General features: G+C 33.6%; 57 protein-coding genes and 2 tRNA genes (1 of these 59 running past the window's edge). 33 read left to right on the top strand and 26 right to left on the bottom strand.

The annotated features are described in order from the left end of the window. Positions 1-683, top strand: the 3' end of a protein-coding gene (locus BM024_RS12545; RefSeq protein ID WP_090681009.1) for an aminotransferase-like domain-containing protein. 796 nt of this gene lie to the left of the window's left edge; the window shows 683 of its 1,479 coding nt (coding positions 797-1,479); the start codon falls outside the window, past its left edge; it ends in the stop codon at positions 681-683. A 197-nt stretch (positions 684-880) separates the two neighbouring features. Then, positions 881-2,098: an MFS transporter gene (locus BM024_RS12540; RefSeq protein ID WP_090681005.1), complete on the top strand. Its 1,218-nt coding sequence runs from the start codon at positions 881-883 to the stop codon at positions 2,096-2,098. A gap of 488 nt (positions 2,099-2,586) precedes the next feature. Here BM024_RS12540 and BM024_RS12535 read toward each other — a convergent pair. Together BM024_RS12535 and BM024_RS12530 are read right to left on the bottom strand one after the other, a co-directional pair. Beyond that, a tRNA-Arg gene (locus BM024_RS12535) sits at positions 2,587-2,660 on the bottom strand. 40 nt (positions 2,661-2,700) lie between these two features. After that, a tRNA-Arg gene (locus BM024_RS12530) sits at positions 2,701-2,774 on the bottom strand. A gap of 208 nt (positions 2,775-2,982) precedes the next feature. On the opposite strand from BM024_RS12530, the gene BM024_RS12525 reads away from it, so the two are divergent. From BM024_RS12525 to secA, 5 genes are all read left to right on the top strand, one after another. Beyond that, on the top strand, positions 2,983-3,489 hold the full coding sequence (locus tag BM024_RS12525) for a hypothetical protein (RefSeq protein WP_143077776.1): 507 nt from the start codon (positions 2,983-2,985) through the stop codon (positions 3,487-3,489). 181 nt (positions 3,490-3,670) lie between these two features. Further along, complete coding sequence (locus tag BM024_RS12520; RefSeq protein ID WP_090680999.1) at positions 3,671-4,360, top strand: ABC transporter ATP-binding protein; 690 nt, start codon at positions 3,671-3,673, stop codon at positions 4,358-4,360. Between the two features lie 64 nt (positions 4,361-4,424). Further along, positions 4,425-4,997 carry a cob(I)yrinic acid a,c-diamide adenosyltransferase gene (locus BM024_RS12515; RefSeq protein ID WP_090680997.1) on the top strand — a complete coding sequence of 191 codons (573 nt, stop codon included), beginning with the start codon at positions 4,425-4,427 and terminating at the stop codon, positions 4,995-4,997. Between the two features lie 139 nt (positions 4,998-5,136). After that, on the top strand, positions 5,137-5,358 hold the full coding sequence (locus tag BM024_RS12510; RefSeq protein ID WP_002986941.1) for a DUF2795 domain-containing protein: 222 nt from the start codon (positions 5,137-5,139) through the stop codon (positions 5,356-5,358). Positions 5,359-5,447: 89 nt separating this feature from the next. Beyond that, positions 5,448-8,813: a preprotein translocase subunit SecA gene (gene secA, locus BM024_RS12505; RefSeq protein ID WP_090680994.1), complete on the top strand. Its 3,366-nt coding sequence runs from the start codon at positions 5,448-5,450 to the stop codon at positions 8,811-8,813. A 485-nt stretch (positions 8,814-9,298) separates the two neighbouring features. On the opposite strand, the gene BM024_RS12500 is transcribed toward secA, so the two are convergent. The 4 genes from BM024_RS12500 to BM024_RS12485 are packed head-to-tail and all read right to left on the bottom strand — an operon-like array spanning position 9,299 to position 12,708. Beyond that, positions 9,299-10,375 (bottom strand): peptidylprolyl isomerase, encoded by a 1,077-nt coding sequence (locus BM024_RS12500; protein WP_090681036.1) that lies wholly within the window; start codon positions 10,373-10,375, stop codon positions 9,299-9,301. Positions 10,376-10,385: 10 nt separating this feature from the next. Then, positions 10,386-10,937, bottom strand: coding sequence for a gliding motility-associated peptidyl-prolyl isomerase GldI (gldI, locus tag BM024_RS12495; RefSeq protein WP_090681033.1), 552 nt, complete (start codon positions 10,935-10,937; stop codon positions 10,386-10,388). A gap of 1 nt (position 10,938) precedes the next feature. Then, positions 10,939-11,955 (bottom strand): DHH family phosphoesterase, encoded by a 1,017-nt coding sequence (locus tag BM024_RS12490; protein ID WP_090680991.1) that lies wholly within the window; start codon positions 11,953-11,955, stop codon positions 10,939-10,941. Positions 11,956-12,000: 45 nt separating this feature from the next. Continuing rightward, positions 12,001-12,708, bottom strand: coding sequence for a Crp/Fnr family transcriptional regulator (locus BM024_RS12485; protein ID WP_090680988.1), 708 nt, complete (start codon positions 12,706-12,708; stop codon positions 12,001-12,003). Between the two features lie 115 nt (positions 12,709-12,823). Here BM024_RS12485 and BM024_RS12480 point away from each other — a divergent pair, with 115 nt between their 5' ends. The 8 genes from BM024_RS12480 (at position 12,824) to BM024_RS12445 (ending at position 21,503) form a co-directional block, all read left to right on the top strand. Continuing rightward, positions 12,824-15,205, top strand: a complete 2,382-nt coding sequence (locus BM024_RS12480) for a heavy metal translocating P-type ATPase (protein ID WP_090680986.1) — start codon at positions 12,824-12,826, stop codon at positions 15,203-15,205. Positions 15,206-15,295: 90 nt separating this feature from the next. Next, a complete protein-coding gene (gene ccoS, locus BM024_RS12475; protein ID WP_090680983.1) occupies positions 15,296-15,502 on the top strand; it encodes a cbb3-type cytochrome oxidase assembly protein CcoS in 207 nt (68 codons plus the stop codon). A 6-nt stretch (positions 15,503-15,508) separates the two neighbouring features. Next, positions 15,509-17,692 carry a cytochrome-c oxidase, cbb3-type subunit I gene (ccoN, locus tag BM024_RS12470; protein WP_090680980.1) on the top strand — a complete coding sequence of 728 codons (2,184 nt, stop codon included), beginning with the start codon at positions 15,509-15,511 and terminating at the stop codon, positions 17,690-17,692. Positions 17,693-17,704: 12 nt separating this feature from the next. Beyond that, complete coding sequence (locus BM024_RS12465; RefSeq protein WP_090680977.1) at positions 17,705-17,911, top strand: CcoQ/FixQ family Cbb3-type cytochrome c oxidase assembly chaperone; 207 nt, start codon at positions 17,705-17,707, stop codon at positions 17,909-17,911. Then, entirely contained in the window at positions 17,908-18,846 is a 939-nt protein-coding gene (locus BM024_RS12460; RefSeq protein ID WP_090680975.1) for a cbb3-type cytochrome c oxidase N-terminal domain-containing protein, read from the top strand. Before BM024_RS12465 ends, BM024_RS12460 begins: the two co-directional genes overlap by 4 nt. 74 nt (positions 18,847-18,920) lie before the next feature. Beyond that, positions 18,921-20,339: a cytochrome c oxidase accessory protein CcoG gene (gene ccoG / locus BM024_RS12455; RefSeq protein ID WP_090680973.1), complete on the top strand. Its 1,419-nt coding sequence runs from the start codon at positions 18,921-18,923 to the stop codon at positions 20,337-20,339. Positions 20,340-20,350: 11 nt separating this feature from the next. Then, the gene (locus BM024_RS12450; protein WP_090680970.1) at positions 20,351-20,797 is read left to right on the top strand and encodes a FixH family protein; all 447 of its coding nucleotides are present in this window, start codon (positions 20,351-20,353) and stop codon (positions 20,795-20,797) included. Between the two features lie 10 nt (positions 20,798-20,807). Then, positions 20,808-21,503 carry a sulfite exporter TauE/SafE family protein gene (locus BM024_RS12445; RefSeq protein WP_090680966.1) on the top strand — a complete coding sequence of 232 codons (696 nt, stop codon included), beginning with the start codon at positions 20,808-20,810 and terminating at the stop codon, positions 21,501-21,503. A gap of 53 nt (positions 21,504-21,556) precedes the next feature. Here the strand turns inward: BM024_RS12445 and BM024_RS12440 are convergent, their stop codons facing one another. The 9 genes from BM024_RS12440 to bshC all read right to left on the bottom strand — a co-directional run bounded on the left by BM024_RS12440 (position 21,557) and on the right by bshC (position 31,261). Then, positions 21,557-22,177, bottom strand: a complete 621-nt coding sequence (locus BM024_RS12440; RefSeq protein WP_090680965.1) for a WbqC family protein — start codon at positions 22,175-22,177, stop codon at positions 21,557-21,559. A 14-nt stretch (positions 22,178-22,191) separates the two neighbouring features. Beyond that, entirely contained in the window at positions 22,192-23,748 is a 1,557-nt protein-coding gene (gene lepB, locus BM024_RS12435; protein ID WP_090680963.1) for a signal peptidase I, read from the bottom strand. 35 nt (positions 23,749-23,783) lie between these two features. Further along, positions 23,784-24,488, bottom strand: coding sequence for a 4-hydroxy-tetrahydrodipicolinate reductase (gene dapB / locus BM024_RS12430; RefSeq protein WP_090680959.1), 705 nt, complete (start codon positions 24,486-24,488; stop codon positions 23,784-23,786). A gap of 10 nt (positions 24,489-24,498) precedes the next feature. Beyond that, positions 24,499-25,080 carry a DUF5683 domain-containing protein gene (locus BM024_RS12425; RefSeq protein WP_090680956.1) on the bottom strand — a complete coding sequence of 194 codons (582 nt, stop codon included), beginning with the start codon at positions 25,078-25,080 and terminating at the stop codon, positions 24,499-24,501. Continuing rightward, positions 25,080-25,979 carry a ParB/RepB/Spo0J family partition protein gene (locus BM024_RS12420; RefSeq protein WP_090680953.1) on the bottom strand — a complete coding sequence of 300 codons (900 nt, stop codon included), beginning with the start codon at positions 25,977-25,979 and terminating at the stop codon, positions 25,080-25,082. The genes BM024_RS12425 and BM024_RS12420 overlap by 1 nt, the downstream gene beginning before the upstream one ends. A gap of 18 nt (positions 25,980-25,997) precedes the next feature. After that, positions 25,998-26,762, bottom strand: coding sequence for a ParA family protein (locus BM024_RS12415; protein ID WP_090680951.1), 765 nt, complete (start codon positions 26,760-26,762; stop codon positions 25,998-26,000). Between the two features lie 175 nt (positions 26,763-26,937). After that, entirely contained in the window at positions 26,938-28,203 is a 1,266-nt protein-coding gene (locus tag BM024_RS12410) for a phosphoethanolamine transferase (protein WP_177190212.1), read from the bottom strand. Between the two features lie 449 nt (positions 28,204-28,652). Continuing rightward, on the bottom strand, positions 28,653-29,525 hold the full coding sequence (locus tag BM024_RS12405; protein WP_090680946.1) for an SDR family oxidoreductase: 873 nt from the start codon (positions 29,523-29,525) through the stop codon (positions 28,653-28,655). 146 nt (positions 29,526-29,671) lie between these two features. Next, on the bottom strand, positions 29,672-31,261 hold the full coding sequence (gene bshC / locus BM024_RS12400) for a bacillithiol biosynthesis cysteine-adding enzyme BshC (RefSeq protein ID WP_090680943.1): 1,590 nt from the start codon (positions 31,259-31,261) through the stop codon (positions 29,672-29,674). Between the two features lie 340 nt (positions 31,262-31,601). Here bshC and BM024_RS12395 point away from each other — a divergent pair, with 340 nt between their 5' ends. The 3 genes from BM024_RS12395 (at position 31,602) to BM024_RS12385 (ending at position 34,401) form a co-directional block, all read left to right on the top strand. Next, entirely contained in the window at positions 31,602-32,921 is a 1,320-nt protein-coding gene (locus BM024_RS12395; protein ID WP_090680941.1) for an aspartate kinase, read from the top strand. 16 nt (positions 32,922-32,937) lie between these two features. Further along, positions 32,938-34,092, top strand: a complete 1,155-nt coding sequence (gene lysA / locus BM024_RS12390) for a diaminopimelate decarboxylase (RefSeq protein WP_090680938.1) — start codon at positions 32,938-32,940, stop codon at positions 34,090-34,092. Between the two features lie 78 nt (positions 34,093-34,170). Then, positions 34,171-34,401: a hypothetical protein gene (locus tag BM024_RS12385; protein WP_090680935.1), complete on the top strand. Its 231-nt coding sequence runs from the start codon at positions 34,171-34,173 to the stop codon at positions 34,399-34,401. A 93-nt stretch (positions 34,402-34,494) separates the two neighbouring features. On the opposite strand, the gene BM024_RS12380 is transcribed toward BM024_RS12385, so the two are convergent. The 3 genes from BM024_RS12380 to BM024_RS12370 form a co-directional block, all read right to left on the bottom strand. Further along, a complete protein-coding gene (locus BM024_RS12380) occupies positions 34,495-34,980 on the bottom strand; it encodes a hypothetical protein (RefSeq protein WP_143077775.1) in 486 nt (161 codons plus the stop codon). Between the two features lie 499 nt (positions 34,981-35,479). Beyond that, positions 35,480-35,959, bottom strand: coding sequence for a hypothetical protein (locus tag BM024_RS12375; protein ID WP_090680929.1), 480 nt, complete (start codon positions 35,957-35,959; stop codon positions 35,480-35,482). Positions 35,960-35,991: 32 nt separating this feature from the next. After that, the gene (locus BM024_RS12370) at positions 35,992-37,218 is read right to left on the bottom strand and encodes a porin (RefSeq protein ID WP_090680926.1); all 1,227 of its coding nucleotides are present in this window, start codon (positions 37,216-37,218) and stop codon (positions 35,992-35,994) included. A gap of 113 nt (positions 37,219-37,331) precedes the next feature. On the opposite strand from BM024_RS12370, the gene prmA reads away from it, so the two are divergent. Together prmA and BM024_RS12360 are read left to right on the top strand one after the other, a co-directional pair. Continuing rightward, entirely contained in the window at positions 37,332-38,171 is an 840-nt protein-coding gene (gene prmA / locus BM024_RS12365; protein WP_090680925.1) for a 50S ribosomal protein L11 methyltransferase, read from the top strand. A 16-nt stretch (positions 38,172-38,187) separates the two neighbouring features. Continuing rightward, positions 38,188-38,463 carry an ATP-dependent Clp protease adaptor ClpS gene (locus BM024_RS12360; RefSeq protein ID WP_090680922.1) on the top strand — a complete coding sequence of 92 codons (276 nt, stop codon included), beginning with the start codon at positions 38,188-38,190 and terminating at the stop codon, positions 38,461-38,463. Positions 38,464-38,540: 77 nt separating this feature from the next. Here BM024_RS12360 and BM024_RS12355 read toward each other — a convergent pair whose 3' ends face one another. After that, positions 38,541-38,933, bottom strand: a complete 393-nt coding sequence (locus BM024_RS12355) for an orotate phosphoribosyltransferase (RefSeq protein ID WP_090680919.1) — start codon at positions 38,931-38,933, stop codon at positions 38,541-38,543. A 19-nt stretch (positions 38,934-38,952) separates the two neighbouring features. Further along, positions 38,953-39,594 (bottom strand): orotate phosphoribosyltransferase, encoded by a 642-nt coding sequence (gene pyrE, locus BM024_RS12350; protein WP_090680916.1) that lies wholly within the window; start codon positions 39,592-39,594, stop codon positions 38,953-38,955. A gap of 7 nt (positions 39,595-39,601) precedes the next feature. Here pyrE and BM024_RS12345 point away from each other — a divergent pair, with 7 nt between their 5' ends. From BM024_RS12345 to BM024_RS12330, 4 genes are all read left to right on the top strand, one after another. Beyond that, entirely contained in the window at positions 39,602-40,201 is a 600-nt protein-coding gene (locus BM024_RS12345; protein WP_090680914.1) for an NUDIX hydrolase, read from the top strand. A 180-nt stretch (positions 40,202-40,381) separates the two neighbouring features. Next, on the top strand, positions 40,382-40,867 hold the full coding sequence (locus BM024_RS12340) for a lipocalin-like domain-containing protein (protein WP_090680912.1): 486 nt from the start codon (positions 40,382-40,384) through the stop codon (positions 40,865-40,867). 251 nt (positions 40,868-41,118) lie between these two features. Beyond that, entirely contained in the window at positions 41,119-41,691 is a 573-nt protein-coding gene (locus tag BM024_RS12335; RefSeq protein WP_090680909.1) for a DUF3347 domain-containing protein, read from the top strand. Between the two features lie 78 nt (positions 41,692-41,769). Then, positions 41,770-42,261, top strand: a complete 492-nt coding sequence (locus BM024_RS12330; protein ID WP_245753889.1) for an ecotin family protein — start codon at positions 41,770-41,772, stop codon at positions 42,259-42,261. 66 nt (positions 42,262-42,327) lie between these two features. Here the strand turns inward: BM024_RS12330 and coaD are convergent, their stop codons facing one another. Beyond that, on the bottom strand, positions 42,328-42,783 hold the full coding sequence (coaD, locus tag BM024_RS12325) for a pantetheine-phosphate adenylyltransferase (protein WP_090680903.1): 456 nt from the start codon (positions 42,781-42,783) through the stop codon (positions 42,328-42,330). Further along, positions 42,784-43,767, bottom strand: coding sequence for a D-alanine--D-alanine ligase (locus tag BM024_RS12320; protein WP_090680900.1), 984 nt, complete (start codon positions 43,765-43,767; stop codon positions 42,784-42,786). 225 nt (positions 43,768-43,992) lie between these two features. Between BM024_RS12320 and BM024_RS12315 the strand changes: the two genes are divergently transcribed. The 7 genes from BM024_RS12315 to BM024_RS12285 all read left to right on the top strand — a co-directional run bounded on the left by BM024_RS12315 (position 43,993) and on the right by BM024_RS12285 (position 51,719). After that, positions 43,993-44,586, top strand: coding sequence for a PASTA domain-containing protein (locus BM024_RS12315; RefSeq protein ID WP_090680898.1), 594 nt, complete (start codon positions 43,993-43,995; stop codon positions 44,584-44,586). A 10-nt stretch (positions 44,587-44,596) separates the two neighbouring features. Beyond that, on the top strand, positions 44,597-45,637 hold the full coding sequence (locus BM024_RS12310) for an RluA family pseudouridine synthase (RefSeq protein WP_090680894.1): 1,041 nt from the start codon (positions 44,597-44,599) through the stop codon (positions 45,635-45,637). 156 nt (positions 45,638-45,793) lie between these two features. Beyond that, complete coding sequence (gene tilS, locus BM024_RS12305; protein WP_090680891.1) at positions 45,794-47,110, top strand: tRNA lysidine(34) synthetase TilS; 1,317 nt, start codon at positions 45,794-45,796, stop codon at positions 47,108-47,110. Next, complete coding sequence (locus BM024_RS12300) at positions 47,107-49,092, top strand: protein-disulfide reductase DsbD family protein (RefSeq protein WP_090680890.1); 1,986 nt, start codon at positions 47,107-47,109, stop codon at positions 49,090-49,092. The genes tilS and BM024_RS12300 overlap by 4 nt, the downstream gene beginning before the upstream one ends. A 6-nt stretch (positions 49,093-49,098) precedes the next feature. Next, positions 49,099-49,947, top strand: coding sequence for a DUF2911 domain-containing protein (locus BM024_RS12295; RefSeq protein WP_090680887.1), 849 nt, complete (start codon positions 49,099-49,101; stop codon positions 49,945-49,947). A 152-nt stretch (positions 49,948-50,099) separates the two neighbouring features. After that, positions 50,100-50,702, top strand: a complete 603-nt coding sequence (locus BM024_RS12290; protein ID WP_090680885.1) for a pseudouridine synthase — start codon at positions 50,100-50,102, stop codon at positions 50,700-50,702. Between the two features lie 9 nt (positions 50,703-50,711). Continuing rightward, positions 50,712-51,719 carry a cation diffusion facilitator family transporter gene (locus tag BM024_RS12285; protein WP_090680882.1) on the top strand — a complete coding sequence of 336 codons (1,008 nt, stop codon included), beginning with the start codon at positions 50,712-50,714 and terminating at the stop codon, positions 51,717-51,719. Here the strand turns inward: BM024_RS12285 and BM024_RS12280 are convergent. Beyond that, a complete protein-coding gene (locus BM024_RS12280; RefSeq protein ID WP_090680879.1) occupies positions 51,706-52,491 on the bottom strand; it encodes an ABC transporter ATP-binding protein in 786 nt (261 codons plus the stop codon). The two genes, BM024_RS12285 and BM024_RS12280, sit on opposite strands and share 14 nt — an antisense overlap. A 30-nt stretch (positions 52,492-52,521) precedes the next feature. Then, a complete protein-coding gene (locus tag BM024_RS12275) occupies positions 52,522-53,727 on the bottom strand; it encodes an MFS transporter (protein ID WP_090680877.1) in 1,206 nt (401 codons plus the stop codon). A gap of 197 nt (positions 53,728-53,924) precedes the next feature. Here BM024_RS12275 and BM024_RS12270 point away from each other — a divergent pair, with 197 nt between their 5' ends. Further along, a complete protein-coding gene (locus BM024_RS12270; RefSeq protein ID WP_090680874.1) occupies positions 53,925-54,773 on the top strand; it encodes a transketolase in 849 nt (282 codons plus the stop codon). Positions 54,774-54,795: 22 nt separating this feature from the next. Further along, positions 54,796-55,749 (top strand): transketolase family protein, encoded by a 954-nt coding sequence (locus BM024_RS12265; protein ID WP_090680871.1) that lies wholly within the window; start codon positions 54,796-54,798, stop codon positions 55,747-55,749. Between the two features lie 55 nt (positions 55,750-55,804). Here BM024_RS12265 and BM024_RS12260 read toward each other — a convergent pair whose 3' ends face one another. Both BM024_RS12260 and BM024_RS12255 read right to left on the bottom strand, forming a co-directional pair. Continuing rightward, a complete protein-coding gene (locus BM024_RS12260; RefSeq protein WP_090680869.1) occupies positions 55,805-56,155 on the bottom strand; it encodes a DUF2200 domain-containing protein in 351 nt (116 codons plus the stop codon). A gap of 1,267 nt (positions 56,156-57,422) precedes the next feature. Next, the coding region (locus BM024_RS12255; protein ID WP_143077752.1) for an integrase core domain-containing protein at positions 57,423-57,671 on the bottom strand (249 nt) is incomplete at its 5' end.

Below are 57,671 nucleotides of genomic sequence, written 5' to 3'. Positions count from 1 at the left end.
AACCTATTCGAATGTTGTATTTGACCCCACATCACCATTATCCAACAACCGTTACTTTATCGGCTCAACGGAGAATAGATTTATTGGCGTTGTCAAGTGAATATGGATTTGTGATTTTGGAAGATGATTACGATTATGATTTTCACTATGATAAGAGTGCTGTTTTACCATTAGCTAGTAGCGATACGGAGGGTATGGTAATTTATGTAGGGTCGTTTGGAAAATCATTAGCACCGGGATTTAGAACAGGTTTCGTGGTAGCACCTGAGAATGTGATGCGAGAAATGCGGAAATACTTGGGAATTATCGATAGGCAAGGAGACGTTTTGATGGAGCAAGTATTGGGAGAAATGATTGAAGAAGGGGAGATACATCGTCATTTGAAAAAATCTTTGAAAATATACCAGCAGAGAAGAGATGAGTTTGCCTCTTTGCTCAAAAATGAATTGGGGGATTATGTAGATTTTAAAATACCAACTGGTGGTTTAGCTATTTGGACGGAATGGGATAGTTCAATAAACTTGATGAAGTTAGCTGCAATGTGTCAAAAGAATCAACTTTTTATTCCTCGCACGTTATTATATCAAAGTAGGTCCGTAACTGCTATGCGATTGGGATTTGGACATTTAAATGAAGAGGAAATGAGGGAAAGTGTGGAAGTGGTTAAAAAAGTTTTAAGATAGTTGGTTGAGTAACAAAGATCTTTATGTTTATAAAGTAGTCATCTCAAACTATTGGTTTTTTATATAGCTTACTCATTTGATATTGAATGTATAATATATTTTAAAATATTTAATCAATAATTATAATCTCTAAGATAGGTTCGTCTAATTTTACAACTTGCATTTCGTATTTTTGTGTCTTAATAAACAACTGTTTTATGCAAGCGAATTGGAAAAGGAAATTCACCATTTTATGGGTTGGTCAGTTTTTATCATTGATTAGTAGCTCTGCTGTGAATTTTGCAATTATTATTTGGCTGAGTCTTGAAACAGGCTCAGCTGAAGTTTTGGCATTTGCTGCAATTGCAGGGTTATTACCTCAGGCTTTGATAGGCCCTTTTGCAGGTGTTTATATTGACCGTTGGGATCGAAAAAAGACCATGATTTTTGCAGATAGTTTTGTGGCTGTTTGCACTCTAGTTATGTCGATTAGCTTTTATATGGGTAATGAAAGTCTTTTATTGATATATGTTATGTTGGGATTGCGTTCAGTAGGTTCCGCGTTTCATATGCCTGCAATGCAGGCTGCAATTCCCTTGTTGGCTCCTAAAGAAGAATTGTTGCGTATTGCGGGAATTAATCAGATAATTCAGTCGGTTTCGAGTATTGCTGGTCCTGCTTTGGGTGCTTTGGCAATTGGACTTTTGTCAATTGGAAATGTGTTGTTACTCGATATTATTGGAGCTGTTTTTGCTATTACTGCTTTGCTTTTTATTCATATTCCTAATCCAGAAAATCTCGATAAATCGAAAGCTAGTTTTAAGCAGGTTTATGGTGATATGAAAATCGGATTTAATGTAATAATAGGTAATAAGGGGCTTTCTTATCTTTTCTTGTATTCTGTTATTGCGATGTTTTGTATTATGCCAGTGGCAGTGTTGTTTCCTCTACTTACTATAAATCATTTTCATGGCGATAAATTTGAGATGAGTGTCATTGAGATTATCTGGGGAGTTGGGATGTTGTTTGGTGGTGGTCTTTTGGGTATTTGGAAACCCAATATCCATAAAATCATAATAATAAATAGTATGCATATTATTATAGGGATTACGTTTGCGTGGTCTGGATTATTGGGTTCTGAGCATTTTGTTTTCTTTGTAATATTAACTGCTTTGGGAGGAATGGCAGCATCGTTGTATAATGCTAGTTTTACTACTATTATTCAAGAAGAAATTCAACCAAATATGTTAGGACGTGTTTTCTCACTGTATTACAGCTCTGTGGTTATTCCTTCTGTCGTTGGATTGCTTTGTACGGGGTTTATTGCAGATTATGTAGGAATTACGCAGACTTTTATCATTCTAGGATTATTGATTTCCTCCGTGGGAATTGCATCGTTTTTCACTCCTGCACTTATGAGGTTGGGTAAAAGTTAGGATTCTGCTTAGTATATAACTCTTGTAGTTGTTTTCTGTTAGAATTCCCTTTAGATGAATATTGAAAAGGATTTCTTCTATAATAATTAAGCTTTTATTATACCTTTCTTCTGAGCTACTGTAGGGATGAAGCATAGATGCTTCTACTCTTGACCGTAATAGGGGCGAATCTTGAGAGAGATTTGAGCGAGGTATGTCCATGTTATTACGGGAGGAATGTTGTTCAGGCAACTTAGCTATTAGGGCAGAAGGCTTGTGTTTCCTATAGGGATCTGCTACTGGTTTTGAAAAGGAATATGAATCGTTATGGACTCAAATAAGAAAAATGATTGTTTCTAAAATTAGAAATATCTGCCACAATAGATATGGAAGACTATTGTTTTGCTTATCCCTTGACTTTTGCAACTAATCCCTAGTTTGCTCACTCAAGTGAACTTGGTTCGCAATAGTGAATAAAAAAAGCCCTAACTTTCGTTAGAGCTTTTTTGTGACGATGGCAGGATTCAAACCTGCAACCTTCTGAGCCGTAATCAGATGCGCTATTCAGTTGCGCCACATCGCCGATAAATTTTGAATTTTTTTACAGTAAATTCGAACTGTTGTGACGATGGCAGGATTCAAACCTGCAACCTTCTGAGCCGTAATCAGATGCGCTATTCAGTTGCGCCACATCGCCGTTGCTTAATGCGAGTGCAAATATAAAACGATATTATTAAAATACAAAACTATATGATTGAAAATATAAGATAACTTCGTTTATAGTATCTAACTGTTTCGTATATAGGTTTTTGTAATTGAATAAAATATTGTATAATGAAATTGTTTTCGTCGTTTTGGTTTAAAGAATGTATTTTTGTGTTTTTCAAAATAGCAAAATGATAGGTATGATTGATTATATACGCTTTTTATTGAAATCCACGAATGAACATGGTGTGCATTCTCCTTTTTTATTTTCACTAATTACCAAAGGGCTATATTCTCGAAATCGACTATGGAATGATAAAAAAAGGAAGGATGTTTTTGTAGAACGTGTTCTAAGCTATTTCCAGCCTAAACTAATAATGTCCTCTTCCCCAAAAGAAAAAACTTATACGTTTTTGGCTAATTCAAATTATGTACCTTGGGATTCTGAGAATTGCGATAAGGTTGATGTTTTTTTTATAGATGAAAATACTCAGCTAAATAAAAAGGTATTGGTGTCTTGTCTTTCAAAGATGAAGAACGATGCGTTTGTTTTAATGGATAAAAGGGCGCGTTTAAATTCTACCAAAAAGTTGTGGGAGATAATAGTCGATAGTGATACTGTTTCTTTAAGTGTGGATTTTTATTTTTTTGGACTTGCGTTTGTTAGAAAAGAACAATTAAAACAACATTTTCTTATTAGGCTATAAGTCCTAGAGTACTTTTATATTTTTATTCTTTTACTAAAGTTTTATTTCTTGAAATTCAAATGTTTTTGAGGAATAAAAAAAGGAATAGAGGTTAAGTTGGTTTGGACTGTAACTTTTAAAGGATTAGGGCTACTAATAATTAAAACATTTTTTGTTTATTTGAACCAATAGCAAACTATTTATGAAACAGACTATAATTGATATTAAGGACATTAAAAGAAACTTTCCATTGGGCTCTGAAACAGTATATGTTTTAAAGGGAGTGGATTTGCAAATCGACAAAGGGGATTATGTTGCTTTGATGGGACCTTCTGGATCTGGAAAGTCTACTTTGATGAATTTGCTGGGTTGTTTGGATACTCCAACTTCAGGAACGTATATCTTGAATGGGAAAGATGTTAGTAAGATGGAGGATGATGAGTTAGCTACTATTCGCAATAGGGAAATAGGTTTTGTTTTTCAAACATTTAATTTATTGCCTAGAACGACTGCTTTGGACAATGTAGCTTTGCCAATGGTGTATGCTGGGTTCAATAAGACGGAGCGCAATGAGAGGGCTACGGAAGTGTTGAAACAAGTTGGCTTAGGAGATAGAATGGATCATCATCCAAATCAATTGTCAGGAGGGCAACGTCAACGTGTGGCAGTTGCAAGAGCATTGGTAAATAAACCTTCTATTATATTAGCTGATGAGCCAACGGGAAACTTGGATTCCAAAACTTCTGTTGAAATCATGAATCTTTTCGATGAAATTCATGCCAATGGGAATACGGTGATATTAGTTACACATGAAGAAGATATTGCAGCTCATGCTCATCGTATTATTCGGTTGAGAGATGGGGTTATCGAAAGTGATGAGAGAATAAAATAAAATTGAAATCAGTGTTTCTGATTTTGTGTGAGACGCTTTTTAAAATATAATAAAGATTTAAAAAATGAAAGTATATACGAAAACTGGAGATAAGGGCTCTACTGCATTATTTGGAGGGACAAGAGTACCTAAACATCATATTCGAATTGAAAGTTACGGAACGGTTGATGAGTTGAATTCTCATATAGGATTGATTAGAGATCAAGAGATAGATTCGCAGTATAAAGAGGTTTTGATTAAGATTCAAGATCATTTGTTCACGCTTGGTGCTATTTTGGCTACGGATCCTGAAAAAATGATTCTTAAAAATGGAAAAGAAAGACTTAATATTCCGAAAATCGAGATGGAGGATATTGAGTTCTTAGAAAATGAAATTGACACTATGGAGACTTTTTTGCCTCCAATGACTCATTTTGTCTTGCCAGGAGGTCATACAACGGTGTCATTCTGTCATATTGCACGTTGTGTCTGTCGTAGAGCAGAACGTCTCTCTGTTGCTCTAAATGAGCAAGAGCCTACAGATGAGCATGTTCTTAAATATTTGAATAGACTGTCAGATTATCTCTTTGTGTTGGCACGGAAGTTGTCTTTAGACCTCAAAGCAGACGAAGTGAAGTGGATTCCTAAAAAGTTATAGATTAGAAAATCTAAAGGAATTTGCTCCAAATACACCTCTCTACTACAACGTTCTTAGAGAATTTTGTAAATAAAACATAAAATACTTGATTATTTCAATATTAAAATTATTTTTGCAATTAAATTAAAATCGATAAAAGATGTATTGGACATTAGAATTAGCATCCTATTTAAGTGATGCTCCATGGCCTGCTACCAAAGATGAACTTATTGACTATGCAATTAGAACAGGAGCTCCACTTGAAGTAGTTGAAAACCTTCAGTCGATCGAAGATGAAGGAGAGATCTACGAATCAATGGAGGAAATTTGGCCAGACTATCCTACAGACGAAGATTATCTTTGGAATGAGGATGAATATTAAGAATAATAAATAAAGAAAAAGTCTCTTAGGGGGCTTTTTTTTTGTTTACATTTGTTTTTCTATAAAAAAAAATTATAAACTATATATTTATGAATTTCATAAACACTATACTAAAAGCTTTTGTGGGTGATAAATCTCAGCGAGATGTCAAAATGCTACAGCCAATAGTAGAGAAAATAATATCGTATGAGCAGGCTTTTTCGGGTTTATCGAACGATGAATTGCGCGCAAAAACCATCTACTTTAAAGAAAAAATAAAAGAATCTAGAGCTGAAAAAGATTCGAAAATCGCTTCTTATCGTGAAGAAATTGAGAAAACTCAAGACATCGATAGAAAAGAGGCTATTTACTCAGATATTGATACATTAGAGAAAGAAGCTTATGAGCTTTCTGAAAAATGTTTAATGGATTTGTTGCCAGAGGCTTTTGCTGTTGTTAAAGAAACTGCGAAACGTTTCAAGGATAATGAAAGAGTAGAGGTGACAGCTTCGGAAAAAGATGCTGAGTTCGCAGCTCTTAAACCTTATGTTAATATTGAGGGTGATAAAGCATATTGGGATAATACTTGGTCTGCAGCAGGAAAGCAAGTTACCTGGGATATGATCCACTACGACGTTCAGTTGATTGGTGGTATGGTATTGCATCAAGGTAAGATTGCAGAGATGCAAACAGGGGAGGGGAAAACATTAGTTGCTACGCTACCTTTATATTTAAATGCTTTGACAGGAAACGGTGTTCACTTGGTAACGGTGAATGACTATCTTGCTAAGCGTGATAGTACATGGAAAGCTCCTATTTTTGAGTTCCATGGAATGACAGTTGATTGTATTGATAATCATCAACCTAACTCTCCAGGGAGAAGAAATGCTTATTTGGCAGATATTACTTATGGAACAAATAATGAGTTCGGTTTTGATTATTTAAGAGATAATATGGCTCACTCTCCAGAAGAGTTGGTACAAAGAAAACATAACTATGCTATCGTCGATGAGGTAGACTCTGTATTAGTAGATGATGCGCGTACTCCTTTGATTATTTCCGGACCTGTTCCAGACGGTGATAGACATGAATTCAATGAATTGAAACCTAAGGTTAGTAATCTTATTGAAATCCAAAGAAAATTAGCGAATGGTTTTTTGGCAGAAGCTAAGAAACTAATTAAAGAAGGTAATACAAAAGAAGGTGGATTCTTATTGCTAAGAGCTTACCGAAGCCTACCTAAGAACAAAGCTTTAATCAAATTCTTGAGTGAAGATGGTGTAAGACAGTTGTTGCAAAAAACAGAGAATCACTATATGCAAGATAATAATCGCGAGATGCATAAAGTAGATGAAGCTCTTTATTTTGTAATTGAAGAAAAAAACAATCAAGTACAGTTAACAGATAATGGTATTAAGTACTTATCTACAGATACAGATGAAAACTTCTTTGTTTTACCAGATATCGGAACTGAAATAACAAAAATTGAAGCGCAGAAACTTTCTAAAGAAGAAGAAGCGGAAGCAAAAGAACGTTTGTTCCAAGATTTTGGAATAAAAAGTGAACGTATTCACTCTTTAAATCAATTATTGAAGGCATACGCACTTTTCGAAAAAGATACTGAATATGTTGTAATCGATAACAAGATTTTGATTGTCGATGAGCAAACAGGACGTATCATGGATGGACGTCGTTATTCAGATGGTTTACACCAGGCTATTGAAGCTAAAGAGAATGTGAAAATAGAGGCGGCTACTCAAACGTTTGCTACTATCACTTTGCAAAACTACTTTAGAATGTATAACAAGCTTTCCGGTATGACGGGAACGGCAGTTACTGAAGCTGGTGAGTTGTGGGAAATCTACAAATTAGACGTTGTTGAAATTCCAACTAACCGTCCAATTCTACGTCAAGATAAGGAAGATTTGATTTATCGTACTGTACGTGAAAAATTCAAAGCGGTTATTGATGATGTTGTTGAACTTTCACAAGCAGGTAGACCCGTATTGATTGGTACGACTTCAGTTGAAATATCTGAGTTGTTGAGTAGATCATTGAAAATGAGAGGTATTGAACACAATGTGTTGAATGCGAAATTACATAAGCAAGAAGCGCAAATTGTTGAAGAAGCAGGTAAGCCTGGTGTGGTAACAATTGCAACAAATATGGCTGGTCGTGGAACGGATATTAAGCTTTCAAAAGAAGTGAAAGATGCGGGAGGTTTGGCTATTATCGGAACAGAAAGACATGATTCAAGACGTGTAGACCGTCAGTTGCGTGGACGTGCTGGTCGTCAAGGGGATCCTGGAAGTTCACAGTTCTATGTTTCTTTGGAAGATAACTTAATGCGTTTGTTTGGTTCTGAAAGAGTAGCTAAAGTTATGGATAGAATTGGTTTGAAAGATGGCGAAGTTATTCAACATTCTATGATGACTAAATCTATTGAAAGGGCTCAAAAGAAAGTAGAAGAAAATAACTTTGGAGTTCGTAAACGTCTATTGGAATATGATGATGTTATGAATGCTCAAAGAGAGGTGATTTATAAGAGAAGAAAACATGCTTTATTCGGAGATAGACTAAAAGTGGATATCGCGAATATGATGTATGATTTTATTGAGCGTATAGTGGAAACTAATAAAGCTGCTTCTGACTATAAAAACTTTGATTTTGATTTTATACGTTATTTTGGAATGACAGCTCCTATTTCGGAAGATGAATTTTCTAGAGGAGATGTACGTACTTTAACAGATAAAGCTTATGGTCTGGCATATAAAGCATATCAAGAAAAAGGAGAACGTTCTGCTTTAGAGGCATTTAAAGTAATTAAAAATGTATATGAGAATAATAGTAGTCAGTTTGAGCGTATTGTAGTTCCTTTTACAGACGGAATCAAAACGATTAACATTGTTACTAATCTTGAAAAAGCATATAACTCTGAAGGAGCTACGTTAATAGATGATTTTGAGAAGAACATCACACTAGCTATTTTGGATGAAGCTTGGAAGAAGCATCTTAGAAAAATGGACGAGTTAAAACAGTCTGTTCAATTGGCGGTGCATGAGCAAAAAGATCCACTATTGATTTATAAATTTGAAGCGTTTGAATTGTTTAGAACAACTCTAGCTGAAATTAATCAAGATGTTATTTCATTTTTGACTAAAGCAGATCTTCCGGTTCAAAATCAACCTGTTCAAGAAGCACCTGCAGTAGAGGTTCATAATGATAATTATGAAGTTTCTAAAGAGGAGGTTTTAAATATGGATGAAATTGCTGAACGAAACAGACAAGCTGGGCAATCAGTTTCAGTAGCTACAGAAGTTCATGAGCCTGTTGTTAGAGATGCTCCGAAAATCAATAGAAATGATAATGTAGTGATTAAAAATTTTGCTACAGGAGAAACTCAAACTATGAAATTTAAAAAAGCAGAATCTTTATTAGAATCTGGTGAATGGGTGATTATGGAAACAGAAAAATAGTTTCTTTAGTTTACTATAAAATTTTTAAAAAACCGTCTTGAAGCAATTGCTTCAAGACGGTTTTTTAATGCTTTTCATTTTTGTAGGTTATATTTTATCAATCATTAAATATTTGATTCATATTTTTATTTTAGAAATGAGACTAAGAGATTGTGGGTTGTGGCTCACAATGACGGGTTGGGGATTAAGAAGTATAATGAAGAAAAAGAGTAATATCTTGTAAGTTATAAAGAACTTGAATCGTAATCTCACTTTAGGAACGAGACGAATCATTGCTGGTCGTGACTCGAAATGATTTGTTGAGCTTGTAGGTTTCTTTAAAAATAGATCAGAGTGTCAATAAACAGTGTAATAGATTGTTTTATCGAATGGGTTAGCAGGTAGTAGGGTAAATAGCAGAGTCACAAAAAGCGAAAATGTAAAAAAAATCACCTTAGAGTTGTTCTAAGGTGATTCAAATATAAAAGAATTATTGTAGTTGCTTTTTATTCTGTTATATGTAGTTCGAAAACTAAGTCTGTATTAGGTGGTATTACATTTCCTGCTCCTCTTTCTCCATAGGCTAAATGCGCTGGGATAAAAATAAGGGCTTTGTCACCAATGTTCATTTGCTCAATACCTTCAATAAATCCTGGGATTAAACCTTGTTTACTTCCATATTTAAATGGAATTGGAATATATTGATTTGCGTTGGCTCTTTGTTGGTTGAATACGTTGAATTCCTTAGATAGTTCTGCACTGCTTGAATCGAAAAGTTTTCCATTTTCAAAGAATCCAGAGTAGTCAACTTTGATGTCTTGTCCGTGAACAGGTTTTTTGTCAGTTCCTTTTTCTGTAATATAATAAGATAGTCCAGAAGCTGTTTTGGTAGCTTTAGTTTTTAGTTCACTAAAAAGGTCGTTGTATTTTTTTTGTGCTTTTTCAAGATTTTGTTCAGCATCTTTTTTATCTTTTGCTTCTTGTTCAAAATAGTTTTTAAATATTTTTACAGCATCGAATTTCTTAGCGTCTTTTCCAACTCGGATAATGGATACTTTTTCCATAACATCATCTTGAGCAATTGAATCAACGATTTCTTGTCCTTTGATAGTGTGTCCGAAAATAGTGTGCATATTATCTAACCAAGGTGTTTCTTTATGTGTAATAAAAAACTGACTTCCATTAGTTGTTGGACCGCTATTTGCCATAGATAGAACTCCTGGCTTATTGTGGGTTAGTGACTGGTCAAATTCGTCTTTAAAAACGTAACCTGGACCTCCAGCACCTGTTCCGTCTGGATCCCCTCCTTGTATCATGAAATCTTTGATAACTCTGTGGAATTTCAATCCATCATAGTAAGGTTTTCCTTTGTGTTTACCATCTACAAAAGGATTGTTTCCTTCTGCTAGTGATACAAAGTTTGCTACTGTTACTGGAGTTTTTTCATATTCTAATTGTAATAGAATTTCTCCTTTGTTGGTTTTTATATTTGCATATAAACCATCTGGCAAATCGCTTTTAGGTGAAGTGCAGGCACTTATGAGTGCCACCATACTTAAAATTAAACTGGTCATTTTTTTCATTTTATAGTTTTTAGTTTTTGATTTCAATGGATGTTAGGGCAATAGTCATAATAATTGGTTGGTTTTTTCCAATCTTATTTTTATCACCTATATATCCATATGCTAGATGTGAAGGAAAGATAAAAGAGGCTTTCTCTCCTTTTTTTAATAGTTTAACAGCGTGTCGTATACCTTTTAGTTGGTCTTCTTGGTCTACTAGATATTTTAAGACTCCTATTTCGGATTCTGTATATATTATCTTGTCTTGTAAGTCAGAGACACTATAAGTAAATGTTACTAAATCACCTGGTTTTGGATGATAAGTATCTTCTAGATGTCTTTCCTTGTATGAATACCAAAAACCATTTGAAGAGTTTAGATATTGATTTGTTGTGTCTTTTGCTATGTATTCTTTAATCAGACTTTCCTCATCTTCAATTAAAGCTTTATTCAATGCTATTGATTTATTTATCTGAGCACTCTTAGACTTAGAAATAGGTAGTCTTGCTTCTGGTTCCTTGCATGAGAACAGAGTGAGTAAGCATATCGAGCTAATAACGAAATAGAAATTTATTGTCTTCATGTTAAGCAATGATTTTTTCATTTTCTACAATCTTTTTAAATCTAGCAATTGTCTCTTCAAGACTTAAGTGAGATTTTCCACCTGCAGCATTAATGTGTCCTCCACCTTCAAAATACTTTCTTGCAAATTGATTTACGTCTACATCTCCTTGAGAGCGGAAAGATATTTTTATAATACCCTCTTCTTTTCTTTCAATGAAGAAAGCGGTTAAATGTATTCCGTCAATAGAAAGACCGTAATTTACTAGCCCTTCTGTATCTCCTTTTTGATGATTGTATTTGTATAAATCTTCTTCAGTTAGAAATAAGTAAGAAGTATGTTGTTTAGGCATTAATACAATATTCTGTAATGCTTTCCCCATCAATTGCAACTTGTTAAAACTGTTGTGGTCGAATAGGTAATTGTGAATATCTGCATTTTTCACTCCTTTGTCTAATAATTCAGCAACTATGCGGTGAGTTTGCGCTGTTGTTTTAGGGAATTTAAATGAACCAGAATCGGTTACTATTCCAGTATAAATACAGGTAGCCGCATTAGTATCAATGTAAGGAGCTAGCATTAATAAATTTAATACGACATACATCAACTCACATGTTGAGCCATACTGTGGATCTGAGAAAGTGAATTTCGCGTAGTCTCCTGGCATTTGATGATGATCAATCATTACGAAGTCTTGTGGTAACTTTTCTAAAAAAGATTCCATCCTGTCACCTGTTCTTAATAGAATATTGAAATCAAGTGTGAAGATTATGTCAGCTTCAGATAAGAGTTTTTGTGACTCTTGTTCCGATTTTTCGTATATTTTTATTGTTTCAACTCCTGGCATCCAATTTAAAAAATTTGGAAGATCGTTTGGAGAAATAACCTGGGCGCTATGTCCTTGGTTTGTTAAAACGTGGTATAAACCTAAAGAAGAGCCTATGGCATCTCCGTCTGGGTTTCTATGTGGTATAATAATTATCTTTTTTGGAGAAGATAATAGGTCTTTTAATTCCTTAATAGTTGTCGAATTCATCATAATGCGAAAATACATTATTTTATTTATCTACTCAACAGTAAGGTGTTATTTTAGATTGTTATGATTGCAATGTTCTGCAATATTTCTTAGAGCCTTGTGATTCTTCAGAATTATTTTTTTTCCTGATACAAATATGATATCGTCTTTTTTTAATTCAGACAGTAATCGAATACAGCTTTCTGTTGCAGTTCCTAACATATTAGCCATGTCTTCTCTAGATAATACAATATTTAAAACTCCAGTTTCAGGGTCTTTACCTCCTAATTCTTCTAGATTTAATAGGAGTAATGCCAAACGTTCCTTTACGGTTCTGTGTGTGTGATTAGCAATAACCATATCTGCATCTTTAAGATGGTTACAGATATCTTTTGTTACTAAGAGAGAGAATTGATTGTTGTCGTTGAAATGCTGCATAACCTCTTTTTTAGGGATAAAACATACCAACATATCTTCTATTGCAACAGCTGTTAAATTAGAAGATTCTTCATTGATCATGGATCGTTGCCCTAAAAGTTCACCTTTGCCCGCTAATTTTAATATGGAGTCTTTTCCTCCTGAACTTAATTTGCTGAGTTTGCAGATTCCTTCTTTAATACAAAAAACTCCATTTAAATTTTCTCCTTCATTGAATAATACTTGTCCTTTTTCTACTGTAAAAGCATTCTTTGTGTCTGAGATTAAAGCTAATTCATCTCTTGTTAAAGCTTTTAAAGAACTAAATTCTCGTATTATACATTGTTCACATCTACTCATAGTGACTTTTGTGTTGTTAGGTGTAATTGCCACAAATATAAGGTTTTTAATGATAAATGTCATATATTATAACAATGTAAATCTAGATATTTGCAATAGGTATAAAGGAGCAAACATGGAAAGTAAAAAATGTTATCACTGTGGAAACGAAGTAACTAGTTTTAATAGAATTCAATTCGATAATAAGCAGTTTTGTTGCAATGGATGTAAGACGGTATATGAGATTTTTAGCGAAAATGATTTGATTTCATATTATGATTTTGAAACGGCACCTGGTGCAACTCCAAATCCTGTAACGAGAAAGTATGATTTTTTAGAAAAAGAGGAAATAGTTGATAAGCTTTTGGATTTTAAAGAATCTGAAATAGCAATTGCTACATTATATATTCCACACATCCATTGTAGTTCTTGTATATGGATTCTTGAAAATTTGAATAAACTTAGTTTAGGGGTTTATCGATCCTTGGTTAATTTTCCAGAGAAAAAGGTTAGTATAACGTTTAATCCTAGCCAAGTTAATTTAAAACAGTTAGTAGAGCTTTTGGATTCTATTGGATATGCACCTTATATTAGTTTAAAGAATTATGAAGAGAAACCCAAGAATATAGATCGCAGTTTGATTTATAAAATTGGAGTAGCGTTTTTTAGTTTCGGAAATGTAATGATGCTTTCTTTTCCTGAGTATTTTAATATTGAGGATTTATGGATTATAGAGTATCGTGATTTTTTTAGATGGTTAATTCTTTTAATGTCTCTTCCTGTCTTTTTTTATTCTGCTTCTCCTTATCATATTGCGGCATGGAATGGTTTAAAGACTGGAAATTACACAATTGATATTCCAATGTCACTTGGTATTATTGTCATGTTTATAAGAAGTGTTTATGATATCGTCTTTAGTCATGGACAAGGTTTTTTTGACAGTATGTGTATGTTAGTGTTCTTTATGTTATTAGGAAAGTTGTTTCAACAGCGAACTTATAATTTTCTTTCATTTGAAAGAGATTATAAATCTTATTTTCCGATTGCAGTTACCCGAATTGAAGCAGATGGAGGAGAGAAACCAGTTCAAGTGTATGATGTTGTTAAAGGAGATAGATTGTTGATTAGAAATGAGGAATTAATTCCTGTCGATTCTATTTTAATTTCGGCAAAAGCTTTCGTGGACTACAGTTTTGTTACTGGTGAAGCAGTACCTGTAGAAAAAAAATCAGGTGACAAACTTTTTGCAGGAGGTAAGCAAGTAGGAGAAGTTATAGAAATTGAAACTGTGAAAACGGTGTCACAAAGTTATCTTACCCAGTTGTGGAGCAATGATGTTTTTCAAAAAAAGGTAGATTTTAAATATAAAACTATTACCGATTCTATTAGTCATTATTTTACTCCAGTACTTTTAATAATATCTGTATTGGCTTTGGTTTACTGGATGTTTATCGATTACGCTGTTGCTTTTAATGTTTTTACTGCAATTTTAATCGTGGCATGCCCGTGTGCATTGGCACTTTCAGCACCTTTTACTATGGGTAATGTTATAAGAATAATGGGGAGAAAAAAGTTCTATGTAAAGAATACAATAGTTGTAGAGCAGATGGCAAAAGTAGATACACTTGTTTTTGATAAGACAGGTACGATTACGAGTAGCGCAGCAGCTGGAATCTATTATGAAGGAGCAGATTTAAATATCGAAGAGAAAAATGCTATTAAGAATATTGTAAGAGGGTCCAATCATCCCTTAAGTAGAAGGTTGTATGAATTTTTACCGGTTAGTAAGGTTGAAAAACCTACGTTATTTGAAGAGATAAAGGGATCGGGGGTGACTGGTATCGTGAATAATCAGAAATATAATTTAGGTTCTTCCCAATTTTTAAATGTTGTTAATGTAAATTTAGTTAATGAAACAGCTGTTTATGTAGGTATTGGTGATGTATTGAAAGGTAAATTTGTGTTTAGTAATAATTATCGCAACAATTTAAGTAAAATTTTTCGTAATTTAGATGAGTTGGGATATGGATTGATTGTTTTGTCTGGAGATAATGATGGAGAAGAAGCGGTTTTAAGGGAATTACTTCCTGAATCAACAACTCTTGTGTTTAATCAAAAACCCGATGAGAAATTACGTTACATTGAAAAGCTCCAACAACAAGGTAAGAATGTCATGATGATTGGTGATGGGTTGAATGATGCAGGAGCATTGGCTCAAAGTAATGTCGGAGTTTCAGTGTCTGAAAATATAAATGTTTTCACACCGGCAAGTGATGCGATTTTAGATGCAAAGAAATTTAGTAAGATTCCTGCTTTTTTGAAATATTCTAAAAGTGCGATTGGTATTATTAAAAGGAGTTATATAATGGCATTGACTTATAATGTGGTGGGGATATCTTTTGCGATTAGCAATCATTTATCACCTCTTGTTGCTGCCATTTTAATGCCTATTAGTACAGTAACTATTATAAGTTTTGTTACGATTATGAGTAACTATTATGGTCGTAAAAATCTTTGATGATTTTTATAATATATTTTTAAGACATGATATTTATCATGTCTTATATGAGTCGGTTAAAGTAGATTTGTAAATAATTAATAGGAGGGTATGAGTATAATATATTTGTTAATTAGCATTAGTGTTTTTGTTGCTGCTGTGTTTTTATTCCTATTTATAAGGTCGGTTAAAGCAGGGCAGTTTGACGATGATTATACACCTTCTGTAAGAATTCTTTTTGATGATGAGTTGAAGGTTAATGGAGAGGAAAAAGGGTCGGTTAGTGAGAAAAAAAATAAAAAAGAAAATCAAATATAGACTACTATGGAAGTGCAACAATTTTACTACGACAACAAAATTGTAAAAAAATTCCTCTTCGCTTCAATTTTGTTTGGTGCTATTGGAATGATTGTAGGATTGCTTTTAGCAGTGATGTTTATTTTTCCGAATCTAACCGATGGTATTTCTTGGTTGAGTTTTGGGAGATTACGTCCTCTACATACAAACGCTGTAATATTTGCGTTTGTGGGTAATGCAATTTTTGCAGGTATTTACTATTCTATGCAACGCTTACTAAAAGCTCGTATGTATAGTGATGTTTTAAGCGCTATTCACTTTTGGGGATGGCAATTGATAATTATCGCTGCGGTGATAACATTACCTTTAGGATTTACGAGTTCTAAAGAATATGCAGAGCTAGAATGGCCAATAGATATTGCAATTGCGGTTATTTGGGTAGTTTTTGGTATTAATATGATTATGACTATTGTCAAAAGAAGAGAACGTCATATATATGTGGCTATTTGGTTCTATTTGGCGACTTTTGTAACAGTGGCAGTGCTTCATATATTTAATAGTTTAGAGTTGCCTGTTCATGGTTTAAAATCGTATTCAGCGTATGCTGGTGTTCAAGATGCACTAGTTCAATGGTGGTATGGGCATAATGCTGTGGCATTTTTTCTAACAACTCCGTTTTTGGGATTGATGTATTACTTTTTACCGAAAGCTGCTAATAGACCTGTATATTCTTACCGTTTATCTATTATACATTTTTGGTCTCTTATCTTCTTATATATCTGGGCTGGTCCTCATCATTTATTATATACAGCATTACCAGAATGGGCACAAAATCTAGGTGTTGTATTCTCTGTAATGTTATTAGCACCTTCATGGGGTGGGATGATTAATGGTTTATTAACACTACGTGGGGCATGGGATAAGGTTCGTGTAGATCCAGTATTGAAGTTCTTTGTTGTAGCGATAACGGGTTATGGTATGGCGACTTTTGAAGGTCCAATGCTTTCTTTGAAAAATGTCAATGCTATTGCACACTATACGGACTGGATTATTGCACACGTTCACGTTGGAGCATTGGCTTGGAATGGATTTATGACTTTTGGGATGGTGTATTGGTTGATTCCAAGAATGACAAAAACACAATTGTATTCCAAAGCATTAGCTAATTTCCACTTTTGGATTGGAACCTTAGGTATTGCTTTATACGCTATTCCATTATATGTTGCTGGATTTAATCAACACTTAATGTGGAAGGATTTTAACCCAGATGGAACTTTGAAATACGGAAACTTCCTTGAAACTGTAACAGCTATTATGCCAATGTATTGGATGAGAGCTATTGGAGGTACTTTATATATTATTGGGTTATTTGCTTTGATTTATAATGTTTTAGCAACTATGAAAGCAGGTAAACCTGTTGAAGATGAGTTAGCGGAAGCAGCAGATCTGGAGAGAATTAGTCCGAAGCGTTTAAGAGGAGAAGGATGGCATTCATGGTTAGAAAGAAAACCAGTTCAATTCACTATTTTGACTACTATCGCAATCTTAATAGGAGGTATAGTTCAAATATTACCAACCATTTTTGTGAAATCTAATATACCGACAATTACGAGTGTAAAACCTTATACTCCATTGGAGTTGGAAGGAAGGGATCTATACATTCGTGAAGGTTGTGTAGGGTGTCACTCTCAAATGATTAGACCATTTAGATCGGAAGTTGAGCGTTATGGAGAGTATTCTAAATCTGGAGAGTATGTATATGATCATCCATTCTTATGGGGGTCTAAACGAACAGGACCAGATTTATTTAGAGTAGGTGGAAAATATTCAGATAATTGGCATTTCAATCATATGTATGACCCGCAAAGTACTTCTCCAAATTCAATTATGCCTGGGTATAAGTGGTTGTTTGACAACAAGAAAATGGATTATACTCATATAGAGAAGAAAATGCGTGTAATGGCTACTTTAGGGGTGCCTTATACGGAAGAAGATATTGCAAATGCAAGGGAAAGCATTAAAATTCAATCAGAGCAGATAGAGAAGAATCTTGAAAATGATCCTGACTTTGTGAAGAGTTATGAGGAAAGCAAGAAAAATGCTCAAGTAAAAGGAGAGGAGTTTGTTCCAATGAGTCAACGTGAAATCACTGCATTGATTGCTTATATGCAACGATTAGGGACAGATATCCGTGTAAAAACAAATGAGTAATACAGGAAAGCTATGTTAAAATTCATTAAACACAATATGGAAACTATTGCAGGAATTGAGATATTTCCAATCATTTCACTCCTGATATTCTTTATATTTTTTGTAGGCTTATTCTTTTGGGTATTTACCTATAAAAAAGAGACAATTGAGAAATTGAGTAATTTACCTTTTATGGATGAAGAACAACCTAAAAAGGATTCAAAACTAGATACGTTATGAAAAAGTATTTTCCCGTTTACGTAAGGGTACCTCTGCTCTTAGCGATTGTTTATTTCGTTCTTGAATCTATAGCAGGGTCAACGGATAAACCAGCATTTATTGATCAACCTATAGTATTTGGGTTTTTATTACTGGCATTGTTTATTATTATAACTATCGAAGTTGTATCGGCAGCTACAAATAGGATAATGAATCGCCTAATGACAGAGGAGGAAAGGCTAGAGAAAGAACGCCTAGAAAGTAGGTCTATTTTCGATTCACCAGCACTCAAAAAGTTGATGCAAAAATTAACTAGAACCAGAGCTATTTCAGAAGAGAAAGAACTTTTACTGGACCACGATTATGATGGTATTAAAGAGTTAGATAATGAGTTACCACCTTGGTGGGTGGGTTTATTCTATGCTTCTATAGTTTTTGCAGTAATTTATATGTTGCGTTTCCATGTTTTTGATGGTGATAACCAAATTGAAGAATATGAGAAATCAATGATAGCAGCTCGTGAGGCAGTAGAAGAATACAAAAAGAATGCTCCAGATTTACTTACAGTTGATAATGTAGTAATGTTAACAGAGGCAGGAGACCTAGCAAAAGGAAAGGATATTTTTGACATGAAATGTGCTGTTTGCCATAAACCTGATGGTGGTGGAGCAATTGGACCAAACTTAACCGATGATTATTGGATTTTAGGTGGTGACATAAAAGATATCTTTCATACAATAAGTGAGGGTGGGCGAGCTGGAAAGGGAATGATTCCATGGAAATCAGATTTGAACCCTACAGATATAGCACGTGTTGCTAGTTATATTAAGACTCTTCATGGAACGAATCCCCCAGATGCTAAAGAAGCAGAAGGAGATTTTTGGAAAGAAGAGGCTGTTGCTGGTGAAGAGCCTACAGACGCTATAGAACCAGTTGATGAAAATGCTGTAAACTAGAAGTGTAATAAGAATAAGTATACTGAACTGAACTGATTTTATTTGGTTCAGTATGTTTTTAAAAATGCAGGAAAATGGCAAAGTTACCAGATGAAAGTTTTAGAGACTCTATAGGAACCGTAAATGAGGAAGGAAAAAGAGTTTGGGTTTACCCAAAGAAACCTTCTGGTCGTTATTTTAAATGGCGTAAAATTGTAAGTTACTTACTAATCGCAATGCTTTTTTCGGCACCATTTATTAAGGTTAACGGTAATCAATTTTTGTTGTTTAACGTTGTTGATAGAAAATTTAATATTTTCGGTTTTCCTTTTTGGCCTCAAGACTTTTATCTAATTGTAATTTCTCTTATAATAGGGGTCGTTTTTGTAACGTTGTTTACCGTTTCTTTTGGACGAATATTTTGTGGATGGATTTGTCCTCAAACAATATTTATGGAAATGGTTTTTAGACGTATTGAATTTTGGATAGATGGAGATAGGGGAGCACAAATGCGTTTGGACAAGCAGAAATGGAATGGAGAGAAAATTAGAAAGCGTTTAACGAAATGGTTTATTTTCTTTTTGGTCTCATTTTTAATAGCGAATGTCTTTTTGGCTTATATTATTGGAAGTGATGCTGTATTGAATCTCATTTATGAAGGACCTCTTACAAATGTAGATACTCTAATTGGATTGTTGATATTTACCTCAGTTTTCTATTTTGTGTTTACGTGGTTCAGAGAACAGGTCTGTATAATTGCTTGTCCTTATGGTCGTTTACAAGGAGTATTGTTAGATAGTAAATCGATAGTAGTTGCTTACGATTATGTTCGAGGAGAAGGAGAAAATGGACGCGCAAAATTTAAAAAGAATGTAGATAGAAAAACGGAAGGGTTTGGTGATTGTATTGATTGTCGTCAATGTGTGAACGTGTGTCCGACGGGGATTGACATTAGAAATGGTACTCAATTAGAGTGTGTGAATTGCACTGCGTGTATAGATGAGTGTGATCACATTATGGATAGTGTAGGATATCCTAGAGGACTTATTCGGTATGCTTCTGAGGACGGGATTGTGAAGAAAGAGAAATTTAAACTGACTCCGAGACTTAAAGGGTATATAGCAGTATTAACAATTCTTATTGGAATTTTGGCAGGATTGTTGTTTTTAAGAACTGATGTAGAGGCAACTATATTGAGACTTCCTGGACAGAGTTTTGAACATAAGGGAGAAAATATTAGTAATGTGTTTACGTACAAGGTTGTAAATAAAACGATTAAAGATTATGACGATCTTTATTTTAAATTGGAAAATATTAAAGGGGAAATAATTTTGGTAGGACAATCTACTATTAAAGTTCCTAAAGAAAGTTACGCAGAAGGAACTCTCTTTATTGAAATTCATCCTGCTTTTTTAGAGGGGCATAAAACCAAAATTAGAATTGGGGTTTATGATGGGGAACGATTGATTCAGCACACTTCGACCAATTTTTTAGGTCCGCGTAGTTTTAATTAAATATAAAGAATATGAAATTCAATTGGGGAACTGGAATTACTATTGTCATTGGAGCATTCATGATTTTTATTTTGCAATATGTTGTGCGTGTTCAGATGGATGATCGCTACGATAATGAATTAGTAACTGAGGATTATTATCAGCAAGAAGTTGAAGTTGATGGAAAGTACAAGAGAGAGAAAAATTCTCAAGTATTGATAAATCCCGTTAAAATAGAAACTATAGGTAAGGATATTTCCATTACGTTTCCTAAAGAATTTGATTATAAAAAAATAACAGGCACAATATTCCTATATAGACCGTCTAGCCAAAAGCTTGACTTTGAACTTCCTATTTCATTGTCTTCTTCTAGTTTGCTCATACCTAATGCAGAATTGGTGGACGGTCGTTGGGATATTACTGTTGAATGGTATCATGATGGTACTTCATTTAGGAGTACTAGTAAACTGACTTTGTAAAACGTCTATTTTGATTAGTGCTTTTGTTTTTGGAATTATTAGCAGTCTACATTGTATTGGAATGTGTGGTCCTATTGCTATAATGTTACCAGTTTCAAGAGAGAATCGAATAGAGAAAAGTGTCCAGATAGTTGCTTATCATTTAGGGAGAATTACGAGTTATAGTATTCTGGGAATGGTATTTGGATTATTTGGAAAAGGACTTTATCTAGCAGGAATTCAGCAACAATTGTCTATTGTCGTAGGTATAATGATGATTTTATTTGTGTTGATTCCTCAAAATAAATTAGGGCAAATAAATTTTTTGATGCCTCTTTATAAACTACTTAATAAGTTAAAAAAGGCACTTGGAAATCAATTTAAAAAGAAAGGCTTTCTCTCTTTATACTTAATTGGTTTCTTTAATGGATTTTTACCATGTGGAATGGTATATGTTGCTCTATTTGCCGCTCTTGCCACTCAAGATGTTGTTCTAGCAGGATTATATATGGCTTTGTTTGGTTTGGGAACTGTGCCGCTAATGAGTTTAATGATTTATGTAAAAGACTTAATCTCGGAATCTTTTAGATCGAAAATATTAAAGGTATATCCTTTTGTGATAGCGATAATTGGAATGTTATTTATTATGAGAGGGCTTGGTTTAGATATTCCATTTGTTTCTCCTCATAATTTACAGTTATTTATTCAACCTGAAGCAGATTGTTAAAAACAAAAAAGGGACGATAATTCGTCCCTTTTTTGTTTTACTTTATTGAAGATTTATTTGCTAAGCTGTTGTCTTTTTAAATAATCTACTGCACTTCTTCCTTCGTTGAATAGCAAGTCTAATATACTAAGATTCGAAGCAAAACCGTGTTTTTCGCCGAATACTTGCGTATATGGTTCGAACTCTTGTATGTCCTTCTTTCCATCAACTAAACGTCTTAAATCGACTAGATTTGAGTCCTCAACTATGTATTCAGCTGTTTTAGCATATGGGAGTTTTATTCCCAGACAATCTACTAATATTTCATGTATTTCAAAGTTAAGATCCATCATGAAATCATATTTCTTTTCAAATATAGGATGTATATCATGTTCAAAATATTCGAAGAACGGTGAAGTTCTATAAGCTGCTTCTAATGATTTGAAATGTTGTTTTTGCCATCCAAATACTTGGTCTATGCGCAGGTCTTTAAACTTTTGATGTGTTTCTTTTGAATGCTTTATAGGAATGTTCAGCCTTTGTATTCCATTCGCACTCGCGATATACATTCTATTTCTATTGGTTTGTTTTTGAAAATTATCTTCTACTTCAAATGTAATGGTGTCTGCTTGTAGCATAGCAACAAATTGACTTATTGAAGGAAAATAAGTTGGGTGTAGGAGGATGTTATCCATGTCCGACAATTAAATTAAAATTTAGAATTTTTCTTAGCTTTTCGTTTGCGATAGAAATTGAAACCAGAAAAGGCAATTACTGCAATTATAAAATAAGGAAAATAAGAAATTTGTTTACCATCACCATTTACCGTAGTAAACATGCGATCCCATCTAATTTTGTCAAAAGCTTTTGACCATGGAATATTAGCGTCCAAACTCATCCAAATAAAAACGGGTTTACCTACTATATGATCATTTGGAACAAAGCCCCAAAATCTACTGTCCTCCGAATTATGACGGTTGTCTCCCATCATGAAATAATAGTCTTGTTGAACAGTATAAGTGTTGGTTTGTTGTCCATTGATAAAAATGTCGTCTCCTTTAACTTGTAATGTGTTCTTTTCGTAATCAGTAATCAACATCTGATAAAGAGCAAGATTCTCTTTGTTTAGTTCAATTACTTCTCCTTTGTGAGGAATCTTTATAGGTCCCATATTGTCTTCTGTCCACGGTTGATTGTGTGGGAAAATACGGAAGTCTGGTTGTGTTTCTATTACTCTTTCAACTGATTTTACGTTTGAAAGTTGCCTTAGTTTTTCTGCTCCTTCTAAGCTTAATGATTGAAAGAACAGTGTGTTTGCATCTATATATCCTGCTGGATCTGTAACTTGTAAGTCCTTAATGATAAAGTTTGGATCTATCTGAGTTCCATCTGTAATAGCTTTATGAGCATATTGAATTCTAGCTCTATCATTTAGTTTTAAAACTTGTCCGTCAATATAAACAATTCCATTTCGAACTTCGAATTGATCACCTGGTAAACCAACAGCTCTCTTAACGTAGTTTGTTTTTTTGTCAATCGGTTTGTCTGCACGTCTTCCAGATGTATCTCTAAATTTGTAAACGGTATCAGTTGGCCAATTGAAAACAACAATGTCATTGTGTTTTATTTTTTGAAAGCCTGGTATTCTGAAATAAGGGATTTGTGGTTTGCTTAGGTATGATTTTTTTCCAACAAATGGAATTGTATCGTGTACCATTGGCAAGGCTAGGGGAGTCATTGGTGTTCGCGCGCCATAATGTGCTTTACTGACAAAAAGAAAGTCTCCTACTAGTAATGTTTTTTCTAAAGAAGAAGAAGGGATTGTAAAAGGCTGTACAACATAGGTATGTATTAACGTAGCTACAACTACAGCAAATAGAATAGAACTAACCATTTCGCCTGATGAGGTTGTTGGGTGTAAGTTTCGATTCTGAATATAAGTTACATTTTGAGTATAGTTTACGTAATAGATATATAGCCCTAGAGTAAGCACCCCTAATACCGTATCTATAGTCTTGTTTTTTCCAAAACTTCTCAATGTTTCAACCCATACAACAGGAAACATGATTAGGTTTACTACAGGAATGAATAACAATATTACCCACCATCTAGGTCGATTGATAATTTTCATTAAAATAATAGCATTATAAACTGGTACGGCAGCTTCCCAAGCTTTGCGTCCTGCTTTAATGTATAGCTTCCATGTTCCTGCATAGTGAATCACTTGCAACAATAGGAAGAAAATAAACCATTGAACTAATGTCATATCTTTAAAGTTTAGATAGGGTTGATTATAGTATGTTATTTATTCAGATTTAAAACATCTTTCATTGAAAAAACACCTTTTTTCCCGATAATCCATTCAGCTGCTATTACAGCACCTAATGCAAAACCGTCTCTGCTATGAGCGGTGTGTTTTATTTCAATTTGATCAATAGGTGAGTCGTAAAAAACACTATGTGTTCCAGGAACACTGTCTTGACGAATCGCTGTAATGGAGATCTCCTTTTCTTTTGCTTTATCTAAAGTCCAGGAAGTGTATTCAGAGTTTTCAATAACGCCTTGAGCTAGAGTAATAGCTGTACCACTAGGGGCATCTAGCTTCTGAGTATGATGAATTTCCTCCATAGAAACATTGTAATCATTAAAGTTAGCCATAATTCTAGCTAAGTGTGCATTAAGTTCAAAAAAAATGTTCACACCTAAACTAAAATTCGAACCATATAGAAAAGCTCCTTGTTTTTCTTTGCACTCCTTTACAATATTCTCATATTCTTCAAGCCAACCTGTAGTTCCAGAAATTACTGGGATATTTAAGTCTAAACATGCTTTGATATTAGTAACAGCAGCACTAGGAACACTGAAGTCAATAGCGACATCTGCTTTTTCTAATCCTTCAAAAGTGCCTTCACTTTCTTTTTTGTAAATGATTTCATGACCTCTTTGTATCGCTTTTTCTTCGATAATACGGCCCATTTTCCCATAACCTAAAAGTGCTATTTTCATAGAGTTGATATTAAAAGCTATATTGTATATTAATAGCGTATTGGTATTGATTAAGGTCGCGTGGATTATATTCCATAGCGGGTTGAATAGTTAATTTATCGTTTACATTGAATTGCATTAAATGCGCATCTATGTTTGCATCTACTACATTTAATATATAGAAACCAATGGCAACTACTAATGATAAATCTCTATTCCTCTGATAAAATTGTTGTCCTTGAATAACTCGGTCGTTGTCAAGTTTACCAAAGACAGGGTCTTCAGTATCATAAATACCTCGTAAACGCTTTTTATATTCGTTTCTATAGTCTCTATATTTACTGTCGTTGTCAACGTAGAAATATATTGGAGTACCTACAGCTGCGTATACTAATGGGAGCTTCCAGTATTTTTTATTGAAAATTTGTCCTAATCCTGGCACGATTGCAGAATAAAATGCTGCTCTTGACGGAGCTAATGGATCCATAGGCTTATAGTCAGAAGAAATGTTGTTAACAAGGGTTGATGCCTCTACAACTTCTGTTGATTCTTGTGTCCAACCCTTGGATGAGATACAAAGAATAATTAATGCTATGATGGTAATTCGCTTCACTAGGCTTCAAGGAGTTTCATGATACGATTTAGGTCTTCCTCTGAGTGAAATGGAATTGATAATTTTCCTTTTCCATTTGCTGCAACTTTAATATCTACTTTAGCTCCAAAGAAGTTCGCAGCTGTGTTTTTATAAGTAGCCGGAATTTCGTAACTCGTTTTTTTAGGTTCTTCAGATACGATTCCCTTTTGTTGTTCTTGATATCTTTTAACTAGTGCTTCTGTTTCTCGAACAGATAGATTTTCGCTTATTATTGCATGATAAATATCGATCTGTATGTCTAAATCATCAACGTTGATAATTGCACGACCGTGTCCCATGGTAATAAAACCATCTCGAATACCTGTTTGAATTATTGGGTCTAAACGCAATAAACGTAAATAGTTAGCAATGGTTGAGCGTTTCTTCCCTACTCGCTCGCTCATTTGTTCTTGTGTTAATTGAATTTCATCAATTAAGCGTTGATATGATAAAGCAATTTCAATAGGGTCTAAGTCGTGACGTTGAATGTTTTCAACCAACGCCATAACCAATGAATCGTTGTCATTTGCTATACGAATATAAGCTGGAATTGTTTCGAGACCTAACAATTTAGAAGCTCTTAAACGTCGTTCTCCTGATATCAATTGATATTTATTAAACTCTGTCTTTCTAACTGTAATAGGTTGAATTACTCCAAGCTCATGTATACTAGTGGCTAATTCACTTAAAGATTCTTCATTGAAGTTAGTTCTTGGTTGAAATGGATTGATTTCAATCGCATCTAAATCCAATTCTATAATATTACCAACTACTTTATCTGCATTAGTATCTTCAATTGATTTTATATCGTTTTCTGGGTCTTTTAATAATGCGGATAATCCTCTCCCCAAAGCTTGTTTTTTAATCGCTTTTGCCATGATATCTTGTAACTTGGATTATTTATTTTTTTGAATGATTTCTTCAGCTAGGTTTAAATAGTTAGAAGCTCCTTTACTAGTGGCATCATAATTTATAATGCTTTCACCAAAACTTGGTGCTTCACTCAGTTTAACATTCCTTTGAATGATGGTATTGAAAACCATATTGTTAAAGTGTTTTTGAACTTCTTCTACTACTTGATTAGATAGTCTTAGTCGAGAATCATACATCGTTAACAATAAACCTTCTATATCTAAATCGGGATTGTGAATTTTTTGAACGCTTTTGATTGTATTTAAAAGCTTGCCTAATCCTTCTAAGGCAAAGTATTCGCATTGGATTGGTATAATGACAGAGTCTGCAGCTGTCAAGGCATTTAAAGTTAATAATCCCAAAGAAGGAGCACAGTCAATTATAATATAATCATATTCATCTTTTATAGATGCCAATGATTGCTTTAGCATATACTCTCTGTTCTCTTTATCCACTAACTCAATTTCAATTGCGACTAAGTCTATGTGAGCAGGGATAATAGAAACATTCGGAGCAGAACATTCTACGATTGCTTCTTTTGGTGTATTACTGTGTTCTAAAATCTCATAAGTGCCAATTACAACATTATCAACGTCAATACCTAAACCCGAAGACGCATTGGCTTGGGGATCCGCATCTATTAATAATACTTTTTTTTCCAAAGCACCTAATGATGCAGCAAGATTTACTGATGTTGTTGTTTTTCCAACGCCTCCCTTTTGATTGGCAACTGCAATGATTTTACCCATTTTGTGTGTAAGAATATTTTGAGAGGTAAAAATACAATTATTATTGAGTATAGAAAACCTAATTTATCAACAATTTGACGACCGCATTGATTCATAATTGGTTATATGAAAGGAATTAGTCTGCTTATTCTTAATTTAAGAATGAATTTAGTTGACCAAAGGTCTAAGTGCAAATCTATTGACCATCTTCCATGTCTTTATATTGAAGAATTGTGAACTCAGATGTCAATACTTCTAATTTGGAATTTCTGTCTTTGTATTTAATTCCTTCTATTCCCAAATATTCCATTAAAATATTATACAAGTTTGTGGTTGAAATAGGAGTGGAATCTCGTCCTTTTTTCTTAAAATCTTGACTTACAAAATCACTATACCAAATAAAGAATGGTACTTCAACTCCTTTTTTATTTGTTGCGTGAACCATTTTTGTTCCAATATTTGATAGTCCATGGTCGGAAACGTAAATAAGCATACTGGAGGTGCTTTCTAATTTCTGTATTAATTTATCTATGACGAAATCAGTATAGTATATGCTGTTGTTGTATTCATTTATAGTGGTGCTATTGTCTGCGAATAGTTTGAAACCATCTGGATAGCGTTTTGAACAAACTGGATGACTTCCTTGTAGGTGGATGAATATCAATCTTTTTTTATGATTATCTGTCAATGCTTTTTCGTATTCAGATATAATTGCTTCGTCGTAAATTGCATTTGAAATCCAGTTTTTATTCTTTGCTTGATTGTTAATCATTGAGAACATATTAACATACATGCTGATGTTTTCTTGTGTTGAAAGCCAATAGGTTTCCCATATGTTTGTCTGATTGGCTAATGAAATAATATTGTCTAGATTTTTTTCTATACTAAAGTTTTTGTTTGGTATTTGTTTTGAAAGTAATAGGCTTATTGAGGCATTTGTAAATGCAGCCGGTGAAACTGCTTGGTCATAAATATAAAGTTGATTTATACGTTTGTCAATCAGAGGTGTGGTTTTTGTTATATTTCCATATAAACTTAAGGCATCTCTACGAGCGGATTCTCCTATAACGACAATAATATTTTCTATGTTATTCGGTTTTGTTTTAAAAGGGGGATAGTCAAAGGTCTGGTTTTTGAATTGTATTGTTTGATCTAGGAAGTCCTTAGCTTCAATAAAAGGGGCTAATGAAAAAAACGGTGTGTTTTTTAAGTAGTTTGATAGTTTTGAGCTGTTTATTAGTCGATAGTCAATACCTGTATGTTTGTATTCTTTGTATAAATGACGCATAGGAAGTGCTATTGCAAAAATGAATCCAATAATAAGAATAGGGTAATCTAAGGTCTTGAAAAATTTGTATTTAATACAATGGTATAATGCAATGAAATAGAAAAAAGCTAAAAAAAGAGCTCCTACATATTCTTGCGCCATTTCCCAAGCTTCGCTAGTGTTAGTTGTTAGCATGCTTAATGCTAATGTCACATTAAATAAATCTCTAAAATAAAAACTGCTAAATATGGCAAAGCTATTATTTATTACAAAGAATAATAAAGCTACTACAGCGAGAAATTTCGTGTGTTTAAATCTGTTTAAGAAGAGGATAATAAAAAATAAAGCTAGGTTACTACAAAGAAGTGTAGTTCTGAATTCATTTATGTAATATAGAAAAAATAAATTTGGAATCAGGACTAGAGTGAATAAGCTAGCAGTGTAAAATATTGTTTTTTTAGGCATAAATGGTTGAGACTCCAAATGGATTTATTAAGTGAACTTGGTAGTGGTTGAGTTGTTAAATTTGTCTCAAAAATAGTTGATTCTTTTGTGGTGTCAATGTGTTGTTTGTTGAAAAAACAGAATGTATTAAAAAAAATCACAACAGTCTTTTGAAATGTTGTGATTTTTTAAGGGAATGGTTATTTTTTTTTGTTTTGAGCTTCAAGCATATCCCACATTTCAGAAGGTATTTGTTCTAGCATATTAAATTCTCCGGCGCCTTGTAGCCATTCACCTCCATCAATAGTAACTACTTCTCCATTTATAAAGGAAGAGAAGTCAGAGACTAGATAAGCTGCTAAATTTGCTAACTCTTGATGTTCTCCAACGCGGCGTAGAGGGATTTTTTTGGTTAAATCGAATTTGTCTTTTAGGTCGCCTGGTAGTAATCTATCCCATGCTCCTTTAGTTGGAAACGGACCTGGGGCGATGGCGTTAAAGCGGATTCCGTATTTAGCCCATTCTACGGCTAAACTTCGTGTCATTGCTAAAACCCCTGCTTTTGCTGTGGCAGACGGTACTACATATCCAGAACCAGTCCATGCATAAGTTGTTGTTATATTTAGAACTGTTTTGTTCTTTTGATTGTTTGCTATCCAATATTTACCAAATGCTAAAGTGCAGTTTTTTGTTCCTTTTAGAACAATATCAATAATGGTGTCAAATGCGTTTGAAGATAGTCTTTCTGTTGGGGAAATGAAATTTCCTGCGGCATTATTGAGAAGTACATCAACTTGACCAAATGTTTTTATGGTTTGGTCTAGCATTGCTTCTACTTGATCATAGTGTCTTACATCGCAGGCTATTGGTAAACAGCTTCCTCCGGTTTTTTCTTCTAATTCTTTTGCAGTTGCAGTTAGTTTTTCAATATCTCTTGATGTGATTACTACTTTAGCACCTAGTTCAAGAAAGTAGGTAGACATGGATTTTCCCAAGCCACTACCTCCTCCTGTAACTACAATCACTTTGTCTGCCAGTGCGTCGTCACGAAGCATTTTTGCTGTAAAATTCATAGGAGTTCTTTTTATTGTTTATTGTAAATATAACAAAAAAGAACCCTTATGAAGATGTTTGAACGCTTGATTGTTCGAAATTTTATAAATAAAGGCGCTTAACGCGATATGTATTCTTTAACCTAGGTCGTGAAAAAAACCGAAGTTTAAAGAACTAGAATATCGAATTTATGGTCTAGCGGTTCTAACTTTAATAGTAATTTCTCAATCATATCGCTTCCGTACTCTTTGTAGAATTCCGAGAAATTCAGAGTGCGTTCTTGTAAGCTTCCGTTTGGAAAAAGTTCACTTTGGAGTAACGCCAGTCTCATAAGTGTGTCTTGATGTGATTTTTTTTCTGCTTTTAAGAGTCTTTTTTCTAAATGATTTAAACCGTTAAGTTGTTTTGTTTTCTGAGCTTTTACTGCTCCTACAAAAGATTTGTCTGTTTTATATGCAAGAGACTCCAACGCTTCAAATTGACGTTCAAGAAAGACTCTTTGTGTGCCAAAATTAAAAGTGAGTTTTGATAATTCCAACGTCTTCTGATTGATAAGTATTTCTTTTTTCAGAAATAGTTCACTCCAAGTAACGTTCATTTTTAAACGTTTTTGTTCTTGTTTTTGTGTAGCTAATAGCACTGAGTTTCTCAATAATAATATTGGAAAGGTGATTTGGTGCGTTTTAAAAACTTCTTTTAGTTCGAGCCAATATGCCAATTCACCACCGCCTCCAATATAGGATAGGTTAGGTAGGATTACTTCTTGGTATAATGGTCTAAGAATTACGTTCGGACTGAACTTTTCAGGATAGTTTTTAAGTTCTTCTATTATTTCATTTTCACTAAAAGTGATACTGGTGTTATTTACACGATATTGATTTTCTTCAAAGGTTATACGCTCTCGCAGTGAATCACTAATATAGAATAAGTTTATTTCTCGTGGATTTACTTGTATAGTGTAGTCTTTAAGTATTGAAAAACTTTTTTGAGTATCTATTATAGCGTCTTTTTTGATCAATTCATGTTTTAAATGCGGAATGAATAACTCTTTAAGAGAATGATTATCTGCATCTAGGATTACTAATCCATAAGAATTGAATAATTGGTGAGCTAGATAGCGGGTTGCATCACTTAGATTGTCGTGATTTAAATAGGCTTCTTTGAACCAGTTTTTGAGTTGTTCTGCATTTTTTCCGATCCCAATATGTGCTGCAAATGCTTCGTAAACTTGGTCTAATCCTTCTGTAGTTCTTCTTCCAACTGGACCATTTCCCTCTTGATTCCAATGTATTACTTTATTTTCTAGATGAAAATGGTTAATTTCTTCAAAGTCATGGTCTTCTGTAGCCATCCAATAAATTGGGACAAAATTAAATTCGGGGTATTGTTTTTTAAGTTGCTGACATAATTTAATTGTAGAAATTATTTTATATAAAAAATACAATGGTCCCGTGAATAAATTCAACTGATGTCCAGTTGTAATTGTAAATGTATTATTCTCTTTAAGTAATTCAATATTGGCTAAAGAATTTTCTGCATACTTTAATTTATGGTATTGACTTTTAAGTGTTTCTACAAGTATGTGTCTCGTTTCATTATTGAAATTAGATTGTTTTTCTTCAATTTGTTGTTTGAAGGATTCTAAATTTGGAAAACGATTGTATAAAGGTTGTAAAACCTTTTCTCGATTGAGATAGTCAATTATTATTTTAGAAAAATAACCAGAATTTTGAAAGGTTACACAGTCTGAAGGCATAAGAATCTTTTTTGCTAATGTAGGGATTATTCTAAAAAAAAACGAGTTTGATTTTTATAGAGTACTGCTATTTCGTTGTTAAAATCATTTGATGAAATGGTGTTTATAGATGTGTTATAAAAAAAAGTGATAAAATAAATGGAAACTAATTGGTAGTTTCTAATATAAAACTATATTTGCATTCGAAATAGAATAAAATGTATCAAATAAAAACAAATAAGGTAAAGAAACAGTACTTACGTCCGACGTCGTGAGCAATATCCTTATTTGAGAAAATCATAAAAAAAGGCTTGTCATCACGACAAGCCTTTTTTGTTTTAACACGACCTAAAAGTAACCTATGAAAGTATTAAAATTTGGTGGGACATCCGTGGGAAGTCCAGAAAGAATGAAAAAGTTGTTTTCTATTATTGAATCACAACCGAGTGAGAAGCACATCATTGTGTTGTCTGCAGTTTCAGGAACTACTAATAGTTTAGAGCAAATTGCTAAGAACTATTTGAAAGGAGACAAAGAATTAGCGATTACTCAAGTCCAAAATCTTTATGAAAAGTATCAGGTTTTTGTATCAGAGCTTTTCGTGTCAGTGGAAGGATTGAATGATGGGCAAAATTTGATAGATCATCATTTTAAATTATTGGAGGGGTTAGCTAATGACTTGTTTACTCAAGTAGAGGAACGTATTGTTTTAGCACAAGGTGAGTTGTTATCAACGGCACTTTTTCATTATTATTTAAAAGAGCAGGCTATATCATCTGTGTTGTTACCTGCTTTAGATTTTATGAGACTTGATGCTGATCAGGAACCTGATTATGAATATATGACTTCGAAATTGGGGGGTATTATGAAGCAATACAGTTCTGATACATTATTTATTACTCAAGGGTATATTTGTCGAAATAATTTTGGGGAAGTTGATAATTTAAGAAGGGGAGGTTCTGATTATACTGCTTCGTTGATAGGGGCTGTACTTCTAGCAGATGAGATACAAATTTGGACCGATATTGATGGTTTTCACAATAATGATCCGCGCTGTGTAAGTAATACAAAAGCAATAGAACAACTAAGTTTTGACGAGGCTGCGGAATTGGCTTATTTTGGAGCAAAAATCTTGCACCCTCAGAGTGTGTTTCCTGCAAAGAAATTTAATGTTCCAGTTCGTTTGTTAGATACTTTGCTTCCAGATGCTAAGGGTACATTGATTTCTGAGAGCACTCAAAGTGACGGGAAAATAGTTGCTATAGCTGCCAAAGATGGAATTACTGCTATACGTATACACTCTTCTCGAATGTTGTTGGCTTATGGTTTTTTAAGACGAGTATTTGAGGTGTTTGAACGATATAAGGTTCCAATAGATATGATTACCACTTCAGAAGTAGCGGTGTCTTTAACTATTGATGAAACGATACACTTAGAAGAGATTGTTAGAGAGTTGGAGCATTTTGGAAATGTTGATGTAGATTCAAATCATAGTATAATTTGTGTAGTCGGAGATTTTAAAACCAAAACTCATGGACATGCAACTATAGTTACGGAGGCTGTTAAACACATTCCGGTTCGAATGATTTCGTATGGAGGAAGTGAACATAACTTGTCTATATTAGTTCCAGAACAACATAAAATTGAGACATTGCGCTCTCTACATAATAGAATTTTTTAATAGAATTAGTCAATCGATGTTTACAATAGAAAATATAAAAGCTTTAGAAAAGCTTTCAACACCAGCATATGTATATGATTTGCCTTTATTGAGAAAGAATATCTCAGTGGCTTTGAACGAGTCTAAAAAATATGGTTATAAAATTCACTACGCTATCAAGGCAAATAACAATCCAAGAATTTTAGAAGAGATTCAAAAACTTGGTTTAGGAGCGGATTGTGTTAGTGGACAAGAAATAGATTTAGCAGTTAGAAGTGGATTTAAAACGAATGAAATTGTTTTTGCAGGAGTAGGTAAGACTGACAAGGAAATTCAGACAGCATTGAAGCATCAGATATTTGCTTTTAATGTTGAGTCTGTCCAAGAGTTAGAGGTAATAGGTGAGTGGGCATTGGTTCTTAAGTTGCCAGCTTCTATTGCTTTAAGAATTAATCCTAATGTAGATGCAAAGACTCATCATTATATAACAACTGGATTAGATGAGAATAAGTTCGGAGTTTTATCTCATGAGTTGGATCGTTGTTTGGAAATCATAAAGGAGAATGAATATTTAAATTTTAAAGGATTGCATTTTCACGTAGGTTCTCAGATTATGGATTTGAGTGTTTTTAGACGTTTATGTTTAAAAGTGAACGAATGGAACGAATGGTTTTATGAAAGAGGTGTAGAGGTGCCAGTATTGAATTTAGGAGGGGGATTAGGTGTTAATTATGAAAAGGCAGATGAGGAGGCAATAGCTGAATTTGAGGCTTTTTTCGCTATATTCAATCAGTTTTTAGAACCTAAAGAACATCAAGAAATCCATTTTGAATTGGGTAGGTCTTTAGTAGCTTCTTGTGGTAGTTTGTTGAGTCGTGTTTTGTATATCAAAAATGGATTGAAGAAAAACTTTGCAATACTTGATGCTGGAATGACCGAGTTATTGCGTCCAGCTTTGTATCAGGCTTTTCATAAGATAGAATGTTTGGATGAAAGGGAGTCTGATAATATGGTTTCTTATGATGTCGTAGGGCCTATTTGTGAAAGTAGTGATTGTTTTGGTAAAGAAGTTTTATTACCTGAGTTAAAAAGAGGGAGTCTTATGGCAATTAGAACTGCTGGGGCTTATGGAGAGGTGATGTCTTCTAGATATAATCTTCGTGAAGAATTGACTTTTTATTTCAAAGAATAAAGTAGAATTAATATTTAATTCGAAATACTTCGTTATTTTTGGGACACTTGAAAAATATAAATAATAAAAAGAAATAAAATGAAGTTAGGGGATATCGACGTAGCAGGTCAAATTATTGATTTGAACTTTCAATTGTTAAGAACTCAAATTCTATTAGAAGAATTGATGAAACACAATGCAGATCATTTGAAATTACCAAGTCCGGAAGCAATGAATGAAATTAATGAATTCACATTAAATTCAATCAAGAAAAAGTTTCCAAATATGAATATCGGAAAAATTGAAGATGCTCCGAAAGAGCAGGAATAAAAAAAGAGAGGTTAGTCGTTTTGATTAACCTCTCTTTACTTATAAAACACAATTTCTATTTCAAATATTTTTATAGTTTTCAGAATAAGATAGCTATTGGCATACTACGGCACTCCAATCTTGATGTCCGCGCCATTCCCAACATTGATAACTTTCCTTAATCTGAATAACTTTTAGTTTGTTGTCTTTATATTCTACTCGCATTAATACTTTGCGCGCTTTTAAAGAATCGTTTTGCATATTATCTTCCACCAATAATAAAAGGGTTGCATTCTCGTCTGACTTCATTTTCGTTACCTCGTATACATAGTCTTCATCCTTATTGGTAGTGTCTTTAGGGGCGTAAGCATTCAGAATTGCTTGTGGAGTATTTAAATTCTTACGAGCAATAGTAGCATTGATGTTTTCTAAAGTTTTAGAATCCATAGTGCGATATTCCTCTATTTCTTCATTAGGAGTGTCTATTTCCATTGATAAAGAGTCCGAGTTTATGTTTTCGGATGTAGTTGTTTTCTTGTCCGTACAGGAAATTACAAGGAAACTTACTAAAAAGCTAAAGGTTAAAAAATTCTTAATCATAACATCTTGTTTTTTAATATCGATTAAATGTAGTGAATCTTTTTTAATTAAACTAGTGTTTTTTATTGATAAAGTTTATTTTTTAACTATAAAATTAGTTTTGTTTCGATTATTTAGTTTTTGCATTTGATTTATTTTTTAATTAAGAGTTAAGTATGGTTCGATTTGTGACTTTTAATGAAGGTGTCGCTTTTTATTGACATTAATTATGTTGGAGTTTGAGTAGTCATTTTTTATTTCTACTGGTTATCAATATGTTTTTGCTAAGCATGCTGGGTATTTAGAGAATGAAAATGATGTAGCATATAATTTGCATATTGGGTATCAGTTTTAAGTACAATTCAGTAAATTTCACTTCAAAGTTTTTTGGGAGTGCTGTTCTAGCTTGAGTAAATATTAAAAAGACTTCATTGGATTATTAGACAGATTGCTGAAATTGACTAAAAACAAGAAACCCTCCAAATCGGAGGGTTTCTTGTTTTTATGATATTCAATCTAATTACATACAAAAGGCTGCAGACCATTCTTGTTGGCCACGGTTTAGTTTACATTTAAAGCTTTGTTTTACTTCAGTAATTACTGGAGTAGCTTTACTTTTATCAATAGACATAAAGGTTCTTATTGCTTGAATAGAATCATCCATTACTCCATCTTCAATAATCTCCATAACAATGTGTTTGTTGTCTTCAATTACAATTCTTTTTTGATAACTGTAATTTCCTTCTGCTTCATTGTCTTTTGGGAAAAAACGTTCGAAAATGGCGTTATGGTCTGTGATTTTTTCTTCACCAATTATTTTATTCATCTCATCAATTTTATCTTGAGTGTATATTTTATATTCCTCAACCTCTGAAGATTCTGAATTAGTTTTCTCAATTGTCGGTTGCTCTTCTGTTTCAACAGTTGCCTTTGGTGTGTTTTCTTTGCAAGAAACCAACGTTAATGTTAGCAATGCGCTTAAAAGAATTGTTTTTTTCATAATAGTAATTTTTATTAAATATAATGAAAATATTAAATTCCGATTTCGAATTGCATTCTAAAGTACCAATTGTTTTTAGTTGCGCCGTTGTGGAATTGAAGTTCATCAAAGGTTAATTCTGATTGAATCTTAAATGTGTGCTCCCAAAAATACTTAGTAACTCCTATGCTATATTGATTTGTGTTAGGTAGATTTTTTTCAAAAAGTTTGTCATTCATTCTTTGATTTGAAAACCTTCCTATAACCTCGTAATTACTTGGGAAAATGTAACTTAATTGATAATCCATCCCGCTACCAGCGAAAACATAATTAAAGTCTGAATTAATGTCGTTTGGGTTTTGATAAGCGATAGGGTCATCACTCATGCGATTCATGTATGAAGCCATAGCTGCCCAACCATTGTATTTACCTATGAAGTCAACCAATAGACCATCGAAGTTTTTATCTTGGTAAAGTTGGTCTCCCAATTGCCCTTGACTTTGTTTCGCATTATTATTGTGATAATAAGTAGCTGAGAACATTGTTTTTAAGCTGCTTTCTCTTGCTAAGTCTCCTTCATAGTAGGCTCCACCTTTAGAGAATGTACCCATAGGAAATAATTCTACTCTACCTGTAAGAGCATAGCTGTCAGTTGCTTTACCAGTCCAGTTTCTTCCTTGACCACTACTTACCGCAGTTTTGATGTTGTAGGAGAATTTGTCTTTAAATTCATGTAAATAATAAGCTTGTACTCCGAAGTCTCGGTCAATATTAAATTTTGCATTGTTTATTGAACGATCGGTTAATTGCAAAGCTCCCGAAGAATTGATTCGCTGTCTGTTTCCTGGTAGTTTCGTTTGTCCAAAAGTGAAACTCCAATGTTTATTGGGTTGGTATATTAAAGCTGCGTCACGAATAATATTTAGGTTTTTACCTTCTTCAACTGCTCCTACATCTCCAGGGGCAAAAGAAAGTTGCAATACATATAGAAAATGTGGGTTCCCTACGTATCCGTCTAAACGCAATCTTAAACGACGTATGTGAGCATCATATTTAGTGTCTTCTCCATCTTCTCCATAAACGGTTACTCTATTTTGCATTCTGAATCGAATGTTTAATTGAAAGATGCTGTCTGCTGATGTCATCCCTAATCCTTTCCCATAACTGTAGTAAGGAAGTGAGGCTAGTTTTAAATCGTTCTCTTTTTCAGAAGCTTTAAAAATTTGAGCTTGTGATGTTCCTGCAACGAGGAAGAGTAATGCTAAAAAAATGTTTTTCATTTATATCTGTGTTGAAAAGTGCAAAACTAATCTTATTTTTGCAGTTCATGAATAGAGTGGGTTATTAGAACTTCTCTAGAATGTTATCTTAACGTTAAGAATAAAACAAAATTATGAATTTATCATATATAGCCTATCATTTTAATGTAGAGCCAAGAGAATTAGGAACAGAAATATTAATTGCCGAATTGGGAGAGAAGGCTTTTGAAAGTTTTCAAGAAACGGAAACAGGTGTTAGTGCTTTTGTTCAAAAAGAATTGTGGAGTGCTGATATTTTGGAGGATATTCAATTGCTTCAATCAGAGCATTTTATAGTTACTTATAGAAAAGAAGAAATTGAACAGATTAATTGGAATGAAGAGTGGGAGAAAAACTTTAGTCCAATTGATGTTGATGGCGTATGCTTTATTCGAGCTCCTTTTCATGAAAAGACAGATGCAGAATATGATATAGTTATTGAGCCAAAGATGAGCTTTGGGACAGGGCATCATGAGACTACTTTTATGATGACTCGTCATATATTGCAAAATGAGATGAAAGATAAGGTGGTGTTGGATATGGGGTGTGGTACTGCTATATTAGCTATCCTTGCGTCTATGAGAGGAGCATCAAGTGTAGATGCTATTGATATTGATAATTGGTGTTATTTAAATTCTGTCGAAAATGCAGAGCGAAACAATTGTCTTAACATACAAGTGTTTGAAGGAGACGCAAATATGCTTTCCAAAGAGCCTAAGTATGATGTTATTCTTGCAAATATTAACAGAAACATACTAATTAAAGATATGAAGTCTTATGGAGATTGCTTAAAAAGCGGTGGTGAGATTTATTTTAGTGGGTTTTATGTCGAAGATTTTTTACATATCCAAAAAGCTGCTGAGGCTCAGGGCTTATCATATGTAAATCAATTAGAAAAAAATAATTGGTTATCTTTGAAGTTTATAAAAGCATAGTAAAAAAACAAGGAAAATGAGTACGCAGGAAAAAGTTTTAGAAGAGTTAGATATATCGGAATTAATTAGTGGTCAAAGTGAAATTATCCTTTATAATGATGATGTAAATACTTTTGATCATGTTATTGATACTTTAATAGAGGTGTGTGATCATACGAATGAGCAAGCAGAGCAATGTGCTATGTTGGTTCATTATACTGGGAAATGTACGGTGAAAACGGGTGAGTATGAAAAACTAAAACCTATGTGCTCAAAATTGTTAGACAGAGGTTTAAGTGCTGAAATTATGTAGATTCGTAAGAATTGTAAATCTTTATATAATAAAAAAGGCTATCTGTTTGAGATAGCCTTTTTTATTATAGGATTCTATTATAGTTTATTCATATTTCCTGCTAAAGCTTGAATGAAGTTTCCAATTGGACCTTTTACCATCATAGCCATCATAGGATTGAAGTTTCCTTCAAAATGTAATTGTATTTCAGAGTTAGTGTCATCAATAGGATTGATGTCGCCAATAAGTGTAAACGGAAGCTTATCACTAGCTGCGCCTAAAACAACTTTAGTAGGTGCTACTTGTTCTTTTTGTATCAGTTTAATTTCAGGCATTCCTTTTAAAGCAAATACAAACGAATTCTCATCAATTACTTCAAATTTTGCAATTGAATCTGGCATTAGTTTTTCAAAGTTTTTTACATCTGTAAGTGCTTCGAACATATAATTAGCAGATTTTGCTACTTGTATTTTAGAACTTTCTAATTTCATATTTTTTACTTTTAAAAGGTTATTGATTCCATACAGATGGATTCTCACGCCATTCTTGTAGCGTTTCTAAATCTGAATCTGAAATGTATTTTTTTGACACTGCACTTTCTAGAAGAGTAGGGTAATTGCTTAAAGTCATTAATTCTACTCCAGCATTTTTAAAGTTTTCAGTAGCTATGTCAAAACCATAGGTAAAAATCGCAGCCATTCCAATTACTTCAGCTCCTTGTTCTTTAAGGGCTTCAACAGCTTGTAAACTACTTTTACCCGTGCTGATTAAGTCTTCAATTACAATTACTTTCTTTCCAGCGTCTAATTGACCTTCTATTTGGTTTTGTCTTCCGTGTTTTTTAGGTTCTGGACGTACATATACAAAAGGTAAATTCATAGCTTCTGCAACTAAAAGACCAATTCCAATTGCTCCTGTTGCCACACCTGCGATTACATCTGGTTTACCGTATTTCTCGATAATGTTAACTGCAAATTCTTCTTGAATAAATCGACGAATTTCTGGATAGGAAAGCGTAATCCTATTGTCACAATAGATTGGAGATTTCCAACCCGATGCCCAAGTAAAAGGATTTTTTGGATTTAATTTAATTGCGTTAATTTGTAAAAGCAATTCAGCCGTTTTTTGTGCTGTTTCTTTATTAAAAATCATAATACAAATGTATAAAGTTTTTGTAAACGACAAACCTCTGTTTCTAACGAATAAAATTGAAAAGGAAACCGACTTTCAATTGTTTTTATTAGATAGTGTCGATATCGACAAAATTATCATTAAATACTTTCAAAATAAAATCCAAAAGGCTTTTTTGTACCATCCGAATGAAAAAGAGATATTAAAAAAGATAAAAGAAAAGATTCCTGTGCAAAAAGCTGGGGGTGGATTGGTTTATAATTCGAAAGGAGAGGTCTTGTTTATTTTTAGAAACGGAAAATGGGATTTACCTAAAGGAGGTATTGAGAGGGATGAGATTATTGAGGATACAGCTATTCGCGAAGTAGAAGAAGAAACTGGGGTTACGGGTCTGAAAATTGAACGTAAACTCCAAAAGACCTATCATATTTTTAAGCGCAATGGAAAGTATAAGTTAAAAATAACCCATTGGTTTGAAATGGTAACTGATTTCGATGGAGAAATGGTGGGGCAGTTAGAAGAAGGTATTGAAAAGGTGGTATGGTTGAATAAAGAGCAAATACCTGAGGTTTTGGAAAATTCCTATGAAAATATTCGATTACTAATTGAAGAATCGGGAGTGTTGTAGTTGTATTGAATGAATTGTAAAAAGGTCATAATAGTTTTTATTGTTATGGCTTTTTTTGTTAAATATTGTTTATTGAAATTTCATTTTTATGATTAATTGAGTGGCTTCGTGGTTGATTGTGTGTTTTTATTTGCTAGTTGAATTATTTGTGATTAATATTGCAATGTTAAAACTAAAGTTATGAAAAGAAAGTTTTTGTCCTTTTTAGGGGTTGCTGTAATGGCATTAGGTGTTATTTCTTGTGGGAGCGATGATAATTCATCTGATAAGGGGAATAATAAGTTGGTAGGTAAGTGGACTATCATGGAAGAGTTAGCGCTTGATGCTAAAGGTAATGTTGTGGAAACAGATATGTATGATAATGGAGCATGTCCATTGGATGTATCTGAATTTTTAGTAGGTGGTTTTTATCAGGATACTTATTATAATTATAGCGAAGTGGCAAGTGATTGTAAGTCTGAAGTTGAAGATGGGACTTGGAAAGTAGAAGGTGATAAATTGAAATTAGGTTTTGTAGAGGGAGCTCTTAACGTTGAAGCTGTATTTACGATTAAAGAATTAAGTGATAATACTCTTCTAGTTGATAGACCTATGACTAGGGATGAAGCTGAAGATTATGAGTTAAACGTCGTGACTATTAGACAAGTGTTTAAGAAAGTTAAGTAATATTATAGCACCAAAGAATTAAAATATATCAAAAAAAAAGTGGTTATTCAATAAAATGAATAACCTTTTTTTTTGATGTATTAGAGCTACGGATATGGTGGAGTTAACATAAGATTATTGTAGGGGCTTTATCATTTTGTTGATTGATAAAAGATTACTTGATTTTTTTTATTACTTTTAAATACATGACTTATCGCTTTTAGATGGAAAGGGAGGTTCTGTTAAACTAAAAATATTTAAATTTTATAGATATGAAAAAAGTAATGATTGTAGCAGTTATAGCTGCTTTTGGATTGGTTTCCTGCAAGGATAATAATAATAAAGCATTAGAAGAAACTCCTCAAGTTGCAACAGAGCAAGTACAAAAACAAGCGAAAGAAACTAAGCATGAAATAGTTTCATTGGTTCACTCAGTAGCTAGTAGTGGTATTTTAGATAGTTATTTTGATATAAAAGAGGCATTACAAGAAGATGATGCAATAGAGGCTAAAAAAGAAACAGTGAACCTTTTGAGGGAGTTGGATGCTTTTAAATCGGAGAATGCAGAAGCAAGTGCCCTTGTGAAAGAAATGAAGAGGGAAGCAGAAGGAATGCTTAAAGAGGATTTAAAGGAGCAAAGAGCGCACTTTGAGCCTTTGAGTCATCAAGTTAAACAATTTATAAATATAGTAGGTTCTGACCGCGTGGTTTATGAACAATACTGTCCTATGTATAATGAAAATAAAGGGGGGATGTGGTTAAGTGATGAAGAGGAGTTGCTAAATCCTTTATTTGGAAATATGATGCTGAGATGTGGTGCTACGAAGTTAGAAATGCAGCCTTAAATCTATAAGATTATTTAAACCATTAAGCTTTGGCACGAAGCTTGTTTAGGATTGTTTTAGAAAAATTAAAAAAAGAAAATGATGAAGAAAGTTTTAGCATTAGCAGTTTTATTTATGGGAACAATTTCAGGTGTTATGGCACAGACCATAACTAAAGTAGATGTGTCTATTTTTCCTAAACCAGAAAATGGATATAAACAAGTAGTGATTGAAGTTCCTCATTCTGATTTAGACTCTAGTAAGAAAATAGAGTTTAAAGTTGGAAAGTGGATGGAAGTAGATGGTTGTAACTATTTTAATCTAATGGGAACTTTAGAGGAAAAAGATTTAAGTGGTTGGGGGTATACTTATTATACTTTCGAAACTAAAGGAGAGGTTACTTCTACTATGATGGCATGTCCAGATTCCGAGAAAAGAAATCTTTTTGTTACTGCATTGCCACAATTAACTCGTTACAATGGTAAAATGCCTATAGTTATTTATGTTCCAGAAGGGTATGATGTTACATATTCTATCTATAAAACAGATGGAGAGGAATATAAAGCTTTGGAAGTAAGAAATAGAAAATAGTAGTAATTGGTTTTATAATGTAAAAACGCCTCTTCATCCATAAATGAAGAGGCGTTTTTTATTGTTTTATTTGGTTCGAACTGATTCAGGAACGAGTTGAGTATAGTCTCCTTTATTTCGAATTACATCTCTCACGATGCTAGAACTAATAAAGGAAGTGCTGGCAGCGGTTAAGAGAAAAACAGTTTCAATTTTGGTTAATAAGCGGTTGGTATGAGCAATGGCTTTTTCGAATTCAAAGTCAGCTGGGTTTCTAAGTCCTCTTAATATAAATTCAGCATCATTTTCTATACAAAAATCTGTTGTTAGACCAGTGTAGGTTGCAACTCGGATTTTTGGTTCGTCTTTAAACGCATCTTCAATAAACTTTTTACGTGTCTCTAAAGGAAACATATATTTTTTATCTGCATTAATACCTATTGCAACAATTATTTCATCGAATAATGGAAGCGATCTAAGAATGATGTCGTAATGACCGTTGGTTATAGGGTCGAAGGACCCTGGAAATACAGCTCTTCTCATTTATCTTACTGGTTTATTTAATGCTAATTCTAAGGCGTTTTCGAATAAATCAGGTAATGAAATATTAGCTTCTTTTGCTTGTTGAGGTAGTATGCTTTCTCTTGTAAGACCGGGAACAGTGTTCATTTCTAACAAAAACGGAGTTTCTCCTACTATAATAAATTCACTTCTTGAAAACCCTTCCATTTTGAGTATGGTGTAAATGCGTTTTGCTATAGCGCTTATTTTATCAGCCATTTCTTCTGATATTCTAGCAGGTGTAATTTCCTGTGATTTACCTAGATATTTAGCTTCATAATCAAAAAAGTCGTTTTCTGATACTATTTCGGTTATAGGTAATACTAAAATGTCACCTTTATAATTGATAACACCAACAGAAACCTCTGTTCCATCTAAAAAGCTTTCAATTAAGATTTCGTCGTCTTCCTTATAAGCTGTTTCTATTGCTTTTAGTAATTCGTCAGAATCTTTTACTTTGGAGATACCAAAACTAGATCCCGATTTGTTTGGTTTTACAAAACAAGGAAGTCCTACTCTTTGAATAATATCTTCTGTTATTATTTCATCTCCTTGATTGAGATAGTATGATATAGCTGTTTTTATTCCATAAGGTTTTAAAACAGATAGCATATCGCGTTTGTTCATTGTTAACGCAGCTTGGTAATAACCACACGAAGATTGAGGTATGTGTAATAATGATAAATAAGCTTGCATTAAACCATCTTCTCCTGGAGTTCCATGAATAGCGTTAAAGACTACGTCAAACGTGATTTTTTTACCTTGAACTTCTACAGAAAAGTCGTTTTTATCAATAGGGTATTCATTGTTGTTTTCGTCAACATATACCCATTTGTCTTTAAGAATATGGATTTTATATGGATTGTATTTAGTTTTATCAAGGGTGTCGTAAACTACTTGTCCACTTATTAAAGAAATTTCTACTTCGCTAGAATAACCTCCCATAATTATTGCAACCTGTTTCATATAATTCGCGGTTTTAATCGTAAATAAACAATGTGTTTTGCTTTGGAATAGCGAATATTTAAACCTATAAGCTTGATGTCCAATAGCCTTTCTTGTCAAAGTACTCCAAAATCAAAGCCTTGTTATAAAGGTGTTGTCTGTAGTAATGCTTCAAACAAATTTATAATAAAAGATAGAAACAAAAAACCTTTTCTATTTTATATCTTTGTCTAAATTCTATATGAGATGAGACTATTTATGTTTTTTAAAAGTAAAGCATTTTTTATATCCCTAATTGCTGCGATTGTTCTGCTAGTCATAGGAGCTTTTGGTGCTTTAAAGTGGTTGGATATTACAACAAAACACGGATATGAAATTACAGTACCCGATTTGAGAAAGTTAGATAGTGATCAAGCTTTACAGGTTTTGGAGAAAGCGAATCTGCGTATGGTGGTATTGGATACTTTAGAGTATTCTAAAGATATTCCACCTTTAACTATTTTAGAGCAAGATCCATCTGCGGGAAGTAAAGTAAAAGAAGAGAGAAAAATATATGTAAAAATTAATGCTTCTGGGTATGGTAAAGTTATAATGCCGTCTTTGGAACAGCTTACTTATAGACAGGCATTAGCTACTATTAAGGCACTAGGATTGAAAGAAGGCACGAAATCTTATACTACATTTATAGGTAAAGATGTGGTGTTAGGGGTTTCAATGAATGGGAATAAAGTAAAGGCAGGTGATAGAATTACAAAAGATTCGCGCATTGACTTTGTTTTAGGAGATGGTAAAGCAGCTTTGTCATCTGAAGAGTTGGACCAAGCTCCAGAAATAGAATAAATTTAGTTAAATGAAAGAAACTATGAGTTTTAATGAAGATATTGAAGAAGGTTTATTTGAACATTTTAGATTTGAAGCAGGTAAGGGACAAGCTCCTTTGCGAGTGGATAAGTTTTTAATGAACTTGATTGAGAATGCAACTCGAAATAAAATACAGCAGGCAGCTAGCAATGGGAATATCTTTGTTAATGAGATTCCAGTTAAGTCAAATCACAAAGTAAAGGCATCTGATATAGTACGTGTTTTGATGGAAGAACCACCTTTTGAGAATAAGATTATTCCAGAAAATATTCCACTTAATATTGTATATGAAGATGATACGCTGTTGGTTATAAATAAAGAACCTGGACTTGTAGTTCATCCTGGACATGGTAATTATACAGGTACTTTAGTGAACGCATTGGCATATCATTTTGAGAATCTACCTCTAAATAGTAGTGAACGTCCTGGATTAGTACATCGTATAGATAAAGATACTAGTGGATTGTTAGTTGTCGCTAAGACCGAATGGGCTATGGCTGAATTACAACGACAGTTTGCTGAAAAAACTACGGAACGAGAATATGTTGCATTGGTTTGGGGAAATGTTGTTGAAGAGGAGGGGATTATTGAGAGCTATATAGGTAGACATGTTAAAAATAGAATGCAAATGGCGACCTATGACGATGAGACTAAAGGGAAATGGGCAGTTACGCATTATAAAGTATTAGAGCGCTTAGGATATGTAACTCTTGTGTCTTGTAGATTAGAAACAGGACGTACTCATCAGATTCGTGTTCATATGAAGTCTATAGGACATACATTGTTTAATGATGAGCGCTATGGAGGGAATTTAATTTTGAAGGGAACTACTTTTACTAAGTATAAGCAATTTGTAGACAACTGTTTTCAAATGTTACCTCGTCAAGCTCTACATGCTAAAACATTGGGCTTCGAGCATCCAACTACTAAAGAATTCATGCGCTTTAATTCAGAAATACCTGCTGACTTACAACAAACCATTGATAAATGGAGAAGTTATGCAACTGCTTCTCATATAGAATTGGAGTAACGACTCTTTTTTATAAGGCTTTAGATGTTATAATAGTGTTTTTTTAAGAAGTTGTTAATTTATGCGTTAAAGTAATAAGGTACTTCGCATTTTATAAATAACTGTTTTTGTTGTGCAAATAAAAAAGAGTAATTTGCTGTCTTTTAGTAGAATTAAATGAAAGCGGCATTTTTAAAACATATTCAAGGTGAATTCCTTGAATTTCAGGATAGTAAATTATTGGTCGCTGTTAGTGGGGGTATTGATAGTATGGTTTTGTTACATCTATGCCATGCTTCAAATCTCAATATACAAGTTGCACATTGTAATTTTCATTTAAGAGGTGAAGACAGTAATGGGGACCAAGAGTTTGTAGAGACTTTCTGTTATAAACATGGAATAACTTGTTTTGTGCAAGAATTTGATACCGAAGACTATGCTTTAACTAAGAAAGTTTCTATTCAAATTGCTGCTCGTGAGTTGCGTTACCAATGGTTTAATGATTTACTAAACGAAAAGTCTTTAGATTATGTTCTGACAGCTCATCACTTAGATGATGCAATGGAAACATTTCTTATTAATTTTACTAGAGGTACAGGGATCGAAGGATTACTCGGTATTCCTGAAAAAAACAATAAAATACTACGACCACTTCTACCTTTCACAAGGGAGGAAATAGAACGCTATGCAAGCGTTGAGAGTATTGCTTGGCGAGAGGATAGAACCAATGCTGAGACTAAATATGTACGAAATAAAATTCGGAAAGATGTCTTGCCTATCCTTAAGTCTTTGAATACTAGTTTTTCACAGTCTTTTCAGAATACACTTCATTATTTAGAGGAAACCTCAGAGATGGCAAAAGATGCCTCTTCATTATATTTTAAAGAGGTAGTTTGTGTGGTTGGAAAAGAGTCTCACTTTTCTATTGTGAGGTTGAAAGAAATACCTAACTTTCGTGCTTATTTACATACTTGGCTTAAACCCTATGGCTTTAAAGCTTGGAAGGATATAGATGCTTTGATTGATGGTGAAACGGGTAAGATGATTTTTGGAATAGAGTTTGTGTTACTCAAGAACAGAGAATTTCTTATTTTAGCTCCAAAATCAAGTATAAACACAGATGAATCAGTATTCACTGTTGACAATTTACAATCTGTTAATTTACCGATAGGTCTAGAGTTTAAGGAAGTTGAGTCTTCAATGGAATTAGGTAAACAGCCCAATGTGATTTTTGTAGATAGTGAAAAGTTGGTTTTTCCACTTACACTTAGAAAATGGAAATCAGGAGATGTTTTTTATCCTATTGGAATGCATGGAAAGAAAAAACTGAGCAAGTATTTTAAGGATGAAAAGTACTCCCAGATAGAAAAAGAGAATACATGGCTATTGTGCTCCGAGAATCAAATTGTTTGGATTGTCGGAAGCCGAATGGATGAACGATTTAAAATAACTAATACAACAACCAAAATCTTAAAAATTAAATTAAACCAATGAAAAAATTAGCCTATTTGCTACTCTTCTTTACTACTATGGTATCGATGCAAGCGCAAATTATGAACCCTGCAAAGTGGAAATCGAAAATCGAGAAAAAGTCAGATACTGAATTTGTTATAACATTAGACGGTATTGTAGAAGACGATTGGCATATGTACTCTCAGTATACAGCTGAAGGAGGACCACTTCCTACGGAGTTTATTTATAATAATATTGAAGGAAATTATGAGTTAGTTGGAGCAGCAAAGGAAAGTGAAACTGCTACTCAATACAACGATGTTTTTGAAGTTGATGAAACTTATTTCGTTGGTCCTGTCCAATTAATTCAAGAAATAAAGATTTTAAATCCAGATGTAAAAACAATTCAAATGGAATTGGGTTATCAGGTTTGTAAAGATGTATGTATTAGCCAAAGTAATTTGTTTGAGTTTGATATCAAAAGTTTGACATCTAAGGAGGTTCAAAACTTTGAGGAAGCAGCTGTAACAGATAGTCAAGCTACGATTGCAGATAAGGATGGAGCAGTAGCTAAGACAGTTGCGCCTAAAAAAGAAGAGCAAAGAGGGTTAGTTACTATCTTTTTTATTGCTTTTCTTTCGGGATTTGCAGCTTTGTTAACACCTTGTGTGTTCCCAATGATTCCGATGACTGTGAGCTTTTTTACAAAACAAAGTAAAACAAGAGCTAAGGGAATAAAGAATGCTATTATATATGGATTCTCTATTATTCTTATTTATGTTGTTTTAGGTACAATTGTAACCGCTGTTTTTGGAGCAGACTCTTTAAATGCTTTGTCAACCAATGTTTGGTTTAATGTTATATTCTTCCTTTTGTTGGTAATATTTGCAGTTTCATTCTTAGGTGCTTTTGAAATTATGTTACCTAATTCATGGGCTAATAAAGTGGATTCACAAGCAGATAGAGGTGGAATTGTTGGAATTTTATTCATGGCATTAGCTTTAGCTATTGTGTCATTTTCTTGTACTGGTCCAATTGTTGGAACTTTACTAGTTGAAGCGGCTTCTAAGGGTGGAATTGCACCTATTGTTGGAATGTTAGGTTTCTCAACTGCTTTAGCTTTACCTTTTATGTTGTTTGCTATGTTCCCTGGATGGTTAAATACGATGCCTAAATCTGGAGGATGGTTAAATACAGTAAAAGTTTCTCTAGGTTTCTTAGAGTTGGCTCTTGCTTTTAAATTTTTATCAAATGCTGACTTAGTTTTACAAACACATTATTTAGAGCGTGAGATATTCTTAGCTATATGGATTGCTGTTTTTGGAGCTTGGGCATTTTACTTATTCGGTAAAATTAGATTACCACATGATAGTCCGTTAGAACATATTTCTGTTGGTCGATTGGGAATGGGATTGTTGGTGTTAACTTTTACCATCTATATGATTCCTGGACTATGGGGAGCACCTTTGAAAATTATTTCTGGTTTCCCTCCTCCAATGACTTATAGTGAAAGTCCTTATGGAGTTGGAAATTCTAAAGGAGGTGGTTCGACTAGTACTGAGATTTTGGCTGATGGTGCCGAATTAGGACCTCATGATATTATTGCATTTAAGGATTATGAAAAAGGGGTGGCTTATGCCAAATCGGTTAATAAACCTATTCTTTTGGATTTTACTGGCTATGCTTGTGTGAATTGTCGTAAAATGGAGGATTATGTTTGGTCTGATCCAGCTGTTTTAGCCATGTTGAAAAATGAATTTGTTTTAATTTCATTGTATGTGGATGACAAGAAAGAATTGCTTGAAAATGAGCAATATATTTCAGAAACTACAGGTAAAAAGGTGAAATCTGTTGGTAATAAATGGAGTGACTTTCAGATTACTCATTATCAAGCAAACGCACAACCTTACTATATTGTTTTAGATGAATCTGAAACACAAATGAATGCACCAATTGGTTATACACCAGATATTGATTCGTATAAACAATGGTTGCAAGAAGGAATTGATAACCATAAAAAATAATTAGTTATGTTTAAGAAAGTAATTTGTAGTGCACTCGTTTTGTTTTCCATAGCTACTATGGATGCTCAGGTTAAAACACCTCCAACGAGTTCGAAGTCTAAGATTGAAGAAGTAGTTGGCTTAACGAATATCACTATTGACTATTCAAGACCAAGTATGCGTGGACGTTCTGTATTTGGGGATTTAGTTCCTTACGGAAGAATGTGGAGAACTGGAGCTAATATGAATACTACAGTTACTTTCGCAGACGATGTAACTATTGCGGGAAAAGAACTTAAAAAAGGAAAGTATGCTTTGTATACAATTCCAAAAGCGACTTCTTGGGAGGTGATATTTTATTCTGATACTAATAACTGGGGTTTACCAGAAAAGTTTGATGAGTCAAAGGTTGCATTGAGAACTGATGTAAAATCTGTTTCTTCTGATCGAAAATATGAGACCTTTACTATTGCGCTTAACAATGTTGATATTGATGGTGTTGATATGGAATTGATTTGGGAAAAAACAATTGTTCCTATTCATATAGGTGTGCCGTCTGAGAAATTGGCATTGGCTAGTATAGAACAAACTTTTTCGGGACCTAAAGCGGTTGATTATTACGCAGCTTCTCAGTATTATTTTTTAATTAATAAAGAACTTTCTAAGGCTTTAAAATGGATTGATGCTGCTATTGAAAAAGAAGGTGCTTCTGCTCCTTTTTATTTTACTAGATTGAAATCTCAAATTCAGGCTAAGATGGGGGATAAGAAAGGTGCTATTGAGACAGCTAAAAAATCGCTAGAAATGGCAGAGAAAGCTAATAATTTAGATTATATTAAAATGAATAAGGATGCCATATTAGAGTGGTCCATTTAATTGATATTATAAGAACCGTTTCGAAAGAAGCGGTTTTTTTATTTCTAATTGTGACTGTTTTTATAGATGCTAGGTTAGTTGATAAATAGTGACTTTATATAGGGTATGGACTGTGCGAGATTTAGTAACTTTGTGTGAAATTTTACTACCTAATGAATTTGAGTAACGAAAGTATTGAGCCTGTATTTGCACTAGAAGGAAGACACTTTATTTTGTATAAACCGCACGGTTATATTAGTCAGTTTATATATGAGAAAAAACGCGCTAAAAAGAAGCTAGGTGAATTATTCGATTTCCCAGAGGGAACTATGGCGATAGGGCGTTTAGATGAGGATTCTGAAGGAGTATTACTTTTAACGACTAACGGATGGGCAAGTGAAGTGGTTCGAAGTGCTCATTATGAAAAGGAATATTATGTTCAATTGGACGGAATTGTAACTCAAGAAGCTATTGAAGAACTTTGTAATGGAGTAGAAATTGGTGTTAAAGGGACTATCTATAAAACGAAACCTTGTGAGGCTTCAATTTTGACAAGTCTCCCTGATTGGATTGGAGAGGGGAAGCGAATTCGAGATGAACGGCATGGACCTACAAGCTGGGTTCGAATTGTTTTGACGGAAGGTAAGTTTAGACAAGTTCGAAAGATGACTGCTAAAGTTGGCTTTCCTACTTTAAGATTGGTGCGTGTTCGAATTGGAATACACAGTATTAAGGAGCTAAAGGTTGGAGAAGTAAGAGAAATTGAATTGTATTAAAAAGGATGTATGAATAGCAAGGCTAGAGAGAATTATCAGTTTCAGAAAATTGTAGCGACTGTTGGAGTTTTATTATTCCTTGTCAAGATAGTTGCATGGTATCTCACCAATTCCATTGCTATATTAACGGATGCTTTAGAAAGTGTTATTAATGTTATTAGTGGTTTTGTTGGTCTATATAGTTTATATCTTTCTAGTTTACCTAGAGATAGGAACCATCCTTATGGACATGGAAAAGTCGAATTTATATCTGCTTCTTTAGAGGGGGCTCTGATTATTGTTGCTGGCTTGGTGATTATCTATGAGGCTATTAAAAACCTTTCATTGCCTTCTGAAATTCAGCAATTGGATTATGGTATTGTTTTAATTTCAATTACAGCTGTTGTAAATTATATATTGGGGCGATATGCTGTTCAAAAGGGAACTAAGAATAATTCGTTGGCATTAATTGCCAGTGGTAAGCATTTGCAATCTGATACTTATTCGACTATTGGTATTATCATTGGATTGGTATTGTTGTTTTTTACAGGTTATCAATGGTTGGATAGTGCTGTCGCTTTATTGTTTGCAGGTATAATTATTGTAACTGGATATAAAATAGTGCGTCGTGCTATTTCTGGAATTATGGATGAATCTGATGAACGCTTACTCCTAGAGGTGGTGGCTAATCTACAAGAGATTCGCCGTGATAATTGGATCGATTTACACAATCTTCGAATTATTAAGTATGGGAGTGTTTTGCATTTTGATTGTCATCTAACTTTGCCGTGGTATTTTACAATTGTTGAAGGACATCACGAGGTGGAAGCGCTTGAGAAGGCGATTAATGAGGGATTTGGCAGTGAATTAGAGCTCTTTGTTCATATGGATGATTGTAAGGAGTTTTCTTGTGCTATTTGTTCTAAAACTGATTGTCCTGTTCGCCAACATCCATTCGAAAAGCAAGTGGTTTGGAATATTGAAAATATCTCTAAAAATAAACGTCATAATTGTACGGACGAATTTAAGGAAGTGTAATTTTAAATCTGCGTTCGGTTGGTTCGAATACGATATGCTCGTCTTGAAAGAAGTTGTTGAAAATGTTTTGGTCTATCAAGTTTTGTGTAGTGCCTTGTATAGTGTAATCGTGTGTTAATGCTATGATTTCGTCACTTATTTGTAAGGCTAAATCCATATCATGCGTTGAAAATAGTATGGACTTGTCTTTTTCAATACACAGTTTTTTTAGTAAACGAAATAGACTTATTTTATGATATAAGTCTAAATGAGTGGAGGGTTCATCTAATATGATTATTGGAGTGTCCTGAGCAATCGCTCTTGCAATCAATACTTTTTGCATTTGACCATCACTCAGCGAATTTATAGCTTGGTCTTCGAGTTTTTTTATTTCAGTAAGTTCTATAGCTTCCTCAACTATATCCCAGTCTTTTGGGGTTAGTGTTCCTATCCAATTGGTGTAAGGTATTCTTCCAAGTGCAACCAATTCTCGAACTTTTAAATGGCTTTGGCTAATTTTTTCTGTAAACACAACACTTATTTCTTTGGATATATCTTCTTTGGAATAAGTGTTTAAGGCTTCTTGTTGTAGATTTATAGTACCACTCAAGACTGATTGCGCTCCAGATAAGGTTCTTAATAACGTTGATTTTCCAATTCCATTAATACCAATAAGTGAGATTAGACGACCTTTATTTAGTTGTAGATTTAAATTTTCTAAAACTATTTTTTCCTGGTTTTTGTGTCGGTAACCTATTTTTAAATCTTTTGTTTCTAGAATTGGGATTGACATTTTATTTAAATTTCTAATAGAGTTCTAAAATTACATTTTTTTCATCAATACAAAAAAGCCTAAAGAAGCCAATGCTATTAATACACCCGTAACTATCCAAAGTGTATTGAATCCATAGTTTTCTGCTATTGTAGTACTGAAAAGAGGCGAGAAAACATGAGCAATTGAAAAGGCTAATGCATTTAAAGCCATATAAGACCCTCTGTTTTCACTACTAGAACGGTTGACTCCGATGGTAGATGAAAAGGGCATTACTAGAATTTCTGAGATACATAGCAAAAACATAGAGACGTAGAGTATAGGGACACCTAAAGGGGCTATTAAGACAACAAAGGCTGCACCACAGAGTGCTGTTCCAAAGACCATGTTTTGACGTATGGTTAAATTGGCTTCTGCTAAATGGACTACGATCATTTCAAGTCCAAATACTATTAAACCGCTAAAGGCTAATATATAACCGATGTTGATTTCGTTTAATAAATGTACTTGTTTGTAAAAAATCGGTAATGAGTTGAACAATTGAAAAAAGCACGTAGCGTAAATAGTCAAGAAAAGCGTGAAGAATATATACTTTACATCTCTGTAAGCCGATTTGTTTGCTGGTTGTTGTGTTTTTACAGTAGCTTGATTTGTTAGTAAAGCATCATTTCCTTTTTTACCTCTGAAATAGAACAGAAAAACAATTCCCGCTAGACCAACCATCGTTCCATTTACGTAGAATAACAAGCTATAAGAATAACCTGCTAAGAAACCACCTAATGCTGGTCCTATTGAAAATCCTAGGTTTAATGCCATTCGATTTAAAGAGAAAGCACGTGTTAGGTTTTCTGGCTTAGCGTAATAAGACACGGATGCACTATTCGCTGGTCTAAAAATTTCGGTTATGAAACTCAATACAATAATGGCGGCGCATAGCGACTCGAAACTTGTAAAGAGGGGGAGCATAAAGAATACTGGAACAGATAGAAATAGACTTATACTTTGTGTGAGGTAATGACCTATTTTATCTGTAAGCCAACCTCCGCAAAGAGATCCCATAATAGCTCCAACACCAAAACAACTAAGTGCTATCCCAGCTTCTTTTAATTCGAAACCAAGTTTAGAGGTCATATAAACACCAAGGAAGGGGATTACCATAGCTCCGCTTCTATTGATAAGCATCACAAGAGCTAATATCCAAGTTGGTTGGGATAGTCCTCTATAGGAATCTAAGTAGGATTGCCAAAGTTTGTTCATTCTGAAAAAGGATTAAGGGATAATGCAAAAATACGGTAAAAATGCAACGTAGGCATGGCTGTTTTTGGAATTAAAATAATATCTAAGAATGATATCTGGAGTGCTAAACGAAGCAGGGGTAAAACTCTTATATTATTTAGAGTAAGATGTAATAATCTCATTATATTTGCTACTTGAATCATTCTATTAAAATAACAATGAAACCAAACACACAACAATTAACAGATTTAACAACGCAAGTAAGAAGGGATATCCTTAGAATGGTACATGCAGTAAATTCAGGTCATCCAGGAGGTTCTCTAGGTTGCGCTGAGTTTTTTGTGGCTTTGTATCAGAACATTATGGAGCGTAAAGAGAGTTTTGAAATGGACGGATTGAATGAAGATATCTTCTTTTTGTCTAATGGCCATATTTCTCCCGTTTTTTACAGTGTTTTAGCTAGAAGTGGGTATTTCCCGGTAAGCGAATTGGCAACTTTTAGAAAAATCAACACTCGTTTGCAAGGACATCCTACAACTCATGACCATTTACCAGGTATACGTATGGCTTCTGGGTCATTAGGACAAGGGTTATCTGTAGCATTGGGTGCAGCACAGGCTAAAAAATTAAATAAGGATTCGCATTTGGTTTATGTTTTACTTGGTGATGGTGAATTACAAGAAGGACAAAACTGGGAAGCTATGATGTATGCATCTGCTAAGAAAGTAGATAATCTTATTGCTACTGTTGATTTAAATGGAAAGCAAATAGATGGTTCAACAGATGAAGTTTTACACATGGGATCAATCAAAGCCAAGTTTGAAGCTTTTGGTTGGGATGTTTTAGACATTGAAAAAGGAAATGATATAGAATCGGTTGTTAATGGTTTAACAGAGGCAAAATCGAAAACAGGAAAAGGAAAACCAGTTTGTATTTTATTACATACTGAAATGGGGAATGGTGTTGATTATATGATGGGAACTCATGCTTGGCATGGTAAAGCTCCTAGTGATGCTCAATTAGAGGAAGCTTTGAATCAAAACGCCGAAACCTTAGGTGATTATTAATCCTTTTTAAACGAAAATGACAATGAAAAAATATATCAATACAGGTAGTAAAGATACACGTTCGGGATTTGGTGCTGGTTTAACTGAATTAGGACAAAAAAATGAGAATGTTGTTGCACTATGTGCAGACTTAATAGGTTCTTTAAAAATGGATGACTTTAAAAAGAATCATCCAGAGCGTTTTTTCCAAATTGGAATTGCAGAGGCTAATATGATTGGAATTGCAGCTGGTCTTACGATTGGTGGTAAAATTCCTTTTACTGGAACTTTTGCTAACTTTTCAACTGGAAGGGTTTATGATCAAATTAGACAGTCTGTTGCTTATTCAGAGAAAAACGTAAAAATATGTGCTTCTCATGCTGGTTTAACACTAGGTGAAGATGGTGCTACACATCAGATTTTAGAAGATTTAGGTTTAATGAAAATGTTGCCAGGAATGACTGTAATCAATACTTGTGACTACAATCAAACTAAGGCTGCAACATTGGCTATTGCTGATTTTGAAGGACCTGTTTACTTGAGATTTGGTCGTCCGGTTGTTCCTAATTTTACTCCTGAAAATGGAGAGTTTAAAATTGGAAAAGCGGTAATGCTTACGGAAGGTACCGATGTAACAATCGTTGCTACTGGGCATTTGGTTTGGGAAGCACTTCAGGCTGCTGAGGCTCTAGAGGCTAAAGGTATTTCTGCTGAGGTAATCAATATTCATACTATTAAACCTTTGGATGAAGAGGCTATTTTAAAATCTGTTGGTAAAACAGGTTGTATAGTTACTGCTGAAGAGCATAATTTCTTAGGTGGATTGGGTGAAAGTGTTTCAAGAGTTTTAGCTCTTCACAATCCATTACCGCAAGAATTCGTAGCAGTTGAAGATACTTTCGGAGAATCCGGTACTCCTGCTGAATTAATGGAAAAATACGGTTTGAATGCAGAGGCTATTATAGCTAAGGCTGAAAAAGTTATTGCTAGAAAATAATTCGTTTTCTATTTATATATGAAAGAGGTTATAACACACTGTTATAATCTCTTTTTTATTTTCGTAGTATTTTATCCATAGCTTTTCCTTTAGCTAATTCATCTATTAGCTTATCCATATATCGTGCTTTTCTTATCAAATCATCTTCGATATTTTCCACCCTATATCCACAAATAACCCCTGTTATCTTGTCGCTATTTGGATTTAGTAATGGTGCGTTCTTAAAAAAAGTTTCGAAATCACTTTTTTCTTCTATTTGTTTTTCGAGTCCTTTTTGATCATAACCTGTTAGCCATTTAATGACAATATCTACTTCTTCTTTAGTTCTTCCTTTTTTTTCTGCTTTTGCTATATATAGAGGATATACGCTTGAAAAAAGGATTTTATAAATTCTTTGTTGGTTCATGATCTATAAAGTTAGTTAGTACTATTTGTTTGTAAGAATAGCATCTGAAAATATTTAACACACTGTTTTATAGATGTGTATTTTAAATAGAGACTTAGATCCATAACAAATCTACGGATTTTAATGATTAAAATTATTTTGTTGGTTTGTGAATTCGTTGGTTTATTTTGTAATTGTGACCTCGAAGCACAATCTAAATTGTCTGGACTGTGATTTATAGAATTAAACGATTCTTTAGATTTTGAAGGGAGTATTAACCCTTTCGAATTTTCTTTCAATATTTAAATTTCATATAGTCTAACTACTTTTTACTTTGTTAGTTAGAAAAATTCGTGCTGCTAATCGAGTTATTGTTAACAGGAAAATATTCAGATATAGTCTTCATGTTTCAGCATTCACGTTTTAAAAATCTATATATCATTCAATGGGATAGTGTCAATTATTTTAGGACCAGGAGAATAATAAATATTCAGTGAAGATTTATCAAGATGGGGTTTAAGGCGCCTTGACCTAAAACGAAGCTGAGAAAAACAACCTATAAACACGAATGATCCAGCAAATTCGATTGGCGATTATCGAGAAAACAGCTTCAAGCTACATAATTAATTACTTGTTTTGTAGAGAGTTATAGAGTGTTGAAATTGTTGATGCATTAGGAGTTTGAACTTTTAAGTTTTATTGTAGGTGTGATATATTTTAGTTATCCGAAGTATCTCAGATTTCTAAAATAAAATGGTAAAAAGAAGTCTCAAAGTGAGTTTTTCTGTTGGTTAGCTGTTGGCTTCCTTCTAGTCAGCTTCAGTAAAACGCCTTTTTTTTCAATGAAACCTGAACATGACCTAAGCAACACCCTAGGGGGGGCAAATTAAGAATATTTAAAACCTTTGTTTTCGGTTTTCTAATAGGTTTTGATAGAGTAAAAGTGGTCAGAAGTAGTCATTTTAACCACATTTCAAAACGCGATTTGTTGTCCGCTATAATTTTGTTTTAGAATAAAACGAAAAAAGTATTTACATATAAAATCTGAAAATGTGTCTGACAAAAACTTACAAAATGGAACAGATGAATTGATTTTTACCCATTTTTTTTCATATCAAACATTAGGATTAGATAAGGATAAAGTGCGTAATGTCCACTCAAAGTCCACTTAAAGTCCACTCAAGGTCCACTCAAAGTCTATGAAATATATGGAGGTGTCTCGTCCTAGTATAGCTGTACAGTTATTGTTATTAATCCTGCTTATAACTGTACATGTAATTTAGTAGTCCTAAGATTGCTGTACATCTTCTTTTTTTAGTTGTTTTATCTTGTAATAGTTCTTCCATCTCTTGGTTAAAAAACCCTTTTCTAAATGAGCTTGGTTCGGGGTTAAATTGTCACAACTATTATGTGGTCTAAGACTATTATATGCCTCTATGTTATCCTTTAGTATCTGTTTTGTTTTTTGATATCCCAGATTTGAATAATTTAAATCAAATTCACCTTTTATGATTCCATTGACCCTCTCGGCTACAGC

The sequence above is a fragment of the Myroides guanonis genome (genome assembly GCF_900114085.1).
Classification (GTDB): domain Bacteria; phylum Bacteroidota; class Bacteroidia; order Flavobacteriales; family Flavobacteriaceae; genus Flavobacterium; species Flavobacterium guanonis.
The sequence above is the reverse complement of the archived record's forward strand: the minus strand, read 5'-3'. Positions and strand labels throughout refer to the sequence as shown.

Bases quoted from the DNA above. Each gene is read 5' to 3' on its own strand.
- BM024_RS12450 (WP_090680970.1), top strand. From the start codon at position 20,351: ATGAAATTCAATTGGGGAACTGGAATTACTATTGTCATTGGAGCATTC.
- lepB (WP_090680963.1), bottom strand. From the start codon at position 23,748: ATGACATTAGTTCAATGGTTTATTTTCTTCCTATTGTTGCAAGTGATT.
- BM024_RS12500 (WP_090681036.1), bottom strand. From the start codon at position 10,375: ATGAAAAAAATGACCAGTTTAATTTTAAGTATGGTGGCACTCATAAGT.
- BM024_RS12335 (WP_090680909.1), top strand. From the start codon at position 41,119: ATGAAAAAAGTAATGATTGTAGCAGTTATAGCTGCTTTTGGATTGGTT.
- ccoS (WP_090680983.1), top strand. From the start codon at position 15,296: ATGAGTATAATATATTTGTTAATTAGCATTAGTGTTTTTGTTGCTGCT.
- BM024_RS12520 (WP_090680999.1), top strand. From the start codon at position 3,671: ATGAAACAGACTATAATTGATATTAAGGACATTAAAAGAAACTTTCCA.
- BM024_RS12340 (WP_090680912.1), top strand. From the start codon at position 40,382: ATGAAAAGAAAGTTTTTGTCCTTTTTAGGGGTTGCTGTAATGGCATTA.
- BM024_RS12330 (WP_245753889.1), top strand. From the start codon at position 41,770: ATGATGAAGAAAGTTTTAGCATTAGCAGTTTTATTTATGGGAACAATT.
- BM024_RS12440 (WP_090680965.1), bottom strand. From the start codon at position 22,177: ATGGATAACATCCTCCTACACCCAACTTATTTTCCTTCAATAAGTCAA.
- BM024_RS12410 (WP_177190212.1), bottom strand. From the start codon at position 28,203: ATGCTAACAACTAACACTAGCGAAGCTTGGGAAATGGCGCAAGAATAT.
- BM024_RS12275 (WP_090680877.1), bottom strand. From the start codon at position 53,727: ATGAACAAACTTTGGCAATCCTACTTAGATTCCTATAGAGGACTATCC.
- bshC (WP_090680943.1), bottom strand. From the start codon at position 31,261: ATGCCTTCAGACTGTGTAACCTTTCAAAATTCTGGTTATTTTTCTAAA.
- BM024_RS12420 (WP_090680953.1), bottom strand. From the start codon at position 25,979: ATGGCAAAAGCGATTAAAAAACAAGCTTTGGGGAGAGGATTATCCGCA.
- BM024_RS12490 (WP_090680991.1), bottom strand. From the start codon at position 11,955: ATGATGAATTCGACAACTATTAAGGAATTAAAAGACCTATTATCTTCT.
- BM024_RS12260 (WP_090680869.1), bottom strand. From the start codon at position 56,155: ATGAACCAACAAAGAATTTATAAAATCCTTTTTTCAAGCGTATATCCT.
- BM024_RS12320 (WP_090680900.1), bottom strand. From the start codon at position 43,767: ATGAAACAGGTTGCAATAATTATGGGAGGTTATTCTAGCGAAGTAGAA.
- coaD (WP_090680903.1), bottom strand. From the start codon at position 42,783: ATGAGAAGAGCTGTATTTCCAGGGTCCTTCGACCCTATAACCAACGGT.
- BM024_RS12300 (WP_090680890.1), top strand. From the start codon at position 47,107: ATGAAAAAATTAGCCTATTTGCTACTCTTCTTTACTACTATGGTATCG.
- BM024_RS12515 (WP_090680997.1), top strand. From the start codon at position 4,425: ATGAAAGTATATACGAAAACTGGAGATAAGGGCTCTACTGCATTATTT.
- BM024_RS12280 (WP_090680879.1), bottom strand. From the start codon at position 52,491: ATGTCAATCCCAATTCTAGAAACAAAAGATTTAAAAATAGGTTACCGA.
- prmA (WP_090680925.1), top strand. From the start codon at position 37,332: ATGAATTTATCATATATAGCCTATCATTTTAATGTAGAGCCAAGAGAA.
- BM024_RS12540 (WP_090681005.1), top strand. From the start codon at position 881: ATGCAAGCGAATTGGAAAAGGAAATTCACCATTTTATGGGTTGGTCAG.
- BM024_RS12345 (WP_090680914.1), top strand. From the start codon at position 39,602: ATGTATAAAGTTTTTGTAAACGACAAACCTCTGTTTCTAACGAATAAA.
- BM024_RS12460 (WP_090680975.1), top strand. From the start codon at position 17,908: ATGAAAAAGTATTTTCCCGTTTACGTAAGGGTACCTCTGCTCTTAGCG.
- BM024_RS12415 (WP_090680951.1), bottom strand. From the start codon at position 26,762: ATGGGTAAAATCATTGCAGTTGCCAATCAAAAGGGAGGCGTTGGAAAA.
- BM024_RS12510 (WP_002986941.1), top strand. From the start codon at position 5,137: ATGTATTGGACATTAGAATTAGCATCCTATTTAAGTGATGCTCCATGG.
- BM024_RS12290 (WP_090680885.1), top strand. From the start codon at position 50,100: ATGAATTTGAGTAACGAAAGTATTGAGCCTGTATTTGCACTAGAAGGA.
- BM024_RS12315 (WP_090680898.1), top strand. From the start codon at position 43,993: ATGAGACTATTTATGTTTTTTAAAAGTAAAGCATTTTTTATATCCCTA.
- BM024_RS12375 (WP_090680929.1), bottom strand. From the start codon at position 35,959: ATGAAAAAAACAATTCTTTTAAGCGCATTGCTAACATTAACGTTGGTT.
- tilS (WP_090680891.1), top strand. From the start codon at position 45,794: ATGAAAGCGGCATTTTTAAAACATATTCAAGGTGAATTCCTTGAATTT.
- BM024_RS12395 (WP_090680941.1), top strand. From the start codon at position 31,602: ATGAAAGTATTAAAATTTGGTGGGACATCCGTGGGAAGTCCAGAAAGA.
- gldI (WP_090681033.1), bottom strand. From the start codon at position 10,937: ATGAAGACAATAAATTTCTATTTCGTTATTAGCTCGATATGCTTACTC.
- BM024_RS12525 (WP_143077776.1), top strand. From the start codon at position 2,983: ATGATTGATTATATACGCTTTTTATTGAAATCCACGAATGAACATGGT.
- BM024_RS12355 (WP_090680919.1), bottom strand. From the start codon at position 38,933: ATGAAATTAGAAAGTTCTAAAATACAAGTAGCAAAATCTGCTAATTAT.
- BM024_RS12360 (WP_090680922.1), top strand. From the start codon at position 38,188: ATGAGTACGCAGGAAAAAGTTTTAGAAGAGTTAGATATATCGGAATTA.
- BM024_RS12310 (WP_090680894.1), top strand. From the start codon at position 44,597: ATGAAAGAAACTATGAGTTTTAATGAAGATATTGAAGAAGGTTTATTT.
- BM024_RS12370 (WP_090680926.1), bottom strand. From the start codon at position 37,218: ATGAAAAACATTTTTTTAGCATTACTCTTCCTCGTTGCAGGAACATCA.
- BM024_RS12380 (WP_143077775.1), bottom strand. From the start codon at position 34,980: ATGATTAAGAATTTTTTAACCTTTAGCTTTTTAGTAAGTTTCCTTGTA.
- dapB (WP_090680959.1), bottom strand. From the start codon at position 24,488: ATGAAAATAGCACTTTTAGGTTATGGGAAAATGGGCCGTATTATCGAA.
- BM024_RS12295 (WP_090680887.1), top strand. From the start codon at position 49,099: ATGTTTAAGAAAGTAATTTGTAGTGCACTCGTTTTGTTTTCCATAGCT.
- BM024_RS12465 (WP_090680977.1), top strand. From the start codon at position 17,705: ATGTTAAAATTCATTAAACACAATATGGAAACTATTGCAGGAATTGAG.
- BM024_RS12385 (WP_090680935.1), top strand. From the start codon at position 34,171: ATGAAGTTAGGGGATATCGACGTAGCAGGTCAAATTATTGATTTGAAC.
- ccoN (WP_090680980.1), top strand. From the start codon at position 15,509: ATGGAAGTGCAACAATTTTACTACGACAACAAAATTGTAAAAAAATTC.
- BM024_RS12285 (WP_090680882.1), top strand. From the start codon at position 50,712: ATGAATAGCAAGGCTAGAGAGAATTATCAGTTTCAGAAAATTGTAGCG.
- BM024_RS12265 (WP_090680871.1), top strand. From the start codon at position 54,796: ATGAAAAAATATATCAATACAGGTAGTAAAGATACACGTTCGGGATTT.
- BM024_RS12480 (WP_090680986.1), top strand. From the start codon at position 12,824: ATGGAAAGTAAAAAATGTTATCACTGTGGAAACGAAGTAACTAGTTTT.
- lysA (WP_090680938.1), top strand. From the start codon at position 32,938: ATGTTTACAATAGAAAATATAAAAGCTTTAGAAAAGCTTTCAACACCA.
- BM024_RS12405 (WP_090680946.1), bottom strand. From the start codon at position 29,525: ATGAATTTTACAGCAAAAATGCTTCGTGACGACGCACTGGCAGACAAA.
- ccoG (WP_090680973.1), top strand. From the start codon at position 18,921: ATGGCAAAGTTACCAGATGAAAGTTTTAGAGACTCTATAGGAACCGTA.
- BM024_RS12485 (WP_090680988.1), bottom strand. From the start codon at position 12,708: ATGAGTAGATGTGAACAATGTATAATACGAGAATTTAGTTCTTTAAAA.
- pyrE (WP_090680916.1), bottom strand. From the start codon at position 39,594: ATGATTTTTAATAAAGAAACAGCACAAAAAACGGCTGAATTGCTTTTA.
- BM024_RS12270 (WP_090680874.1), top strand. From the start codon at position 53,925: ATGAAACCAAACACACAACAATTAACAGATTTAACAACGCAAGTAAGA.
- secA (WP_090680994.1), top strand. From the start codon at position 5,448: ATGAATTTCATAAACACTATACTAAAAGCTTTTGTGGGTGATAAATCT.